The sequence below is a fragment of the Streptomyces sp. NPDC006510 genome, assembly GCF_040611955.1.
In the GTDB taxonomy this organism is placed as follows: domain Bacteria; phylum Actinomycetota; class Actinomycetes; order Streptomycetales; family Streptomycetaceae; genus Streptomyces.
Map to the genome: position 1 here is coordinate 57,672 of NZ_JBEXPH010000006.1, position 51,882 is coordinate 109,553.

Consider the following 51,882-nt stretch of genomic DNA (forward strand, 5'->3'; position numbering starts at 1 on the left):
CTGCGACATCGCGGTGTAGGCGCGCACCCATGCCGCTTCGGTCTCCCCGTCCCACGTGGTGGTCGCATAGCGGCTCAGGGCACCCATGAGCGCCTCCCCCACTGCGGGATAGTGCACGGGCTGTGTGCCGTACTTGCGGTGTCCCCGCCCCAGTTCGCCGAGGTACTCGGCCAGCGCACGCGGATCGTCCAGCCGGTCGGCCGCGGTGAGGATCGCGCGGAGGAGACGGTCGCGCTGGGCATCCATCGCGACCGGGAACAGGTCCCGCAGCTCGGGGTGGCGTACGAAGAGCAGCGCGTAGAAGTACGAGGTCGCCTGATCCGCAACGGGCGAGATCTCGGTCAGGGTGCGGTGGATCAGGGTCGCGTCGGCGGATCTGTCCGTTCCGTCTTCGGTCCACCCGGTGGCCGGAGCATCCATACTGTGCCTCGCCTCGTACGTCTCGTGGTCGCCTTGCGCACCAGCACGGCCCGCAGCCCCCTCGCCCGCGGACGCAGCCGGGCCCGCTGACGATCGCCGTTCGGTCACTGTCCGCGGTCCTCAGGCCCAGCATGCCCTGCGACGGACCCGGGCGGGCCGTGAACCCATGACAGCCGCCCATGAACGCATCAGCACCCGACGAGGCAGCACTCACCTGACAGCGAGGCCCGCAGAGGAGCGCCTGCTGTACGCCGAGGCCAGTACGCGCGATTACTCCCGCTGTCGGACGCCCGGAAGCCCCGTTCCCGGCACCGTGTTTCACGTGAAACCACTCAAACGCTCCGCCCGCCGCAGCCTCCTGGTGGCGCACGTCGCGGTATCCGTGAGCTGGCTGGGACTGACCGTCGGACCGCTGACGCTCGGAATGGCGGCCTTCTCCACCGCGGACCCCGCAACCGCGCAGGCCGCCACCCGCGCCATGAAGATCTTCGGGGACTGGCTGGTCGTACCGGTCGCCCTGTCCTCGTTGTTCAGCGGCCTCCTTCTGGCCCTCGGCACCCCATGGGGGCTGGCCAGACACCGATGGGTCTGGACGAAGTTCTGGCTCACCCTGATCACGGTGGCACTGTCCGTCTTCTCGCTGCGGCCCGGCATCGACGAGGCCGCGGCACGTGGCGCCGTCGATATCGATCTGGTGGTCGCCCCGTCGGTGGCAACGGCGACGTATCTCTTCATCACCGCGATATCAGTGCTGAAGCCCTGGGGACCGACCCGTCGCGGCCACCGGCTGCGCCGCTCGGCCGGAGCCGGGAGAGGGCCGGCCGTAGCCCGTAAAGGAGCGGACGGAGCCGATACAGACGCGGCCGGAGCCGGAAAAGGAGTGGACGGAGCCCGTAAAGGAGTGGACGAGCGAACACCACGTCGGACAGCCTGACCTCCATGCCCAGCTCACTGCCCCGCCCGATCGCCGAATTGCCTGTCCGGCGCCTCACCCCGGGTGACCTGGTCGCCTGCGCCGATCTCTGTGAAGACCGTGGCTGGCCACGCGATGAGCACAGATGGGGTCTGCTTCTCGCCGCCGGAACCGGCTACGGCGTGGACGACCCCGAGGGCAAGGGCCTGATGGCCAGTTGCGTGGTGACCTCCTACGGCCCCCGGCTGGCCGCCATCGGCATGCTGCTCGTCGCAGAGCGATATGCGCGGCGGGGAATCGCACGGCAGCTGATGCACCATGTGATCGCCGATTCCGGAGGCGCACCGCTCAGCCTCTACGCGACAGCCGCGGGGCAACCGCTCTACGAGCAGCTCGGCTTCTCGGTTGTGGGCCGCGCCCAGCGGGTCACCGGCTTCTTCCGGCCGACCGGCGACAGGTCTTCCGCCGTGACCGTCCGCCCGGCCACGGCGGAGGACCTGCAAGCCATGGTCCGGCTGGACTCGGACGTCTTCGGTACCGACCGGACCCATGTCCTCGCCCGGCTGCCCGCGTACGCCGACCACATCCGGGTCGCACAGGACGGGGGACGTCTCATCGGTTACGCGGCGGCCTGGCCGAGCGACCGGACGCATGTGGTCGGCCCGCTGATAGCGCGCGACACCGCCACGGCTCAGGCACTCGTCACCTCTCTCGCCGAGGCGACGGATCTGCCCCTGCGCGCGGACATCGACGCGCGCCATACCGAGCTGCTCGACTGGTTCGAGGAGTGCGGTCTGCGGCCCGGCACCGCAACCACGGTGATGACCCATGGAGCCCCGGACCTGCCGGGCGACTGGACCCGGCGCTACGCCCCGCTGACCGTGGCGACGGGCTGACCGTGGCAGCAGGCTGACCGCCGGCGCCCGCACAGTCCGGAGCCGTCACCGGCCGCGGGCCCGGCAAGTGCTTCAGGCGAGCGCCTTCACGGCGGCCGTCGCATAGCCGTGGTCCTGGTCGGGAGCGCCTCCGCCGACACCGATGGCGCCGATGAGCCGACCGCCGCGGTGCACCGGAACACCACCGGCGATGAAGAGCAACGGCCGGTCGAGGGCGGTGGGCAACGTGTGGAAGATCCCCCCGGGCTGGACCGCGTCGACGAGGTCGGCCGTGGGGGCGTCGAGCTGGAGGGCCGTGTATGCCTTACGGGTGCTGGTCTCGCCGGCGATGAGGACGGCCCGGTCGTCCCGCCGGAAGGCCAGCAGGTGGCCACCCGCGTCGAGGACGGTGACGGCAACCGCGACGCCGGCGGCTTCGGCGGCGGTACGGGCCGCGTCGATGAGTGCTTCGGCGTCCGAGGTCGTCAGCGGGGCGACGGCGGCAGTGGTGGTGCTCATGGGGGACTCCTTGGTGCGATGTGGTGCGGTGAGGTGCTGTGTCAGCTCTGTGGGAGGTGATGAGTGCGTGGGGGCGGCGTGAGCGGGGTCAGCGCCGGGGCGCGGGGGCCAGGGCCGGCTCAGGGCTGTGCCGGGCGACAAACCGGCTGGGCGTGACCGTGCGACGCTCCAGTACGCCGGAGACGACCGCGAGGGCCAGGGCGGAGGCCGCCAGAGCGGCGCCGACCCAGTTGGGGGCGGTGTAGCCGAGGCCGGCCGCGATGACGAGGCCGCCGAGCCACGCCGAGAGCGCGTTGCCGAGGTTGAAGGCACCGATGTTGACCGCGGAGGCGAGGGTCGGAGCACCGGCCGCCTGGTCGAGCACCCGCTTCTGCAGCGGCGGCACGGTCGCGAAGCCCAGGCCACCGATCAGCACGATGGTGACCGCTGCGGCAATCTTGTTGTGAGCGGTCAGGGTGAACAGGGCAAGAACCACGGCAAGGGCGCCCAGCGACACGTACAGCAGGGGCATCAGACGGCGGTCGGCGAACTTGCCGCCGATCAGATTGCCGCCCACCATGCCCAGTCCGAGCAGGACCAGCAGCCAGGTGACGGACGACGTGGAGTATCCGGCGATCTCGGTCATCATCGGGGTGATGTAGGTGATCGCGGCGAAGACTCCGCCGAAGCCCAGCACGGTCATCGCCATGGCGAGCAGGACCTGCACATTGCGGAACGCGGCCAGTTCGTCGCGGAGCCGTACCCCCTCGTGCTGCGGCTGCTCGGGGACGAGCCCGGCAACACCGAGAAGACCGATGACGCCGATCGCGGCGACGACGAGGAACGTGGTGCGCCAGCCGACGCTCTGTCCGATATAGGTGCCCAGCGGTACACCGACGACATTGGCCACTGTGAGGCCGGTGAACATCATGGCGATCGCACCGGCCTTCTTCTGGGGAGCGACCAGGTCGGCCGCGACGACCGTTCCGATGCCGAAGAACGCGCCGTGGGCGAGTGAGGCGATCACCCGGCCGACGACCATCACGCCGAAGACCGGGGCGACCGCGGAGACGACATTGCCCACGACGAACAGCCCCATGAGCAGCACCAGCATGCGCTTGCGGGTGACCCGGGTGCCGAGGGCCGTCATCAGCGGGGCGCCGAGGACGACGCCGAGGGCGTATCCCGTGACGAGGAATCCCGCGGTCGGGATCGAGACCTGGAAGTCCGCGGCAACCTCGGGGAGCAGCCCCATGATCACGAACTCGGTGGTCCCGATACCGAAAGCCCCGATGGCGAGGGCTAGGAGCGCGAGCGGCATGGGTTTCACCTTCCCTGAAGATTGCGTCTGCGCCTTACGAGCGTTCACAATAATTGCAGACGCTGATTAATTGCAAGCGCGGGCTATTGCAGTGGTCGCCTATCCTGATGGCAAGCGGCTCCGACACGGAGGAGAGACCCCATGACAGCGACAGACCCCGCACTGACCGCCCTCTCCCAGGGCTGGTGCGCTCTCTCCTTGCTCCACGGAAAGATCGAGGCCCGTATAGAGCGGGCGCTGCAGTCCGGGCACGGGCTCAGCGTGCGGGAGTACTCCCTGCTCGGCGTTCTGAGCAGGCAGCACAGCGGCCCCGGTGGGCATCTCCAGATGAAGCAGGTCGCGGACGCCGTCGTACTCAGCCAGAGCGCCACCACTCGCCTGGTCACCCGTCTTGAGGACCGCGGACTGCTGACGCGGTATCTCTGCGACACCGATCGCCGCGGCATCTACACCGATGTCACCGAGGCCGGCCTCGCGCTGCTCGCCGCGGCCCGGCCGACCAACGACAGCGCGCTGCGTGCGGCGTTGGACGAAGCCGCGAAGAACCCCGAACTGGCCCCGCTGGTCAGAGCGGTCGAGGAGCTGAAGGCTCCCGTTCAGATCTCGTGAGTCACCAGACGTGGTCGCGAAACGTGGTCGCCGGACGTGGTCGCGACGAGCCCGCGGGGCCCGATGAATCCCCGCGCCATCCGAATGATCTGCGTACCCTGCCGATCATGAGCGATCTGGAAATACGGCCGGCTGCCCTCACAGACATCCCTGCGATCGTGGCCATGCTCGCCGACGATCCGCTGGGTGCACAGCGTGAGTCGCCGGATGATCCGGCCCCGTACCACGCCGCATTCCGGCGGCTGGCGGACGACCCGAACCAGCACCTGGTGGTCGCCGTGCGCGAGGGCCGCGTCGTCGGGACCCTGCAGCTGACCGTGATTCCCGGGCTTTCCCGGCGCGGCTCGACCCGCTCGGTCATCGAGGGCGTACGCATCCATGCCGACGAGCGCGGCAGCGGCCTCGGCACCCTGCTGATCGAATGGGCCGTGGACGAATCCCGGCACCAGGACTGCCGGTTGGTCCAGCTGACGTCCGATGCGACCCGGACCGATGCTCATCGTTTCTACGAGCGGCTCGGTTTCACCGCCAGCCATGTGGGCTTCAAGCTCGCGCTCTGATTCCGGATTCCGGGAGGCCGTTCGTGTACCGCATCAGTGACGCACAGCGCAGAATCAGGCTCGGCCGGCGCCATCTCCTGGCCCCGTCCGTACGGTCCGCTTCCCCGGTGTCCGTGGCCGACGCGGTCGTCGCGCTGCACGCCACCGACGCCGCCACCGTCTTCCTCTCCACGTGTGCCCGCATGTCCGAGGCGGGCGTCGGCCCGGTGGAGCAGGCTCTCTACGAGGACGTCTCGCTGGTCCGGCAGCTCTCCATGCGGAACACCCTCTTCGTCGTGTCGCGGGAGCTCGCCCCCTGTGTCGATGCGTCGAATGCCCGGGCCGTGGCCGCCAAGGAACGCCGGACCTTCCTCAAGCACCTGGCGGACGACGGCAACGGCCTGGACGAGCGCTGGCTCGCCGACACCGAACAGCAGACCCTTGCCGCTCTCGCGGACCTCGGCACTGCCACCGGCGCCGAACTCTCCGGCACCGTGGCTGCTCTGCGTACGAAGATCACCCTCTTCCCCGGCAAGAAGGCCGAGAGCGTGCAGGCCGTCGCCTCCCGTGTCATCCGGATCCTGGCGGCCGAAGGCCGAATCCGCCGGGACCGGCCACGCGGATCCTGGACCTCCAGCCAGTTCCGCTGGACAGCATCCGAGCCCTGGCCGTCCGAGGAACCCGCGCAGGCACAGGCCGAGCTGGCCCGGCGATGGCTCCGCTCCTACGGCCCGGCCACCGAGGCCGACCTCAAGTGGTGAACGGGCTGGGGGCTGGGCCCGGTCCGCAAGGCACTGGCAGCCGTCGGGGCCGAGGCGGTCCGCCTGGACGACGGAGCCGTGGGATGGGTACTGCCGAAGGACCTGGATCCGGAACCGGCCCCGGAACCCTGGGCCGCACTGCTTCCGGCTCTCGACCCCAGTGCCATGGGATGGGCCGATCGCGGATTCCACCTCCTGGCCGGCCATCGGGAGGCTCTCTTCGACCGGTCCGGCAATATCGGCCCGACAGTCTGGTGGAACGGCGGGATCGTGGGCGGCTGGGCCCAGCGAGCCGATGGTGAGCCGGTCTGGCGGCTGCTGTCCGACGTCGGCCGGGATGCTTCCGGAGCGATCGAGGCGGAAGCATCCCGGCTTTCGAAATGGGTGGGTCAGGCCCGGGTCACTCCACGCTTCCGCACCCCGCTGGAACGGGAGTTGACGGCCTGAGCCGGTCCGCCCCGCCGTTTCACGTGAAACGTGACGCTCAGGCTCACAGGCCCCGCCATCCGCCCTCGTCCACACCGCCGGGGACGGCCGCTGTCGGATCGTACGGCTCCCGCGTGAAGACGAACGACCCCAGATCGAGATGGTTCACGCTGCCGTCGTCGTTCCGGACCACACGCAGTGTCTCCCCCGCGTAGTAGCCATCGAGACCGACCCAGGTGCCATCGGGCTGTGCGGTGAACCGGGCACCGCGCCCGTCACCCTGCAGGGGTGCGAGCTCCAGCCCGCAGTCCGAACTCATCCGCAGGACGTTCGAGCGCGTTCCCCAGTACCAGAGACCGGTCAGCGCGAGCAGCTCGGCATCCACCTCCGGCAACGGGCACCAGGGCTCCGGAATGCGGGGCTCGGACTCGGCCACGATGTCCACGAGGTCGGCGGCGACACCACCGATCATCAGCCCCGATGTCGTATTGGTGAGCGCCACGGCCACCACATCGTCCTCGATGCTGATCCACAGGGCGGCCAGGAATCCTGGCAGCGAGCCCGTATGACCGATGAGCGTGCGGCTGCCGCTCCGCACCACTTGAAGGCCCAAACCGTAGTTGAACTGCCAGTCGCCGGACTCGGTCGGTGCGGACGGTTCACGCATCTGTTCCACGGAGGCGGCACAGAGCACCCGGTCGTCCCCCTCGGCCAGGAGGGCCGCGAAGCGCAGGAGGTCGTCGGTAGTTGACCAGAGCTGGCCGGCCGGGGCCATCAGCCCGAGATCCTCGGCCGGTTCGGGCAGCATGACATCGGCCCAGGGATGCACGGCCCAGCCGCCCGCGTGCGGCGACTGCGGGTGGGGGCTGGTGCGGTGCATGCCGAGCGGTTCCAGGATCTCGCGTCGCAGCACCTCTGCCCAGCTCGCCCCGCGCACCTTCTCGACCAGTGCGCCCAGCAGCGTGTAGCCAGGATTGGAGTAGTGGTGACGTTGACCCGGGCTGTACATCCGCGTCTGCTCGCCGAGCACATCGGCCAACTCGGGCCGCAGCGTGCCCGGGGTCCTCTCCCACCAGGGTGCGGGCGACTCGGCACCGAGTCCCGCGCTGTGCCCCAGCAGTTGATGGATCGTCACGCCACCGACTCCGGTGCCGGGCAGATGCTTCTCCAGCGGATCGTCCAGGTCCAGAAGGCCCTCGTCACGCAGGCGCAGGACGAGCACCGCGGTGAAGGTCTTGGTGAGGGAGCCGATCCTGAACTGTGTGTTGGCGTCGGGGGCATGGCCGTCCACGCAACTGCGGGCGCCGCTCCAGACGGTCTGCCCCTGCCTCTGTACCGCGGCGACGATCGAGGGCGCGCGGCCTTCCGACTGTGCGGTGGCGATGCGGTGCAGCAGGGCACGCTGGGTACCCGGGAGCAACTGTTCGGATGAGAAAGTCATGCTCAAACAACTACCCGCAGAACCAAGCAGTGGCGAACCCATTTCACAGCCCCTGGACCGTGCCTGGAGCTGGTCGGGCGGTGACGGTCAGCCGCCGATGTGATGGGGTCCCGCATCGGTCGCCCGAGACACGGAGTTGGATCGGGTCGTGGGTGTAGTGCTCGGCGGCCGACGACTTCTCAGTCCTGGTCCGCGCCGTCTTCCGGAAGCAGGGGGAACAGTCGGGTGATGAGAGCCACCGGCCGAGCGCCGTCGGGCCGGGCCAGGGGGCGTTGTTCGCGGTCCTGGTAGGGCACGAGCGCCCGTCGGACCACGTCTGCGACCCGGCTCATCTCTTCGGGTGTCAAGTAGGCGACGGCGCTGAAGGCTTCGTCGTAGCGCCATTCGGACGGCGCTTCGTCCCGCTGCGTCAACCATCGCCGCCAGCTCTCGTCCTCCAGCCCTCGGGCCAAGTCGCCGAACGGCTCCCCGGTGGACCCGCTGGCAGCGGCGGCGTGCTGCCTCAGACGCCAGGGGCGTGCGCGTCCCCCGCTGTGGGGGGCCTCTTCGATGTAACCATGACGTGCGAGCTGCCGCAGGTGAAATGAGCAGAGCCCAGAGCTGTATCCCAGGCGGGAGGCGGCTTCGGTCGCCGTGACGGTGCCGACTTCGGCAAGCAGCTCCAACAGGGCTGTGCGCACCCCGTGCTCGCGCAATTCATCGCCGGTGCCGGGTGAGTGGTCGGCCTGGGTGTTGAGGTCATCTTCAGTCACTTTGCAAACTCTGCTACTTTGCAAAGGACTTGGCAAGCAACAGTCCTTGCCAGAGGCATCGGTTGCGGCGACCTCCGTGGCATCCGTGGCGTGCACACGTATCTCGACCGGCTCTCCAAGCGGGATCGCAAAGACGCACTGCGGCAGATGGCAGAACGCCGTGAAGAGATCTTCGCCCAACGCGTCGCCAAGGCCGCCGGCCTGGGGCAGTGAGAGCCCGAAGCGGAATTTGAGACTTCATGGGGGTTGTAGGTTCTCAGGTCCTCTGCCATGTGACGGTGCTGTGACCTGCGGTTCTTCTGGTTGTCTCAGGTCGTGTCGCCGAGGTGCTGTCTCAGGGACGTGTCATTTCCTGACCGGAACCAAAGCCTTCCACAGTGCCCAGCCACGGGCCCGCGCTGTTCTGCCGACGGTGAAGACCGGCCCGACCGGACTGGACGATCACTACAGTCCAGTCTCATGACGACGGTTACATCGCGCACGGTCGAGTAACCGGCCGACGGCCTGACGATGATCGGGCACTCGCGCTCCCCGCCGGTGTCGACCGCAGGCCCGCGGTCCTGATCGGGCCCGAGGGGCCGGGCCTGAACGACTTCCAGCGCCGCCGGGCCGACGCCCTCGCCGAACTGGGTTACGTGGCGCTGGCCTTCGACCTCCACGGCGGGCTCTGGTTCACCGACCCACAGGAGATGCTGGCGCGCGTGACCCCGCTGCTCGCCGACCCCGACCGGATGCGGGGTATCGGTCATGCGGCACTCGACGTGCTGCGTGGCGAACCACGTACCGACCCCGACAGGATCGCCGCTATCGGCTACGGCACCGGGGGCGCAATCGCGCTGGAACTCGGGCGCGACGGCGTCGGCCTGCGGGCGATCGGGACGGTCAACGCACTGACCACGGGCCGACCGGGCGAGGCGGCGCGCATCCGTTGCCCCGTGTGGGCCGGGGTCGGATCGGAGGACCCGATCATGCCCGCTGAGCAACGGGACGCCTTCGCCGCCGAGATGCAGGCCGCGGGCGTCGACTGGCGCCTCGTGGTCTACGGCGGAGCCCTGCACGCCTTCCACCACCCGCCGGTCGACCAGACCGTGCTCCCCGGCGTCGGCTACCACCCGCAGCACGCGCAGCGGGCCTGGCGCGACGTCGTCGGCCTGCTCGCCGAGTGCCTGCCCGTAACGGAGTGAGCCAGAACGTCAGGACCGCCGTCGTCATGACACGACGGCGGAGAAAATGACACGAAGCCCGAGAACCTGCAGGGGTTGTAGGGTCTCGCGGCTCGCGTCATGGCGCGGCGTGCTGACCAGCAGGTTCCGGGTGGGTCTCAGCGTTCGCGCCGACACCCTGTCTCAAATCCGTGGCACTTCCTCGGGGCAGCGTTGGAAGATGGCGGCGTGCGACTCCCCTACGTCTGTCGCGTCAGTAAGTACGACCCCGCCGACCGTGACGTACACGGGCACTACACCGGCGTCGAGGACACCATCAGCGATCACGGCGAGGCCGAGGCGGCCTGTCTTCAGGCGGTTCAGGCGTTCGCCGCGGATACCGGTATCGACCGTCTGTCTGTCCGCGAGCCGCAGGTTGCGTCGCTCGTCCATTTCGGCGTCGAGCCGCCACTGGACGACTTCGGCCTCGGCACGCTCCTTCCAGGCGGTCTTGCCGGCTTCCACGACGGAGCAGAAGTGCCGCTGGACGTCGCGCTGGAACTGGTGCGGCTCATGCTGCGGGACAGTGGTGCCTGGTGCCGGCTGGAAGTAGAGGGGGCACTCGCTGTGCACGTCGGATGGGACCAGTACCTCTACGTCGGCAGCAGCCGACCCTGCCACGCAGCACTCGCCCGCACCCGCGAGCTCGGGCTTTTTCCAGAATGCCTGGACGTCTCCCCCTACGACTTCGAGCCCGAGGACGACGGCGTCCTACGGCCAGGCGACGACGACTTCTGGGCCGACCTGCACAGGGCAGTTGCCTGCGGCCGCGCCGGACTCCTGGAAGAGATATACGTCCAAAACGCCTCGCGATGGCATCGCCTCACCCGCGACACCATCGACACGGTCCGCGCCGAGCTCGCTCCCCGCGCCCGCCTGGCCGTGTGGCCGGACCTGTCCTCCGACATCAACGCCATCCTCAACACCCTCCCCGCCGAGGGCCTCGTCGAGGGCGTCTGGCAGGACAAGGAAGGCCAGATCCACAGCGTCGTCGCTGACGAAGACGACTTCCCGGAGCTGTCTGCCCGCATATCCGATGCCGACGCTGCAGCGATACTGCCCGTATACGCCGATGAGCGTATCCCTCTGCTTTCCGCCGTCATGCCCGACAGAGACGGAGTCGTGCGCGCCCGCTGGCAGGCCGAGCAATCCCTCAGCGACTTGGCCAAATGAGCGCTCACGGCCACCGCGAGCGGCCAGGCGCTCAGCGTTCTACGGTGAGGGGTGCAGGGAAGCGCTCAGATCAGGCGACACCCGAACGAGCGACGCCGCTGACGTGCGCGTCTCAGCGACGTGGCCAGCCGGCCAAACAGTGGCCATCTGGTCTGAGATTCGGCCACGAAATCTGAGACCCTGCAGGGGTTGTAGGGTCTCGCCACCGATAGCATGTCGATCTTCTGTGACCTGCTGGTTCTCTGTTGTCTCACCGCGATGTCACCCAAGATCAGTCTCAGATCGATGCCATTTCCTCGGCGGAACGATGAGTCTGCGGCTGAGCCACCGAGCACGAGGACTACATGCGAGCTCAGATCGCGCACCGATGAGTTTCCCGCGCCGCGCCGGTCTGTACGCGTGAGACCGACTCACGGAAGGCTGGCGCCATGCGGAAATTGATCTACGGCATGAACCTGTCCCTGGACGGCTACATCGCCGCGCCCGGCGACGACATCGGCTGGAGCGTGCCGAGCGACGAGCTGTTCCAGTTTTGGTCCGACCAGTTGCAGGCGACCGACCTGACGCTGTACGGGCGCAAGCTGTGGCAGACGATGAGCTCCTACTGGCCGACCGGCGACCAGCAGCCCAACGCCACCCCGGCGCAGATCGAGTTCGCGCGCCGCTGGCGGGACATGTCGAAGGTGGTGTTCTCCTCGACGATCGACAAGGTCGACTGGAACACCAGCCTGGTCACCGGCGACGCGGTCGCCGAGATCACCCGGCTCAAGGCCGAGGACGGCGGCCCGATGGACATCGGCGGCGCGACGCTCGCCGGGGCGGCCATGCGGGCCGGGCTGATTGACGAGTATGTGCTGGCCACCGCGCCGGTCCTGGTGGGCGGCGGCACGCCGTTCTTCACCGCGCTGGACAGCTGGGTGAACCTGAGCCTGGTGGAGACGCGGACGTTTCCCGGCGGCGTGACCCTGACCAGGTACGAGACGAGGCGCTGAGCGCCCGTCACGCGACTCGACCGCCTCTAGGACGGAGGGGGATGTTGTGGGTGTGAGCCCATCGGGTCATGTTCGTGGTGCTCATGCCCTTCTCGCGGGCGAGGTCAGCCAGTGTCCGGCGGTGGTCGATGTACTGCTCCATCAGCCAGTCCTTCTCGACTACTCCGCGGCGTTTGTCGTCCCGGGGGCCGCTGCGCAGAGACATGCCGTACTCCTGCGCGAGCGCTGTCAGCACCTTCCGGGAGAAGCCGGTGAGTTCAGCGATCTTGTCAAGAGAGTGGTGCTCGTCGAAGTAGAGGCGGGAGAAGGTGTCGGGCGGCACTTCCTTGCGTGCCCGCATGCGGATGCGGGGCATGGGTCTCACTGTGCTCTTCGGCGGAGGTTCGGGTGCTGGGCGTTCGTCCAGAATGTGCCGGACCGCCTCGATGCTCGTGCCGAGGACATCGGCTGCGTACTGCAGCGGGTTCTTGTGCTGGCGAACGAGTCGGTGCAGACGGGAGAGGTCGATGTGTGCCGGGCCGGGACCGGGAAGTTTGAGTCCGCTCAGCAAAGTGGCGGGAGGCTGCCAGGTCACGGGCTCGTCATGGATACCGTGCTCGGCGAGAAAGATTCTGGCTTCGTAAGCCAGCGCTTCGGCCAGCTTGGGAGTTTGCAGGGCAACGAAGCGGGCGGCTCGGGCTCGGAACTCTGCTTCGTTGAGTCTTTGATGGTCGGAGGCAGCTTCGATGGGAAGCCCACTGATGCGCTGGAACAGGCGGCTGCGGGCGATGCGTTCACGGCAGCCGCTTCCAGGGCTTGTGTCTGTGCGGCGGTAGATCTCCTGCCAGCGTTCGGTCGGTAGCAGATTCGTGTAGTCCAGACCGCGGCGTCACTGGTAGTCGACGGGAACGTGAACAGCATCGAGGTGGTCGGCCAGCCGGGCCAGTGCTCTAACGGTGTCCGGCCAATGCGGGAGATGTCCAAGTTCCGTCGCCTTCGCTGCCTTCCTCGCCTCCATCGGCGCGGACGTGGCGTAGGCGGCCTTCGGCTCGTCGTCGGCCGCCAACTCCCTGCTGCCGGAGCGAAAGTCGGAGAAAAGCAGTTTCTTGAGAGACAGCCGCAGCAGCCCATGACCATCCTTCAAGACCACACCTGCGTCCAGAGCAAATGGTGGATCGCGGCGCGGACTTGAGGTTCTGGGTGATCCGGCAGGCACCCCATGGCCTGTCCCAGAAGAAGCCCATCGAGATCCGCGTCCCGCAGCGCTTCCAGGATCTCGGTGTTGAACAGCCACTCCCTGCGGTAACCCGCGAGGAACCGGATGTTTTCCAGTTCTGCGGCCGGAGGATCACTCCAGACCTCGTACTCCCATCCCCGCGACTCCACCGCCCTCCGGGTCCAGTCGAAGGTGAACGCCACCTCCGGCTTGGACAACCGCTGGAATGGCTTGACGTCAACAACCACCGGCACCTGCCCTGTGAACAGGAGGTAGTCGGGGACGTGCCGACGTACCTTCCCCTCCATCACCGTCTGCAGCAGAAAGGGCTGGGCCACGATGGCTCGTACGGACGGATCAAAATCGGCGAAGAGCAGGCGCGACAGCTCAAGTCGTGACTCGTAGATCACGTGGTCTCGCATCGTCGCCGACCAATAGGTACCCGAGTAGTGCTTCTGGTCCCTGTACCAGCGGAAAGTCCGCCACGGACAAGCCGTCTGCAGCGACACCGGTGCCGCAGACGCCCAGGAACACTCTTCAACCCCGCCACCGTGCCCACGAAAGCTGACCGTCGCTTCCATCCCCACTCCCGAGTTGGAGTTGCCCCCGGCAGCACGATGCTCCCGCCCAACACGCCGACGGGAGCACACCAGCAGCGCTTTCACTCGAATGAGGTACGGCAGCGACCTGCGAATCTCAGCTCAGTGTCGGATCCGACTTCCATCCGACATCGAGCGTGAGATTCCGACACGAAATTTGAGACCCTACAAGGGTGCCGGTCAGGTCTGTGCCATGTCGACGAAGCGCGAGTAGTGGCCCTGGAAGGCCACCGTGATCGTTGCCGTCGGACCGTTACGGTGCTTGGCCACGATCAGGTCGGCCTCACCGGCTCGGGGGGACTCCTTCTCGTACGCGTCCTCGCGGTGCAGCAGGATCACCATGTCGGCGTCCTGCTCGATGGATCCGGATTCACGCAGGTCGGAGACCATCGGCTTCTTGTCCGTGCGCTGCTCGGGACCACGGTTCAGCTGGGAGAGCGCGATGACCGGAAGTTGAAGCTCCTTGGCCAGCAGCTTGAGGTTTCGGGACATGTCCGAGACTTCCTGCTGACGGCTCTCGGCACGCTTCGAGCCGCCGGACTGCATCAGCTGCAAGTAGTCGATGACCACGAGCTTGAGGTCGTTGCGCTGCTTGAGACGACGGCATTTCGCCCGGATCTCCATCATGGAGAGGTTCGGGGAGTCGTCGATGTAGAGCGGGGCGGCCGAGACGTCCGGCATCCGGCGGGCCAGCCGCGTCCAGTCCTCGTCGGTCATGGTGCCGGAGCGCATGTGGTGCAGCGCGACCCGTGCCTCGGCGGAGAGCAGGCGCATCGCGATCTCGTTGCGCCCCATTTCGAGGGAGAAGATCACGCTGGGCAGGTTGCTCTTGATCGAGCAAGCCCGTGCGAAGTCGAGGGCCAGCGTGGACTTACCCATGGCGGGACGGGCCGCGATGACGACCATCTGGCCAGGGTGCAGGCCGTTCGTCAGCGCATCGAGGTCGGTGAATCCGGTCGGCACCCCGGTCATTTCGCCACTGCGCGAACCGATTGCCTCGATCTCGTCGAGCGCGCCCTCCATGATGTCGCCGAGCGGCAGATAGTCCTCGCTGGTGCGCTGCTCGGTGACGGCGTAGATCTCGGCCTGCGCGGAGTTCACGATGTCGTCGACATCGCCGTCGGCCGCGTATCCCATCTGCGTGATCTTCGTGCCGGCTTCGACGAGCCGCCTCAGGACCGCCCGCTCGTGGACGATCTCCGCGTAGTACGAGGCGTTGGCCGCGGTCGGCACGGACTGTACGAGGGTGTGCAGATACGGCGCTCCGCCCACCTTGGTGATCTCGCCGCGCTTGACCAGCTCGGCCGCCACCGTGATCGGGTCGGCCGGCTCACCCTTGGCATAGAGGTCGAGGATCGCCTGGTAGACGGTTTCGTGCGCGGGACGGTAGAAGTCGTGGCCCTTGATGATCTCCACGACATCGGCGATGGCGTCCTTGGACAGGAGCATGCCACCGAGGACGGACTGCTCGGCATCGAGGTCCTGGGGCGGCACCCGCTCGAAACCGGGCGAGCCGCCCTCCCATCCGCCGCTTTCCCTGCCTCGTTCGTGCTGCTCGCCGCGGTCCCGGCCTTCACCGCGGCGCTGCCGGGAAACGGGCAGACGGTCGCTGGGACCGGTCTCGGCCCAGGGGTCGTCCAAAGGCTCGGGAATGCTCACCGGGCCACCTCCTCCCGTCCGCTCCGCGGACCTCGCCATGCCACTCTTTCTTACGGCACAGCACCGACAAACAAGACGCCCGACTCCGGTTCCGGCGCGTCGAGTTCTGCGTGGTTCCAAGACCAGAACGGGGTGCGGGCGCCGGTCCACGGTAGGCCGCTCGGCACCGTCAGCCAATCTGGTTATCCACAGGGCATGTGGACGACCGACCAGATGCTGTGGAGAACTCTGCGGAACCTGTGCACGGAGCGGGGGACAGCACTGTGGACAAACTCATAACACCCGCACCATCACCGCGTTGACCTGGACTTTCCCCATCCACGGGCTGTGGGGGAGAAAAACTTTCCGAGTCAGCACAAGATCACGTCAAACACCACACGGGAGAACGCCGAACCCCAGCAAATGTAAGGACTACAAAGCAATTGCATCTATTACCTGTGGAAGATTAGATTGACCCCCATGATCCAGGCCCCGGCACCCCCGCCGCCCAGTCGTCGACGACATGACCGCGAGATCATCTCGCTTGCCGTCCCTGCCTTCGGCGCACTCGTCGCCGAGCCGCTCTTCGTGATGGTCGACAGTGCCATCGTCGGCCACCTCGGCACCCCGCAGCTGGCCGGCCTGGCCGTCGCCGCCGCCTTGCTGACCACCGCCGTCAGCATCTTCGTCTTCCTCGCCTACGCCACCACCGCGGCAGTGGCACGGCGGGTCGGGGCGGGCGATCTGGCCTCCGCGATCCGGCAGGGCATGGACGGCATCTGGCTGGCGATCCTGCTGGGCGTCGCCGTCATCGCCATCGCTCTTCCCACGGCCCCCTGGCTGGTGGACGTCTTCGGCGCGTCCGACACGGCAGCCCCCTATGCGACCACGTATCTGAGGATCTCCAGCCTCGGCATCCCGGCCATGCTCGTGGTGATGGCCGCGACCGGTGTTCTCCGCGGCCTGCAGGACACCAGGACCCCGCTGTATGTCGCCATCGGCGGCTTCGCGGCCAATGGAGCCCTCAACGCGGGACTGGTCTACGGTGCCGGTCTCGGTATCGCCGGATCGGCCTGGGGCACCGTGATCGCTCAGGTCTCGATGGCCGCCGCCTATCTGATCGTGGTGGTACGGGGAGCCCGACGGCACGGCGCCTCGCTGCGTCCCGATGCCGCGGGTATCAGGGCCAGCGCCGAGGCGGGCGTTCCGCTGCTGGTCCGTACGCTGTCGCTCCGTGCCGTCCTGCTGATCGCCACGGCCGTCGCCGCCCGCCTCGGCGACACCGAGATCGCCGCGCACCAGATCATCCTCTCGCTCTGGAGCCTGATGGCCTTCGCCCTCGACGCCATCGCCATCGCCGGTCAGGCGATCATCGGCCGCTACCTGGGAGCCGAAGACGCAAAGGGCGCGCGCGAGGCATGCCGTCGCATGGTGCAGTGGGGCATCGTTTCCGGGGTGGTGTTCGGGGCACTGATCGTCCTTGCCCGCCCACTGTTCGTGCCCTTGTTCACCAGCGACCAGTCCGTACAGGACACTCTGCTCCCGGCGCTGCTGGTGGTGGCGCTGTCCCAGCCGATCGCCGGCGTGGTCTTCGTCCTGGACGGAGTGCTGATGGGTGCCGGTGACGGGCGGTACCTGGCCTGGGCCATGCTCGTCACTCTCGCGGTCTTCGCTCCGGTCGCTCTGCTGGTACCGGTGATCGGTGGCGGCCTGACGGCGCTGTGGTGGGCTATGACCTTGATGATGGCCGTCCGCCTGGTGACGCTCTGGCTGCGCACCCGCTCCGGCAAGTGGATCGTCACCGGGGCCACCCGCTGAACCACCGGCCGTAGCCCCGTTTCACGTGAAACCGCGGAACCGCTGAGAGCGGGGGCCCGCTGAACTCCGGGAACGCTGAAGGGCCGCACCCCACGGGGTGCGGCCCTTCATCTGCTCAGGTGAGCTGTGCCCTTAGGCAGCAACGACCTCAATGCCGAGGCTCGCAGCGACCTCGGGGTGCAGACGCACGGACACCTGGTGTCCGCCGAGCGTCTTGATCGGCGAGCCGAGCTCGACGCGACGCTTGTCGACGTCGGGGCCACCGGCAGCCTTGATCGCCGAGGCGATGTCGGCCGGGGTCACGGAGCCGAAGAGACGGCCGGCGTCGCCGGAGCGAACAGCCAGACGGACCTTCACGGCCTCGAGCTTGGTCTTGATCTCGTTGGCCTGCTCGATCGTGGCGATCTCGTGGATCTTGCGGGCGCGGCGGATCTGCGCCACGTCCTTCTCGCCACCCTTGGTCCAGCGGATGGCAAAGCCCCGCGGAACCAGGTAGTTACGGGCGTACCCGTCCTTGACGTCGACGACGTCGCCCGCAGCACCGAGGCCGGAGACCTCGTGGGTGAGGATGATCTTCATGATTCGGTCACCCTTCCCTTATCGCGCGGTGGACGTGTAGGGCAGCAGCGCCATCTCACGGCTGTTCTTGACTGCCGTGGCGACGTCACGCTGGTGCTGCGTGCAGTTGCCGGTCACGCGGCGGGCACGGATCTTGCCACGGTCGGAAATGAACTTCCGCAGCATGTTCGTGTCCTTGTAGTCCACGTACTGGGTCTTGTCCTTGCAGAACGCGCAGACCTTCTTCTTAGGCTTGCGCACAGGCGGCTTCGCCATGGTGTTTCTCCTGTGTGATCAAGAAGTGGGGGTACGAGCTGCCCTAGAAGGGAGGCTCGTCCGAGTAGCCGCCGCCGGAGCCGCCGGAGCTTCCGCCCCAGCCGCCTCCGCCGCCCTGCTGGCCCCCGCCCTGCTGACCGCCGGACGGCGCGCTCGTGGCCCACGGGTCGTCGGCGGGAGCGCCGCCACCACCCTGCTGGCCACCACCACCGGGACCGCCGCCCCAGTTGCCGCCGCCCTGCTGGCCACCGCCGTATCCACCCTGGCCGCCCTGGCCACCGCGACCGGTGGTCTTGGTGACCTTGGCCGTGGCGTTCTTCAGGCTGGGGCCGACTTCCTCGACATCCAGCTCGTAGACCGTGCGCTTGACGCCCTCGCGGTCTTCGTACGACCGCTGCTTCAGCCGGCCCTGCACGACAACGCGCATGCCTCGCTGGAGCGACTCGGCGACGTTCTCCGCCGCCTGCCGCCAGACCGAGCAGGTGAGGAACAGGCCTTCGCCGTCCTTCCACTCATTGGTCTGCCGGTCGAAGATGCGGGGAGTGGACGCGACACGGAACTTCGCGACCGCCGCACCGGACGGGGTGAAGCGCAGCTCGGGGTCGTCGACGAGATTGCCGACGACCGTGATGACGGTCTCGCCTGCCATGGATGAACCTCTCGGCGGGGATTGCTTCTGGCTGCTTGCTGCTACTCGAACCCGATGACCACTGAGCTAGAAGCTCAGTGGGACTCGGGACGGAGGACCTTGGTCCGGAGGACCGACTCGTTCAGGTTCATCTGGCGGTCGAGCTCCTTGACGACCGCAGGCTCGGCCTGCAGGTCGATGACCGAGTAGATGCCCTCGGGCTTCTTCTTGATCTCGTAAGCGAGACGACGACGGCCCCAGGTGTCGACCTTCTCGACCTTTCCGTTGCCCTCACGGACGACGGAGAGGAAGTTCTCGATCAGCGGGGAGACAGCGCGCTCCTCGAGATCGGGGTCGAGGATGACCATCACCTCGTAGTGACGCATGTGGAACCCACCTCCTTTGGACTCAGCGGCCACGGTCGTTCCGTGGCAGGAGGGTCGTGATGCGTAAGCAACAGTGTCTCCGAGTAAAGCAGCCGCCACTGACAGCGCCCTCCATCGAGAGGAGCTTCCGTGCTGGCCTGGGCAGACACCGGTGCAGACCGTACAGAGTACCCGCACACCGGCTTCCGGTTGAAATCCGGTGCTCAGGAGACGCAATCTGGACACATCGGGTGTGAGCGGCGCCACTGCGCGCCCCTTTCGGCCAGGAGGTACTCCATGGCACAGGCAATACGACCCCGTCCCCCCGTCTCCCTTCTCGCCACGGACGGCAAGCCCCATCCCCTCCAGGAGACCCTGGTCGCGGTGACGCTGGTTCTCGGTGCGCTCGCCTTCGTGACGGCGATGTTCCACAGCCTGCATCTGATCAGTTCGTGGGCCGGGCTCATCGGGATCCTCACGGCTGCGTACGGGCAGTACATCTCGGTGACCACGCGCGAGCGGTTCCCGCTGATCATCGGCATGGGCGCATCCGCCATCGGCTTCTTCCTGGGCATGGCCCACGGCGGCCTCTTCGGCGGCGTGGTGGGCTGACCCGACACATGACAGACAGCAGGTGATCCACGACCGGCACAGGTGGGTTGATTCACGACAGACACAGCAGCCACAACCGGACAGGCGGAACGGCGCGGGAACCCCGCAGGGGCCCCGCGCCGTTCCCCGTACAAGGACCCGGCGACCCGGGTCGCATCGGCGGCGGAGCGGCAAGGTCCCATAGGGCCAGACGGCGTACTCGTCGGCCACAGTAGGCTTCGGCGCGAGAGCCGGAGCCCCTGACCGATGGGGACACACCTGCCGAGGAGCGCCCCGCATGAGCCTGACCCTGAGGACCATCAGCCGAGAGCAGCATCTGGCATACATCCAGAGTCTGCCCGCGGCGAGTCACATGCAGGTCCCGGCATGGGCGGACGTGAAGGCCGAGTGGCGCTCGGAGAGTCTCGGCTGGTTCGACAAGGGCGGACAGCTCGTCGGCGCCGGCCTGGTGCTCTACCGGCAGTTGCCCAAGATCAAGCGGTACCTCGCCTATCTGCCCGAGGGCCCGGTCATCAACTGGTACGCGCCGAATCTGGACGACTGGCTGCAGCCGATGCTGGCGCATCTCAAGCGGCAGGGCGCCTTCTCCGTGAAGATGGGCCCGCCCGTCATCATCCGTCGCTGGGACGCGGCCGCCATCAAGTCGGGCATCCAGGACCCGGAAGTGAAGCGTCTGCGTGACGTCGAGGCCACCCACATCGAACCGCGCGCCTTCGAAGTGGCGGACCGGCTGCGGAAGATGGGCTGGCAGCAGGGCGAGGACGGCGGCGCCGGATTCGGTGACGTACAGCCCCGCTACGTCTTCCAGGTGCCGCTGGCGAACCGGTCGCTCGAAGACGTCCACAAGGGCTTCAACCAGCTGTGGCGACGCAACATCAAGAAGGCCGAGAAGGCCGGTGTCGAGGTCGTCCAGGGCAGCTACGCCGAGCTCGCCGAGTGGCAGCGGCTGTACGAGATCACGGCGGAGCGCGACCACTTCCGGCCGCGTCCGCTGGGCTACTTCCAGCGCATGTGGACGGCCCTCAACAATGAGGACCCCAACCGGATGCGGCTGTACTTCGCCCGGCACGAGGGCGAGAACGTCGCGGCCGCGACCATGCTGATCGTCGGCGGCCACGTCTGGTACTCCTACGGCGCGTCCGCCAACCACAAGCGCGAGGTCCGGCCGTCGAACGCGATGCAGTGGCGGATGCTGCGCGACGCGTACGCCATGGGGGCCACCGTCTACGACCTGCGCGGCATCTCCGACTCGCTGGACGAGACCGACCACCTCTTCGGCCTGATCCAGTTCAAGGTCGGCACCGGCGGGCAGGCGGCCGAGTACCTCGGCGAGTGGGACTTCCCGCTCAACAAGCTGCTGCACAAGGCGCTCGACATCTACATGTCGCGCCGCTGATACGCGTAGCCCAGCAGGCGTCGCCCTGCACGCGTCGCCCCGCTGATACGCGTCGCCCCGCTGACGAAACCGGCTTCATTGGTTTCAATGGGGACTTCGGCTCCACACACACCTCCCACACAGCAGCCACCAGAAGGGTTCCGGACCGGCCATGGCGCTCTCCCTCTACGTCGACACCGCGCGCTGGCGGGCGCACCAGAAATCCGTCCTCGACCAGTTCCCCGGCCTCGTACCGGTCTGCAAGGGCAATGGATACGGCTTCGGCCACGAGCGGCTGGCCGACGAGGCCATCCGCTTCGGCTCCGACATGCTCGCCGTCGGAACCACCTACGAGGCGGCCCGCATCAAGGACTGGTTCAGCGGCGACCTTCTGGTCCTCACCCCGTTCCGCCGGGGCGAGGAGCCGGTGCCGCTGCCCGACCGCGTCATCCGGTCCGTGTCCTCCGTGGACGGTGTGCACGCCCTGGTGGGCGCCCGGGTCGTCATCGAGTGCATGAGCTCGATGAAGCGCCACGGCGTCAAGGAGGAGGAACTCGGGCAGCTGCACGCCGCCATCGAGGACGTACGTCTCGAAGGCTTCGCCCTGCACCTGCCGCTGGACCGCACGGACGGCTCGGACGCGGTCGAGGAGGTCATCGGCTGGATGGACCGGCTGCGCGCGGCCCGGCTGCCGCTGCACACCATGTTCGTCAGCCATCTGCGCGCCGAGGAGCTGGGCCGGCTCCAGCAGCAGTTCCCGCAGACCCGTTTCCGCGCCCGCATCGGTACCCGCCTGTGGCTGGGCGACCACGAGGCGACGGAGTACCGGGGCGCCGTCCTGGACGTCACGCGTGTGGTCAAGGGCGACCGCTTCGGCTACCGCCAGCAGAAGGCCGCCTCGGACGGCTGGCTGGTGGTCGTCGCCGGCGGTACGTCGCACGGCGTGGGCCTGGAGGCCCCGAAGGCCCTGCACGGTGTGATGCCGCGTGCCAAGGGGGTCGCCCGCGCGGGCCTGGCCACCGTCAACCGCAACCTGTCGCCGTTCGTCTGGGCGGGCAAGCAGCGCTGGTTCGCCGAGCCGCCGCACATGCAGGTGTCGATCCTGTTCGTCCCGGCGGACGCCCAGGAGCCGAAGGTCGGCGACGAGCTGGTGGCCCATCTGCGCCACACCACCACCCAGTTCGACCGCCTCGTGGACCGTTAGGACGGCGCCGGGTCCCTCCGGACGGGAGGGACCCGGCTCTCAGTCGGCGACCGGGCCGCGTGCCGCGCCCCATTCCACTCGCGGCCCTTCCACCGCTGGGTGGGCATGCCGCGGCGGATGCGCCGCCCGCCCCAGCACGAACACGTCCGGGGCCCCGTCGAGCACCCCGCCGGACGGATCGTCCGACCCGTCGCGCCGGACGACGTCCCGCTCCGGCATGAGGATGTCCCGTACGACAACGGCACAGAGGTACAGCGTGCCCAGCAGATGCAGGGCGATCGCCAGCTGGTACCCCTCCGTGGGCAGCCCTTGGTGCTTGTCCCCGCTCGTCGTGTACGCGAGGTACATCCAGATCCCCAGGAAGTACATGACCTCGCACGCCTGCCAGATCAGGAAGTCGCGCCAGCGCGGCCTGGCCAGGGCGGCCAGGGGGATCAGCCACAGCACGTACTGCGGCGAGTAGACCTTGTTGACGAGGATGAACGCCGCGACGACGAGAAAGGCCAGCTGCCCCAGGCGCGGCCTGCGCGGCGCCATCAGGGTGAGAGCGCCGATGGCCGCGCACAGCAGGACCGTCGTCAGGGTCGACACGGTGTTGACGGTCGAGACCTCGATGCTCTCGCCGGTGCGCTGGGTGATGATCAGCCAGAAGGAGCCGAAGTCGATGCCCCGTTCCTCGCTGAATGTGTAGAACTTCTTCCAGCCCTCGGGTGCGAAGGCCATCACCGGCAGATTCACCACCAGCCAGGACACCACCGCCCCGAACGTCGCCATGCCGAACTCCCGCCATTTGCCCGCTCGCCAGCACAGGACGAACACCGGCCCCAGCAGGAACACGGGGTAGAGCTTGGCGGCCGTGGCGAGCCCGATGAGGATGCCGAACGCCAGCGCCCGTCCCCGGGACCACATGAGCATCGCCGCGGCCGTCAGCGCGACGGCCAGCAGGTCCCAGTTGATCGTCGCGGTGAGCGCGAAGGCCGGCGCGAGGGCGACCAGCAGTCCGTCCCAGGGGCGGCGCCGGTGCGTACGGGCGACACAGACGGCGATGATCACGGCGCAGATCATCAGCATGCCCGCGTTGACCATCCAGTACATCTGCTCGCGGTGCTGAATGGATCCGCCCGGCGTCAGCCAGGAGGCGATCTGCATGAACAAGCCCGTCAGGACGGGGTACTCCAGGTACTCCATGTCCCCGATCAGCCGGTCGAAGTACGGCACGAGGCCGTCGGAGAACCCGCGTGCGGCGTAGAGATGCGGAATGTCCGAGTAACAGGCGTGCGTGTACTGCGAACCCGCGCCCCTGAACCAGGCCCAGTTGTAGCAGGGCAACTTCTGCACCATGCCGAGCGCGAACATCCCGAGGGCCACGAGTGCGATGGCGCCCACGGGCGTGAGCGCCGTGCTGCCGAGCCGTGACCAGCGCCCCGACCGGCCGCCGATCAGCTCGCTGCCGGCCGCGGCGACCTCGTCCTGGTGCGTGGGCCGTACGACCGACGGCTCCTGGTGCTGGTGCACACTCGTGTCTTCTGCGCTTGGCATGCCGCTCATCCTGCCGTACGGGTCTGTGGAAACGACGAGGGCCGCCGCACCGTGTGGTGCGGCGGCCCTCATGACCGGGTCGGCCCGGCGGCCGCGCGGGCGCTATCCAGTCCCTCCGAAGATTCCGCCGCCGTCCCCGCCGTTCCCGTTGCCGTTCCCGTTGCCTCCGGTCGGTGGCGAGGGGGACATCGGCGGACTGCTGCTGGGACCACCGTTGTCTCCGCCGTTCGCGCCGCTGTTGGTCCCGCCGTTGTTGTGCTGGCAGTCCCAGTCCCACGTACCGCAGGTCTCGGTGGGGTCGGGCGGCGACGGGGTCATGCTCGCCGAGGGCGACTCGGTCACCGTCGTGGACGGCGACGGCGTCGTCGGCTCGGTGGGCGTCGGCCTGGGGCTCTGCGCACCGCCGCCGTAGACCGTGTCACCGATCGACTCCGGCTTCGGGAAACTCACGATCGGCTGCCCCTTCAGGGCACCCACCATGTAGTCGTGCCAGATCTGAGCCGGGAACGACGCACCGTGGATCGTCTGCTCACCACCCGTGCCATACATCTTTTCGAACTTGCGATTCTTGTTCGTCGCATCGTCGTCGAGCCGGTACATGCTGATGGCCGTGGACAGCTGCGGCGTGTAGCCGACGAACCAGGCCGACTTGTTGTCGTCCGTCGTACCCGTCTTGCCCGCCACGTCCCGGCCGGGGATCTGAGCGGGGGTACCGGTCCCCTTCTCGACGACGTTCTTCAGGACGTCGGTGACGTTGTCGGCGATCACGGCATCGAAGGCACGCTTGGGGGCGTCCTTGTGCCGGTAGATGGTCTTGCCGTCGTACTTCGCCTCGGAGACCGAGAAGGGCTCACGCTGCTGGCCGCTGGCGGCGAAGGTCGCGTACGAGCCGGCCATACGAATCGCACTGGGCGAGGACGTACCGATGGAGAACGACGGCACGTGCGAATCCGCCATCTGTTCGTCGTCCTTGAGCCCCGCAGCCATGGCGATCTCCTTCACCTTGTCGGTGCCGACATCCATGCCGAGCTGCACGTAAGGGGAGTTGGCGGACCACTGCATCGCCTCGCGGAGGGTGATGTTGCCCCTCGACTCATTGCCGTCGTTGGCCTGCAGCCACTCCTTGCCGTTCTCGTCGGTCCAGATCTCGCCGTTGTACTTCTTGATCTTCAGCTTGTCGTCGGCGTTGTAGATGCTGAGCGGCGAGACCTTGGTGCGATCCGACGGGTCCTGGTCCTCCCCGAGCGCGGGGTTCCGCTTGCCGTACTCCATCGCCGCCGCCAGCACGAACGGCTTGAAGGTCGAACCGACCTGCGCACCGGTGGGATTGGCGTTGTTGGTGAAGTGCTTGGTCGCGTCCTGGCCGCCGTAGATCGCCACGATGGCCCCGGTCTTGGGATCCACCGAACCGCCGCCGAACTGGACGTGGGTGTCCGTCTTCGGCCGCTGCTTCGGCTTGATCTTGCTGTCGTAGACCTTCTGGACCGCGGTGTTGAGTTCCTCGACCTTCTTCTTGTTGAAGGTGGTGTGGATCTGGTAGCCGCCCCGGGCCAGCATTTCCGCCGTGACGCCCTTGGTGTTGTTGCTGAGGAAGTACTGCCTGGCGAGTTCGACCAGGTAACCGGTCTGACCGCTCAGCTGGGCGTTCTTCTTCGGCTGGAGGGGCATCGGGAACTCGGTGTACTTGGCGCGCTCCGCCTGCGAGAGGCGCCCGTCCTTCACCTCTTCGTCGAGGATCCACTTCCAGCGCTTGATGGCCCGGTCGGTGTTCAGCTTCGCCGTCGCCTGCACGGGGTCGACGTCGGTGGCACCCGCCGGGTCGTAGTAGGACGCGCCCTTGAGCAGCGTGGCCAGGAACGCGCACTCGCTCGGATCCAGGTCGACGGCGTCCTTGCCGTAGTACGTACGGGCAGCCGCCTGGAGTCCCGAAGCACCTCGCCCGTAGTACGAGACGTTGAGGTAGCCCGCCATGATCTCGTTCTTCTTCATGTCGTTGCTGACCTTGAGCGTGATGAAAAGTTCCTGGAACTTCCGGCTCAGGGTCTGCTCCTGGGACAGACGTGAGTTCTTCACGTACTGCTGGGTGATCGTCGAACCACCCTGCGTCTCGCCTCCGGTCGCCATGTTGAACAGGGCCCGGGCGATGCCCATGGGGTCGATGCCCCGGTCGTGCTCGAAGGACTTGTTCTCGGCCGAGATGACGGCGTTCCGCATTGCTTCGGGAATCTGCTCGAAGCCGATGATCTGGCGGTTGACCGCACCGCCCGTGGCGACCATCTGCTTGCCGTCGTCCCAGAGGTAGACGTTGTTCTGCGCCTCCGCGGCCTCGTTCACCTTGGGCTTCTCGACCATCGCGTACGCGATACCGGCGACGCCCATGAGCAGGCCAAGGAAGCCGATACAGAGGCTGGAGACCAGCTTCCACGACGGAACCCAGCGCCGGAAGCCGTACTTGCCGGCACGCGGGTAGTCGATGAAGCGCTTCTTGGCCGGGCGCTGGGGACCACGGCCCCGTCCTCGGCCCGGCCCTTCGTTCCCGCCGCCACCGCGGCGACGTCCACCGCCACCGCCTCCGCGGCCTGCGCCGCCCCGCTGAGCGGCGCGTCTGGCCTCGGCGCGGCCGACGTACGGGCTGTCCCCGCCGTGCGAACCGGAAGGTGACTCAGAAGTTACTCCGCGTGACGGAGCCGCGCGGCGTCCTGAGGACTGCTGGGCGGCTCGTCTGGCCGCTGCGCGCCCACCACCTTGCGGTTGCGGCGTTTTGCGACGGTGCTCGCTCATCGAACGACTACTCCTCGGGCAGGCGAGAGCGCCTGGAAGCGGCAGTTGAGATCCGGTCCCCCCGAATTACGGACAAGCCTCGCGACGGGCTCGTCCGCCATGCGTCCGGCTGGTCCGCGAAGACTGACGCGCGCGGGCGTCACACGGTTCCCGGTGGTCTGCATGCCGCACAGACTACGCACGGTCAAAACCCTCCTAGGACCGAACTTCACCCCAAACAACGCAAGTCGGTGCCTACGAATTCGCGATGTGACGCCGTTCACGATGGCCCCTCTTGTCGCATCGCGACGACCGATCTATCGTCATGATGTATCGAGTCGATACATCAGCTCGGTACATCAGCCCGGCACAGGGCTCCGCAGGAGCACTCGGAGAAGGAGGGGGCGAAGTTGAGCAGACGCTCCGGCATCCTCGAATTCGCCGTTCTGGGCCTGCTCCGCGAATCCCCGATGCACGGGTACGAGCTGCGCAAACGTCTCAACACCTCGTTGGGGATCTTCCGCGCCTTCAGTTACGGCACCCTCTATCCCTGCCTCAAGACGCTGGTCGCCAACGGCTGGTTGATCGAGGAGCCAGGTGCCGCCCCTGCCGACCATCCGCCCGCCACCGGCCGTGCGGTCGCCCCCGCCTCCTCACTGGCCGGGCGTCGCGCCAAGATCGTCTACCGGCTGACGGCGGAAGGTAAGGAGCACTTCGAGGAGCTGCTCTCGCACACCGGCCCCGACTCCTGGGAGGACGAGCACTTCGCAGCCCGCTTCGCCTTCTTCGGGCAGACGGAGCACGAGGTGCGGATGCGAGTGCTGGAAGGCCGGCGCAGCCGGCTGGAGGAGCGGCTGGAGAAGATGCGGGCCTCTCTGGCCCGCACCCGTGAGCGCCTCGACGACTACACACTTGAGCTGCAGCGACACGGCATGGAGTCCGTGGAGCGCGAAGTGCGCTGGCTGAACGAGCTCATCGAGAGCGAGCGGTCGGGACGGGATCAGCGACGGTCCTCGCCCGGGAGCGAAGCTCAGCAGAACACCGCAGGAGAGACGGACGGCCTGCCCCGGCGCCGGGGTGACACCCCGCCGGATCCGTCCGACGACACCTCAAAGTGAGGTCCCCGCAGATCCGCGGGGCCTCCATCGGGAACATCCAAAACACACAGGGAGCAACCGGAATGGGTTCGGTTCGCGTAGCCATCGTCGGCGTGGGCAACTGCGCCGCCTCGCTGGTCCAGGGCGTCGAGTACTACAAGGACGCCGATCCGGCCGGCAAGGTGCCCGGTCTGATGCACGTCCAGTTCGGCGACTACCACGTACGGGACGTCGAGTTCGTCGCCGCCTTCGACGTCGACGCGAAGAAGGTCGGTCTCGACCTCGCGGACGCCATCGGTGCCAGCGAGAACAACACCATCAAGCTCTGCGACGTGCCGAACACCGGCGTCACCGTCCAGCGCGGCCACACCCACGACGGTCTCGGCAAGTACTACCGCCAGACCATCGAGGAGTCGGCCGAGGCCCCGGTCGACGTCGTCCAGGTCCTCAAGGACCGCAAGGTCGACGTCCTCGTCTGCTACCTCCCCGTCGGTTCCGAGGTCGCTGCGAAGTTCTACGCGCAGTGCGCCATCGACGCCAAGGTCGCGTTCGTCAACGCTCTCCCGGTCTTCATCGCCGGCACCAAGGAGTGGGCGGACAAGTTCACCGAGGCCGGTGTCCCGATCGTCGGCGACGACATCAAGTCCCAGGTCGGCGCCACCATCACGCACCGCGTGATGGCGAAGCTCTTCGAGGACCGGGGCGTCATCCTGGACCGCACGATGCAGCTGAACGTCGGCGGCAACATGGACTTCAAGAACATGCTCGAGCGTGAGCGCCTGGAGTCCAAGAAGATCTCCAAGACGCAGGCCGTCACCTCCCAGATCCGTGACCGCGAGCTCGGTGCGGACAACGTCCACATCGGCCCGTCGGACTACGTGGCCTGGCTGGACGACCGCAAGTGGGCGTACGTTCGCCTTGAGGGCCGCGCCTTCGGTGACGTTCCGCTGAACCTGGAGTACAAGCTCGAGGTCTGGGACTCCCCGAACTCCGCCGGCGTCATCATCGACGCCGTCCGCGCCGCGAAGATCGCCAAGGACCGCGGCATCGGTGGCCCGATCCTCTCCGCGTCCTCGTACTTCATGAAGTCCCCGCCGGTCCAGTACTTCGACGACGAGGCCCGCGAGAACGTCGAGAAGTTCATCAGGGGCGAGGTCGCCAACTGACGCAGCCGGACACGGTGCGTTTACGTGGTCGGGTACTGAACGGCAACGCTCATTCCTTTCCGCGCTGTTGAGGGTCCCCGGGCAATCAGCCCGGGGACCCTCAACGTATGTGACTCTTGATCACATGGCCGTCGTGGGTGATCTGCGTGTTCTTCTGCGCCTTCGGAACTTCCGTCGCCTGCTGGCCGTACGGCTCCTCTCCCAGTCGGCCGACGGTGTCTTCCAGGTGGCGCTGGCGGCTCACGTCGTCTTCTCGCCGGAGAAACAAGCTTCGGCAGGTGCCATCGCCTCCGCGATGGCGGTGCTGCTGCTGCCGTACTCGCTCATCGGCCCCTTCGCCGGCGTCCTGCTGGACCGATGGCCGCGCCGCCAGGTCTTTCTGTACGGGAATCTGCTGCGTGCCGCGCTCGCCTGCTGCACGGCGTTCCTCATCCTCGGCTCCGCACCCGACTGGCTCTTCTACGCCTCGGCGCTGTGTGTCACCGCGGTCAACCGCTTCGTCCTGGCCGGACTCTCGGCCGCGCTGCCGCGTGTTGTCGACAGCGACCGGCTGGTGCTGGCCAACTCGCTCTCACCGACCGCCGGGACGCTCGCAGCCACGGCGGGCGGTGGCCTCGCCTTCGCCGTACGGCTGCTGCTCGCGGACTCCGATGCCGTGGTGGTACTGCTGGGCGCGGCGCTCTACCTCACGTCGGCGCTGGCCTCCCTGACCCTTGCCACCGGACTCCTCGGGCCGGATCAGGACGGACACCGGACCGGGCTGAGGGAGGCCCTGGCCGCCACCGCGCGGGGGCTGGTCGACGGGTTGCGCCATCTGGCGCAGCGGAAGCAGGCCTCCCGGGCGCTGGCCGCCATGACCGTGATGCGCTTCTGCTACGGAGCACTGACCGTCACGGTGCTGATGCTGTGCCGGTACGCCTGGACCGACAGCGAATCCGAAGGTCTGGCTCTGCTCGGACTGGCCGTGGGGGTCTCCGGCGCGGGATTCTTCGCGGCGGCCGTTCTGACGCCCTGGGCAGTGGAACAGCTCGGCCGGTTCCGCTGGATGATGGTCTGCGCGGCGGCGGCCGCCGTCCTCGAACCCGCACTGGGGCTGTGGTTCGTCCCCGTGCCCATGCTGGTCGCGGCGTTCATCCTCGGACTGGTCACCCAGGGGGCGAAGATCGCGACCGACACGGTGGTGCAGACCGCGGTGAAGGACTCCTTCCGTGGCCGGGTCTTCGCCCTCTACGACGTGCTGTTCAACGTCGCTTTCGTGGGAGCCGCCGCGGTCTCCGCCCTGATACTGCCTCCTGACGGGCGATCGACCGTGGTGGTGATCGGGGTGGCTGCTCTCTACACGGTCGTCGCAGTGCTGATGTTCCGGTGGAGCCGCACCGGAGATGCTCTCTAGCATCCGGGACAGAGCAGAGCGAGGGGCGCTGTTTCACGTGAAACAGCGCCCCTCGCCAGATCGGAGTGCGGCCTGCGGGAGCGGGGTCATGTTTCACGTGAAACATGACCCCGCTCCCGCAGGCCGGCGGACCGGGCCCCGGCAGCCTCAGCCCTGCGCGGCCCACCACTCCTTGAGCTTCTTGACCGCGACGCCATGCTCCATCGGACCGTGCTCCAGCCGCAGTTCCAGCAGGAATGCGTACGCCTTGCCGATCACCGGCCCGGGACCGACGCCCAGGGTCTTCATGATCTCGTTGCCGTCCAGGTCGGGGCGGATGGCATCCAGCTCCTCCTGTTCCTGCAACTGCGCGATGCGCTCTTCGAGCCCGTCATAGGTCCGCGAGAGTGCGGCGGCCTTGCGCTTGTTCCGCGTGGTGCAGTCCGAGCGGGTCAGCTTGTGCAACCGTTCCAGCAGGGGACCGGCGTCGCGCACATAGCGACGGACCGCGGAGTCCGTCCACTCACCGTCGCCGTAGCCATGGAAGCGCAGATGAAGCTCCACCAGCTTCGAGACGTCCTTGACCATGTCGTTGGAGTACTTGAGCTCGGCCATCCGCTTCTTGACCATCTTGGCGCCCACCACCTCGTGGTGATGGAACGAGACGCGCCCGTCCTTCTCGAAGCGTCGCGTCCGCGGCTTCCCGATGTCATGGAGGAGAGCGGCGAGGCGCAGAACCAGATCGGGGCCGTCCTTCTCCAGATCGATCGCCTGCTCCAGAACGGTCAGCGAATGCTCGTAGACGTCCTTGTGACGGTGATGCTCGTCACTTTCCAGGCGCAGCGCGGGGAGCTCCGGCAGCACCTGCTGCGCCAGCCCGGTGTCGACGAGCAGTGCCAGACCCTTGCGGGGGTGGGTGGAGAGCAGCAGCTTGTTGAGCTCCTCCCTGACCCGCTCGGCGGAGACGATCTCGATGCGCCCGGCCATCTCCGTCATCGCGGTGACCACATCGGGAGCGACATCGAAGTCCAGCTGAGCCGCGAAGCGGGCAGCACGCAGCATGCGCAGTGGATCGTCGGAGAACGACTCCTCAGGTGTTCCGGGGGTGCACAGGACGCGCTCCGCCAGGTCCTCGAGACCACCGTGCGGATCAATGAATTCCTTCTCCGGAAGTGCGACGGCCATCGCGTTGACCGTGAAGTCACGGCGGACGAGGTCTTCCTCGATGGAGTCGCCGTAGGACACCTCGGGCTTGCGCGAGGTCCTGTCGTACGCCTCCGACCTGTATGTGGTGACCTCGATCTGGTAGCCGTCCTTCTGCGCACCCACGGTGCCGAAGGCGATCCCGACCTCCCACACGGAGTCGGCCCACGGCCGGACGATCTTCAGTACGGCCTCGGGACGGGCGTCGGTCGTGAAGTCCAGGTCGTTTCCGAGCCTGCCGAGAAGCGCGTCCCGGACCGAGCCCCCGACCAGGGCGAGACTGAACCCGGCGTCCCGGAAACGGCGAGCGAGGTCGTCGGCGACCGGGGACACCCGCAGCAGTTCGCTGACTGCACGGTGCTGCACCTGGGTCAGGGCACGGGAGCTGTCTTCTTTGGCGTTCGACACAACAGAAAAGGGTACGTGCCCGGACCGGCCCGGTCGCCCTGGTTTCGTCCCGCCCTGCAAGACTCTTCCGATCATGTAGCGAACTCCCCAGCACTTGGCACCCGCGCACATCGTTACCATGCGTGGACGCAAGAACCGATAACCATCGACACCAGCTGACGACGACGAGGGACGGGTAAGCGCGTGGCCGAGGCGGCAGACATTCAGGGGATCGGACCCTCTCCTGCCCGCCGGTGGCTGCGGCGCACAGCCGCCCTGATCATCGGGGCGCCGCTCGTCGCAGCCCTGCTGGCCGGCCCGACCGCACCCCCGGCGCAGGCGGGCGGAACCAGCAAGGCCCCCACCGGGTCCGAAACGGTCGACGTGTCCCTGAACACCCTGGCTCCGAGCGCGCCGGCCAAGGGGGACACCCTGACCGTCTCCGGCACCGTGACCAACAGGGGCAAGGACACAATCACGGACGCCACGGTCGACCTGCGGGTGGGCCCGAAGCTCCTCAGCAGGACCGACATCGACAACGCCGCCAAGCGCACCGGGTACGTGTTCGGCAGCGACCCCGCCCCGCTCGGCGGCAAGTACACGGTGAAGGTCGCGAAACTCCCTTCCGGGATCAGCCAGGACTTCACGCTGTCCGTCCCGGTCGGCAAACTGGGGCTCGGCGACGACGGCGTCTACCAGCTCGGTGTCTCGCTGTCGGGGCAGACCTCCCGGGTCCGGTACGACCAGGTGCTGGGCATCGAGCGCACCTTCCTGCCCTGGCAGGAAGAGGAGCGCGACTCCAGGACGAAGGTCACCTATCTCTGGCCGCTCATCGCATCGGCCCATGTCACCGCCGAGACGGGCACCGACGATCAGCAGACGCCCGTGTTCACGGACGACGACCTGGCCGCCGAGCTGGCTCCGGGCGGACGGCTCGAACAGCTGGTCTCGCTGGGCAGCCGGCTGCCCGTGACCTGGGTGATCGACCCGGATCTACTGGCCAGTGTCGATGTGATGGCGGGGGAATACCGCGTCAAGTCCGGCGACACCACCGTCGCCGGGAAGAACCAGGCCGTCGCCAAGCAATGGCTCACCTCGCTCGAAGCCGCAGTGTCGGACGGGGAGGTCGTCGCGCTGCCGTTCGCCGACCCCGATCTGGCGTCCATCGCGCACCGCGGCAAGAATGTCTCCGGCACGCTCAGCCACCTGCAGACCGCCACCGAGGTGGCCGGGACGACGGTACAGACCATCCTCCATGTGAAGCCGTCGACCGACTTCGCGTGGCCCGTCGACGGGGCGATCGACCCGTCGGTCGTCGATGTCGCCACCTCCGCCGGGGCCCACAAGGTGATCGCCCGCAGCGACAGCCTCCAGGAGACCGGCGGTCTGTCGTACACGCCGACCGCTGCCCGGCCGATCGGCGGCGGCACCACCGCGGTCGTCGCCGATGCCCGGCTCTCCACGGCCTTCCAGGGCGATATGTCGAAGGCGGGGAACTCCACCCTCGCCGTGCAGAAGTTCCTCGCTCTGACTCTCGCTCTGACCGAACAGGACACGGACGCGGAGCGGAGCATCGTCGTCGCACCGCAGCGGCTGCCCACCGTGGCCCAGGCCCAGTCGATGGCCCGCGCCCTGCACGGACTCGACGACGGACGCTGGACACAGCCCCTCGGGCTGGTGGACGCGGCCGGGGCGAAGCCCGACGCGGACGCGACGACCAGCATCCCCCGGGCCTCCCAGTACCCGAGGAAGCTCCGCAGCCAGGAGCTGCCCACACAGGCCTTCCAGGACATCAAGTCCACCCAGGTCTCGCTGAACAACTTCCAGGTCATCCTCACCCAGCCCGAGCGGGTGGTGACCCCCTTCGGTAATGCGCTCAACCGGTCCATGTCGACGTCGTGGCGCGGCAGGCTGCTGGAGGCCCAGCAGTACCGGGACTCGGTCCGCAGCTATCTGCAGGACCTCACCAACGAGGTCCAGCTCATCTCGAAGTCGGACGTCACCCTGTCCGGCCGCAGCGCCACGATCCCGGTGACCGTGCAGAACAGGCTGTTGCAGGGCGTGGACCATCTCGTGCTCCGACTGAAGTCGGAGAACGCCACCCGCCTCAAGCTGAACGACGGCGGGGCCGTGGCGGAGCAGCCGATCCGGATCGGCGCCGGCCACAGCCAGTCCGTGAAGTTCGACGCGGCGGCCAACGTCAACGGCCAGGTGCAGATGACGGCGCAGCTCTACACGGAGGACGGCACGCCGTACGGCGGAGAGATGACCTTCACCGTGAAGGTCTCCGAGCTCACCCCGACCGTGCTGCTGGTCATCGCGGGCGGGTTGCTGCTCCTGGTCCTCGCGGGCATCAGGATGTACACCCATCGCAAGCGCACCAACGCGGGCGGCGCGACCGGGGACGACGGCGGTGAACCCGAGCAGCCGAGTGACCCGACCCCGGACACCGGGCCGGAAAGCGGGGAGCCGTCGGACTCGGGTGAGAAAGTGGAACGTTGAGCGATGTCTGTCGTGGCCGGTCGGCCGGGGACGATGAGGTGGGGTTTCGATGAACGCGCCGTACGACGGTGACCGCGGTCAGGGTGCGGGCGGAGCCGGGTCTTCCGGCGGACCTCCGGTGCCCCCAGGACCCGGCCCGGTTCCGCCGACGCCCGATCCGTACCTCCAGGACGCCTACGACCGCGATCCGTACCGCGCCCAGGATCTGTCCGTCCAGGACCCGGTGACCGAGGCGCTGTACGACCGTGCCGCGCACCCGCCGCCGCCCCCGGGCACCTACCAGCAGCCCCAGCCGCTCTACCAGCAGCCGCCCGCGGCCCAGTACCCGCCCGATCCGCGCATCTGGGCGCAGACCCCGCCTCCCGAGCCCGACGGCCCGTCGCGGCACCTGCCGTACGGCGACGATCCGGCGACCACCCAGTTCGTCGGGGTGGACGACCTCGTCAGCCAGGCTTCCCGGGACAACGAGCAGCCGGACGCCTTCGCACACCTCTTCCGGGACCAGGAGGGACCGTCCGGGTCCGCGCCCGTTCCGGCGGAGCCCGAGCCGGCACCGGCGCCCGCCCCGCCGAAGTCCGGCGGCCGGGCCTCCGGACTGCTGAAGTCCAGCGCGCTGATGGCGGCCGGCACGCTCGTGTCCCGCCTGACGGGATTCGTCCGCAGCCTCGTGATCACCGCCGCGCTCGGTGCGGCACTGCTCGGCGACAGCTTCACCATCGCGTACACCCTGCCCACGATGATCTACATCCTCACCGTGGGCGGCGGCCTGAACTCGGTCTTCGTTCCTCAGCTCGTCCGTTCCATGAAGGACGACGAGGACGGCGGTGAGGCCTACGCCAACCGGCTGCTGACCCTCGTGATGGTCGCACTCGGGGTGATCGTCGCGCTCGCGGTCTTCGCCGCTCCCTGGCTGATCCACATGATGTCACCGACGATCGCCAACGACGTGGCGGCCAACAGCGTCGCGGTGACCTTCGCCCGGTACTGCCTGCCGACCATCTTCTTCATGGGCGTGCACGTCGTGATGGGCCAGATCCTCAACGCCCGCGGCAAGTTCGGTGCGATGATGTGGACCCCGGTCCTCAACAACATCGTCATGATCTTCACGTTCGGCATGTTCATCTGGGTCTACGGAACGTCCGCCGAGTCCCAGATGGGTGTCCAGACCATCCCACCGGAGGGCGTCCGGCTCCTGGGCATCGGCACGCTGCTCGGTCTGGTCGTACAGGCCCTGGCCATGGTCCCGTATCTGCGCGAGGCCGGTTTCCGGTTCCGCCCGCGCTTCGACTGGAAGGGACACGGACTCGGCAAGACGGTCAAGCTGGCCAAGTGGACCGTCCTGTTCGTGCTGGCCAACCAGGCAGGTGTGATCGTCGTCACCCAGCTCGCCACGTCGGCGGGCAAACTGTCCGGCAAGGACGGCACCGGCTTTCTCGCCTACTCCAATGCCCAGCTCATCTGGGGCATGCCGCAGGCGATCATCACCGTCTCCGTCATGGCGGCCCTGCTGCCCCGCATCTCCCGCGCCGCCCACGACGACGACCCGGGTGCCGTCCGCGACGACATCTCCCAGGGGCTGCGGAACTCGGCCGTCGCGATCGTGCCGGTGGCCTTCGCCTTCCTCGCACTCGGCCTGCCGATGTGCACCCTCCTGTACGCCTCCGCAGGCACCGAGGCCGCCCGCTCCATGGGCTTCATCCTCATGGCATTCGGTCTCGGCCTGATCCCGTACTCCGTGCAGTACGTCGTGCTGCGCGGCTTCTACGCGTACGAGGACACCCGCACGCCCTTCTACAACACGGTCATCGTCGCTGCGGTCAACGCGGCCGCCTCGGCCCTCTGCTATCTGGTTCTGCCCGCCCGCTGGGCCGTGGTCGGCATGGCCGCCTCGTACGGGCTCGCCTACGCCGTCGGCGTGGGCATCGCCTGGCGGCGGCTGCGCAACCGCCTGGGCGGGGATCTGGACGGTGCCCATGTCGTGCGCACCTACGCCCGGCTGTGCCTGGCCGCGACCCCGGCAGCGGTACTCGGCGGCGGTGTGGGCTTTGCCGTTCTCATGGGCCTCGGCGAAGGCGCCTTCGGTTCACTCGCCGCTCTGATCTGCGGCGGAGCCGTACTGCTGGGTGTCTTCTTCGTCGCCGCCAAGCGGATGCGGATCGAGGAGATCAACGGCATGGTCGGCATGGTCCGAGGGCGGCTCGGTCGCTGAGGTTCATCCGCCGCACAACCATCACTGCCCCCCGCGTGTCGTGCATAGCGCCGGAGTGTGGGCACAATTGGCGTGACTGTGCAGAGCTGGCTGGCATCGCGCAACGGATGGGGAGGCAGGAACGACGGTGGCGGAACGTAGCACGGCTGCCGTCGACGTGGCCGACAACAGCGGTGATGAACCGCTGGCCGCCAAGGCGGACGAGGCCACGACCGACGGGACAGCAGAAGCTCAGGACACCACGGGCACGAAGCCGCAGGACACGGATGGTGAACACATCGGTTCCGAGGCCACCCTGCCGACCCCGGATCTGCACAGCGGGCACAAACTCGCCAGACGCTACCGGCTCGAAGAGTGCGTCACCCGTCTGGACGGATTCAGCAGCTGGCGCGCCGTCGACGAGAAGCTGCGCCGCGCGGTGGGCGTGCATCTGCTCCCCGCCGACCACCCCCGAGCCCGCTCCGTGCTGGCCGCAGCCCGCTCCTCCGCTCTGCTCGGCGACCCGCGCTTCGTGCAGGTACTCGACGCGGTGGAGGAGGACGACCTCGTCTATGTCGTCCATGAATGGCTCCCCGACGCCACCGAGCTCACTTCTCTACTGGCCGCGGGGCCGATGGACGCGCACGACGCGTACCAGCTCGTCAGCCAGGTCTCCCAGGCCATGGCAGCCGCACATCGAGAAGGTCTCGCACATCTGAGGCTGACCCCGGGTGCCGTGCTGCGAAGCTCGACCGGGCAGTACCGGATCCGCGGCCTCGCGGTGAACGCTGCCCTGCGGGGCATCACCAGCGACGGCCCGCAACGCGCGGACACCGAGGCTATCGGCGCCCTGCTCTACGCCGCCCTGACCCAGCGCTGGCCGTACGAGACCGATGCCTACGGCCTGTCCGGGCTACCCAAGGGAGTGGGGCTGATCGCCCCCGACCAGGTGCGGGCCGGTGTTCACCGCGGTCTTTCCGAGCTCGCCATGCGCGCACTCGCCAATGACGGCGCAACTGCCTCCCGGCAGGAGCAGCCGTGCACCACCCCGGACGAGCTGGCCAAGGCCGTTGCCGCGATGCCCCGCATCCGCCCTCCGGAGCCCACTTTCACGGCGCCCCCGGAGTACCAGCGCACGACCTACCAGCGAGGCACCTACGGACGCCCGCCCGCAGGCCCCGGCGCCACTCCACAGCCCGTGATCGCCGTGCCTCCGGCCCCGCTCCAGAGCCGCACCGGCAAGGTCCTCAAGTGGGCGGTGTCCGCACTGCTCATTGCCGCCCTGGGCCTCGGCAGCTGGCAGCTCGCGGAGACACTCCTCCACGGAAAAGACTCCGGGACTGAGGACACCACACAGACCACCCCGGAGAACGGCGACAACAGATCGCGCCCCGCGGCCAAACCTCTGCGGATCGCCGATGCGACAGAGTTCATGCCCAGCGGCACCGGAATAAGCGAGAAGGACGTACCCAAGGCGATCGACGGAAACCCCGACTCGGCCTGGGTCACCAAGCGGTACCTGGGCTACGCGAACTTCGGCAACCTCGCGCCCCGCAGGGACGGCAGCGGCATAGTCGTCGACCTGGGCAGCGTTCAGGACGTCGCGGGCATCAAGGCCAAGATGTACCGCAGCGGGCAGAAGGCCGAGGTGCTGGCGGCCGATCCGAGCGCTTCCGCCCCGTCGTCCCTCTCGGACTTCCCCCAGCGCCTCACGGAGCTGGGAACGGTAGGAAGCGATCTGAAGAAGACCCTCTCCAAGCCGGTGCGGACCCGCTACGTTCTGATCCATATCACCGAACTGCCGTCGGACGGAACCGGTGGCTACCGGGGCGGGATCTCGGAGATCACCGTACTCAGCTGACGGAGAGGCCGGTGGGGCGACCCCACCGGCCTCCCGCACATCCGGCGCCCCGCGACGGACGGAAGGCCGCGTTCCCGCCTCGGACGGTGCCTCTTGCGCCCTCTGCCCCCGCCCGCTCGAATCGTGATAGACAGACGCACCTTGACGCAGCGAAAGGGAGGGAGGGGAGGTGGCCGCCGAGCCGTCAGAACCACTCAGCGACTCAGACCTCCTCGCTCGCCATGTGGCCGGCGAACCGGACGCCTTCGGCGAGCTCGTACAGCGCCACCGCGACCGGCTGTGGGCCGTGGCGATACGGACCCTGGGTGACCGCGAGGAAGCCGCGGACGCCGTCCAGGACGCCCTTGTCTCCGCCTTCCGGGCCGCGCACACCTTCCGCGGCCAGTCCGCGGTCACCACCTGGCTGCACCGCATCACCGTCAACGCCTGCCTCGACCGGGTCCGCAAGGCAGCCACCCGCAGGACCTCGCCGGTCAATGACACCGAACGGTTCGAGCAACTCCTCGAACCGCACGAATCCGCGGAGGCACCGGCGGAGCGCCAGGACCTCCACCGCGAACTCCTGGCCGCACTCGCCACTCTCCCCGCCGAGCAGCGGGCCGCACTTGTCCTCGTGGACATGCAGGGCTACCCCGTGGCCGAGGCAGCACGGATCCTCGACGTACCGACAGGCACCGTCAAAAGCCGCTGTGCGCGAGGGCGGGCCCGACTGGCCCCTCTGCTCACTCACCTTCGCGGTGAGGCCGCAGGAGCCGACGAGACGGCCACGGAAAGGAACCGGACGCCGCGGGCATCCGTCCCACCGGCATCGGGGCCGAGAGATGCGGGCACAAGCGATCCCGCTGCAGTGAAGGGCGGAGGTGGGCGCACATGACATCAACGACCGACACGACCCAGCACCCGGATGTCACAGAGATCTCCGACCTGACGGAGGGGCTGCTCCCACCATCGCGTGCGGAAGAGGTACGCGACCATGTGGATGGCTGCGAACTCTGCGGTGAGGTCCATGCCTCACTCACGGAGATCCGCGAGTTGCTCGGCACCGTACCCATGCCACAGCGCATGCCGGACGATGTCGCAGACCGCATCGATGTCGCGCTCGCCGCCGAAGCGGCTCTCGGCACCACGACACCGCACGGCTCGGCACATGTTTCACGTGAAACAGAACCACCTGCAGCACAGAAGCCGAACGCAGAGCCCAGCTCCTCGGACCGTCCCGCAGGGCGACCCCGGGCGACCACCGGCCCCGGCCGCCGACCGGTCCGGCGCCGCCGCCGCACAGCCGTGCTCGGAGCCGCTCTCGGTGCAGCCGTGGTCGGCGTGAGTGTCTTCATGCTGCAGACCATCCAGTCGTCCCAGAATTCCGGGAGCCTCAAGGCGGCAGACCACAGCTCCAGCTCCGCGGCGAACGGCAGAGGAATCTTCTCGGAGTCCACGCTCGAAGGCCGGGTGCAATCGCTTCTTCTGACCGGCACCAAACCATCGAGGTCAGCAGATGGTGTGGAGGCTGAGAAGCAGGCACCATCCGTCGGGGCGCAATCGACACCCACGGACGCCCCGGGCGAGCCCGAGTCGCCACGGACGCCGTTGCGCGCACCCACCGTGGCCGTCCCGCCCTGTGTGGAACAGGGCACCGGCCGCGACGCCGCCGCCCTCGCGGTGGAAGAAGGCACCTACGAAGGCGCGGACGCCTTCCTCGTCGTCCTCCCGCACCCATCCGATGCGACCCGTGTACAGGCGTACGTCGTCGACGCGGCCTGCGTCCGGACAGAGCCCACGGGCAAGGGACAGCTTCTGCTGACCCGCACCTACGCACGCCCCTGAGAATCGCTCGGACACCGCCTCGGCACGTCGGGGAATGCATCCCCCGTAGGATCCGTTGGGTGGGGTGAGAGTCGTTGAACCGGCCCCAGTAGGCGTGGACAGTAGGCAGTCTGCAGAGACGAGGAAGAAACCCGTGAGCGACGTCCGTAATGTGATCATCATCGGCTCCGGCCCCGCGGGCTACACGGCCGCCCTTTACACCGCACGCGCCTCGCTGAAGCCGCTGGTGTTCGAGGGCGCCGTCACCGCCGGTGGCGCGCTGATGAACACCACCGACGTGGAGAACTTCCCGGGCTTCCAGGACGGGATCATGGGCCCCGAGCTCATGGACAACATGCGCGCGCAGGCCGAACGCTTCGGCGCCGAGCTCGTCCCCGACGACGTCATCTCCGTGGACCTCAGCGGAGACATCAAGACGGTCACCGACACGGCCGGCACGGTGCACCGCGCCAAGGCCGTCATCGTGACGACCGGCTCCCAGCACCGCAAGCTGGGCCTGCCCAACGAGGACGCTCTCTCCGGACGCGGTGTCTCCTGGTGCGCCACCTGCGACGGCTTCTTCTTCAAGGACCAGGACATCGCGGTGGTCGGCGGCGGCGACACCGCGATGGAGGAGGCGACCTTCCTCTCCCGGTTCGCCAAGTCGGTCACCATCGTCCACCGCCGGGACACACTGCGAGCCTCCAAGGCGATGCAGGACCGCGCCTTCGCCGACCCGAAGATCAAGTTCGCCTGGGACAGCGAGGTTGCCGGAGTGCACGGCGACCAGAAGCTGTCCGGTCTGACCCTTCGGAACACCAAGACCGGCGAGACCTCCGAGCTCGCGGTGACCGGCCTGTTCATCGCGGTGGGCCACGACCCGCGCACCGAGCTCTTCAAGGGCCAGCTCGACCTCGACGACGAGGGCTACCTCAAGGTCGACGCTCCCTCGACGCGCACCAGCCTGACCGGTGTCTTCGGCGCCGGTGACGTCGTCGACCACACCTACCGGCAGGCCATCACGGCTGCCGGCACGGGCTGCTCGGCCGCACTCGACGCCGAGCGCTTCCTCGCAGCGCTCGCCGACGAGAAGGCCGCTGCGGCCACCGTCTGAACCACGCCTCTCACCCCACACACCCCAAGCAGTTAAGGAGGTCGCCGTGGCCGGCGCCCTGAAGAACGTGACCGACGACTCCTTCGACGAGGACGTCCTGAAGAGCACGAAGCCTGTGCTGGTGGACTTCTGGGCCGCCTGGTGCGGCCCGTGCCGGCAGATCGCCCCGTCCCTGGAGGCCATCGCCGCCGAGCACGGCGACCAGATCGAGGTCGTCAAGCTCAACATCGACGAGAACCCGGCCACGGCCGCCAAGTACGGCGTCATGTCCATCCCGACCCTGAACGTCTACCAGGGCGGCGAGGTCGCGAAGACCATCGTCGGCGCCAAGCCGAAGGCCGCGATCGTCCGCGACCTCGAACCCTTCCTCGGCGAGTAGTACCGCAGCAAACCGCTGTTTCACGTGAAACGGGTCCATCCCTCGGGGGATGGACCCGTTTCACATTGTCCTGGGCTCTCGCTCACAGCGGCCTCAGCGCCGGCTCCTTCTGCACTGCGCCCAGCAGCCGGTCCAGTGCGAGCTCGACGTCTTCCTTCCAGGACAGCGTCGTACGAAGTTCCAGTCTCAATCGCGGATGAGCGGGATGTGGCCGTACGGTCTTGAAGCCGACTGCCAGTAGATGGTCCGCGGGAAGCACACAGGCCGGCTCCTTCCACCGAGCGTCGCCGAAAGCCTCGATCGCCTTGAACCCCCGACGCAGCAGGTCCTTGGCGACGGTCTGCACCATGACCCGGCCCAACCCCTGCCCCTGGTAGCCCGGCATGATCCAGGCAGTTATCAACTGCACAGCATCGGAGGAGACCGGGCTGGTGGGAAACGCGGTCGAACGCGGTACATAGGCCGGTGGCGCATAGAGCACGTAGCCCACCGGCACATCGTCGACATAGACAACGCGGCCGCACGACCCCCACTCCAGGAGAACGGCCGAGATCCAGGCCTCTTTCTCCAGCTCGGGCGTTCCCGCCTTTACCGCAGCTTCCCCGCTGACCGGATCAAGCTCCCAGAAGACACATGAGCGGCAGCGTCTGGGGAGATCGGAAAGGTTGTCCAGTGTGAGCGGTACGAGCCGACGCCCCATGAAGGCTGTTCCTCGCTTCCTTCGCCCGCCGCATCGCGTGCGACAGTCAGTGCGCTCCGTTCGAGGAGCAGGCTGCCGACGAACCCTCCGACAGCCCCCAGGCCCAGCCCCACTGTCATCAGTCGGCTGTGGCTCACTGATCGCATGGCCCTCCTTACAGAGGTGGCTCAAGCCGGATGTGCCATACCAGAACGCATCGTATCCACCCAGGGATGAAGCCGACACCGAGAGAAAGCAAAGGGCGGGCTGTGTTCCGGTAACCACCGGAACACAGCCCGCCCGACAGCCCCATCGGCAGGGTCAGCCCTCGTCGTCCTCAGCGGATTCCTCGGAGGGTCCCCGATCCAGCACGCGCCCTTCTCCCGGCGCCAAGCTGCCGAGAATGCGGTCCAGATCCTCCATCGATGCGAACTCGACGACGATCTTCCCCTTCTTCTGACCGAGGTCGACCTTCACCCTGGTCTCGAAGCGGTCCGAGAGCCGGGTAGCGAGATCGGACAGTGCAGGCGACACCCGGCCGCCGGCCCGCGGCCCCTTGGCCTTGGCGGGGCTCGTGGGACTGGAGCCCATGAGGGTCACGATCTCCTCCACCGCACGCACCGAGAGCCCCTCGGCCACAATGCGATGGGCCAGCCTGTCCTGCTCCTCCGAGTCATCCACGGACAGCAGCGCCCGCGCATGACCGGCCGACAGCACCCCGGCCGCCACCCTCCGCTGCACCGGAGCCGACAGCCTCAGCAGACGCAGTGTGTTGGACACCTGCGGGCGGGAACGCCCGATCCGGTCGGCCAGCTGGTCATGCGTGCACTTGAAGTCCTTGAGCAGCTGGTCGTACGCGGCTGCCTCCTCCAACGGGTTCAGCTGAGCCCGGTGGAGGTTCTCCAGGAGCGCGTCCAGGAGAAGCTTCTCGTCATCCGTTGCCCGGACGATAGCCGGAATCCGCTCAAGACCCGCCTCACGGCAAGCCCTCCAGCGCCGCTCGCCCATGATGAGCTCATAGCGCTCCGGCCCCACCTTCCGCACGACAACCGGCTGAAGGAGGCCCACCTCCTTGATGGAGGTCACCAACTCCGCGAGCGCGTCCTCGTCGAACACCTCACGGGGCTGGCGAGGATTCGGGGTGATGGTGCCGAGAGGAAGCTCGGCAAAATACGCCCCGGCAGGTCCCGCCGATTCGGCGACCGCTCCGGACTCCGAAATCGGCGCACTCGGCTCCGGTACAACCGGAGCACCCGCGCGAGTGGCCACCTTTGCCGCAGCCACCCCCCGCTCCGCCGTCATCACAGGACCCGCCCCAGCAGAGGTCGATCCCATCCCCGTGGACGGCACCTGCTTCTCCTGCGGAGCGGCGGGGATCAGGGCACCCAGCCCACGCCCCAACCCTCTTCGACGCTCGCTCACTGAATCCCCTCCGAAATGCTCTGCTGGCTGTTCCCGCTGCCCGGCTGGGCATGCTGGGACTCGTAGTGGACCCCGACACCCCGAAGGGCGATCTCACGCGCCGCTTCGAGGTACGACAGTGACCCGCTGGAACCCGGGTCGTAGGTCAGCACAGTCTGCCCGTAACTGGGCGCCTCCGAAATGCGCACCGATCGCGGAATGCTGGTCCGCAACACCTCCTTACCGAAGTGGCTGCGCACCTCCTCCGCGACCTGCGAAGCGAGCCTGGTCCTGCCGTCGTACATGGTGAGCAGAATCGTCGACACATGAAGATCGGGGTTGAGATGCCCCCGCACCAGGTCCACATTGCGCAGCAACTGACCCAGCCCTTCCAGCGCGTAGTACTCGCACTGGATAGGGATCAGCACCTCGGCTCCGGCCACCAGGGCATTGACCGTCAGCAGACCGAGCGAAGGCGGGCAGTCGATGAGGATGTAGTCCAACGGCTGCTCATACGCCTGGATCGCTCGCTGCAGTCGACTCTCCCGCGCCACCAGCGACACCAGCTCGATCTCCGCACCGGCGAGATCGATGGTGGCAGGGGCGCAGAAGAGGCCTTCGACGTCCGGTACGGGCTGAACCACCTCGGAGAGCGGCCTGCTCTCCACCAGGACGTCATAGATAGAGGGGACTTCGGCATGGTGATCGATACCCAGAGCCGTAGAGGCGTTCCCCTGCGGGTCAAGGTCGACCACCAGAACCCGTGCGCCATGAAGCGCGAGCGAGGCAGCAAGATTGACCGTCGTGGTCGTCTTGCCTACCCCACCTTTCTGATTGGCCACCACCATGACGCGCGTCCGGTCAGGACGGGGCAGGCCCTCGCCGGCGCGGCCAAGGGCCTCAACCGCCAGCTGGGCCGCGCGACCAATGGGTGTGTCGTCCATCGGCGGCGGTGTTTCACGTGAAACACCCTCCCCCGCCGATTCGGTTCGGGGACCGGGGACCGGATCGGTCATCGGTCCCGCGATGTTGGCGTCGGACCGCAAGGATTCACTCTCCTCGACTTCAGGCTCGCAATGAGCAGAGCCTGCCATGCTTTCGGGGTCGTGAACCAGCGAGGCCCGCTCTTCTGTGGATGAATCCGCTTCTGTGGACAACTCCGTAGCCCTAACGGGCCTGCGATGCCGCGGCGCGGCAGCCGCACGACCGCGGCTGATGATTCCCTGCAGCAGAGAGCGACGTTTCACGTGAAACACGATGCCCCTGCAGCCTGGCTACAGGGGCACGACACTCCGCATGGGCACATACAGCCACGTATCGGAAGTGCAGTCGGGAGAGCGCATACAGCCCGTAGCGCTCCGTCCCGCGGTGGGACCGGAGACGTCAGCGACGGCGCCTCGTACGGCTCGTCCTGGCAGCCTTGGCCCTCTTTGCGGCGAACCTCACACCGCCCGGACTCTCACCGACCACCACACGCACCACCGTGGACATCGGGTCGACAACGCCCTCCCCGACATGCAGCACCTCGGTCTCCACCACACCGAGCTTGCCCAGAGCCGCACGCGCCCCGACGATCTCCTCCTCGGCGGTGTCCCCCTTGAGCGCCAACATCTCGCCGTAAGGACGCAGCAGCGGAACGCCCCAGCCGGCCAGCCGGTCCAGCGGCGCCACAGCACGAGCCGTCACCACATGCACCGGCTGCAGCGAGCCCAGGACCTCCTCAGCCCGACCACGCACAACCGTCACATGGTTCAGACCCAGCAGCTCCACTACTTCCTGAAGGAAATTCGTCCGCCGGAGCAAGGGCTCCAGCAAAGTGATCTTCAGATCCGGACGCACCAGCGCCAGCGGGATACCGGGAAGGCCGGCACCCGAACCCACATCGCAGACCGTGACCCCCTCGGGCACGACCTCGGAGAGCACCGCACAGTTCAGCAGATGCCGCTCCCACAGCCGCGGCACCTCACGCGGGCCGATCAGGCCCCGCTTCACCCCGGCATCCGCCAGCAGTTCCGCGTACCGGACAGCCTCCGGGAAGAACTCGCCGAAAACCGCCCGCGCCCCTTCGGGCGCCTGGGGAAGCTCTACTTCCGCCGTCACGGGAACCGTCCTTCCATACCGCACTACCGCACTGTGGGTGGCTGATCTATCAGGCTGACAAAGATCGGCCCCGCCTGCGGACAGACGGGGCCGACAGAACCAGGGTCCGGTCAGGCCGGGAGGACGACGACGAAGCGCTCCGGCTCCTCGCCCTCGGACTCGCTGCGCAGGCCCGCGGCCGCGACCGCATCGTGGACGACCTTGCGCTCGAACGGCGTCATCGGGTCCAGCTTCACCGGTTCGCCGGTGCTCTTGACCTCGTCCGCGGCCTTGGCGCCCAGCTCGGCGAGCTCCGCCCGCTTCTTGGCCCGGAAGCCCGCGATGTCCAGCATCAGCCGGCTGCGGTCCCCGGTCTCCCGGTGAACAGCGAGCCGCGTCAGCTCCTGGAGCGCCTCCAGCACCTCACCGTCGCGGCCCACGAGCTTCTGCAGATCACGTGCCGACTCGCTGATGATCGAGACCGCGGCCCGATCCGCCTCGACATCCATGTCGATGTCGCCGTCGAGGTCGGCGATGTCGAGCAGACCCTCAAGGTAGTCCGCTGCGATCTCGCCCTCCTGCTCAAGGCGGGTCAAGGTGTCGCTGCCCTCAGCGGCCGTGGAGGTGGTGCCTTCCGTCACGGATGGACTCCTTCTTACTTCTTGGACGGGTGCTTGGGCCGCTGCGGACCCTTGCGCTGTCCGGACTTGGCTTGGCGTGAGGAGCCGGACGCGGGCTTGCCCGCCGGCTTGGGCTTTTCGTCCTGCGCTGCGTCCCGCTTCTGCAGGGAGGTCTTGGCACCCGACTCGGTGGAATCGGTGTCCTTGGCCTGCGCGGCACCGGTCTGGCGCTGGGCCTTGGTCTGGCGCTTGGGCTGCTGGCGCCGCTGCGCGGCTCCACCCTCCGCCTCGGCGACAGCGGTCTCGCTCTTGATCACGGTGCCGTCCTCCTGGGCGGCGAGGCCCAGCTTGGCCAGCCCCGTGATGAACTTCCGCTCGATGTCATTACGGTCCGGGCCCTTGGCCACGATCCGCTTGACGGTGTTGCGCCGGGTCCTGCCGCGGACTTCACCGTGAGCGGTGACGCTCTTCAGCAGACGTCCCAGGTACTGGTCCTGCGCCTTGCTGCCCGGGGTCGGGTTCTGGTTGATCACGTACATCTGCTGACCCATGGTCCAGACGTTGGTGGTCAGCCAGTAGACGAGGACACCGACGGGGAAGTTGATACCCATGACGGCGAAGATCACCGGGAAGATGTACATCAGCATCTTCTGCTGCTGCATGTACGGCGTCTTGACCGTCAGGTCGACGTTCTTGGTCATCAGCTGGCGCTGGGTGAAGAACTGCGACGCCGACATCATCACGATCATGACCGCGGTGACGACCCGGACGTCGGTCAGCGAGGCACCGAGGGCCTGGACCTTCTCCTCGCTGTCCATGAACTTGGCAGCGAGCGGAGCACCGAAGATGTGTGCCTGACGGGCGCTGTCGAGCAGCGACTGGTCGATGACACCGATCTTCTTGTTCGAGGCGATGGCCGAGAGCACGTGATACAGAGCGAAGAAGAACGGCGACTGCGCCAGGATGGGAAGGCACGAGGAGAGCGGGTTGGTACCCGTCTCCTTGTACAGCTTCATCATCTCTTCGGACTGACGCTGCTTGTCGCTCTTGTAGCGCTCCTGGATCGCCTTCATCTTCGGCTGGAGCACCTGCATGTTGCGGGTCGACTTGATCTGCTTCACGAAAAGCGGGATCAGGCAGATCCGGATCAGCACCACCAGGGACACGATGGACAGGCCCCAGGCCCAGCCCGTGTCGTCTCCGAAGATCGCCCCGTACATCTTGTGGAACTGGACGATGACCCATGAGACGGGCCAGGTGATAAAGCTGAACAGACTGGCAATCGTGTCCACTAATCAGGCTCCTTGAGCATTGGGCGAAGTCTCTGCGGCCTGACCAGGGGGTTCGGAAACCGATCCCCGGACAGGCGCATCAGCGGCGGAGTCCCCGCCCTTGCCACCGCGCATGGCATTACGCAGGAGTTCATGCCAACGCGGACGTTTGCGTGGTGGAACATGGTCCACGCCACCGGGTGACCACGGATTGCACCGCAGGATGCGCCAAGCCGTCAGCGCGGTTCCCTTGATCGCTCCGTGCCGGTCGATCGCCGTATATCCATAGTGGGAACACGACGGGTAGTAACGGCAGACAGGCCCGAGGAGTGGGCTGATCGTCCACTGGTACAGCTTGATAAGAGCCAGCAGCGGGTACTTCATCGCGCGCCCCCTCCCAGCAGCCGCTGCAGAGCGGCGTCCAGGTCTCGGGCCAGCTGTTCATGGTCGGCGTCGCCCGCACCGGGCAGCGCTCGTACGACAACCAGGCTACCGGGGGGCAGCAGGGCAAGCCGTTCGCGGACCAGGTGGCGAAGCCTCCGCTTCACCGCTGTGCGCACAACCGCTCCACCCACGGCTTTGCTGACAACGAAACCCGCACGCGGCGGGGGAGCGTTCTCCCCAGTCACGTGCGGGTCCGTTGCACCGCTGCGTAGATGAACGACGAGTAGCGGGCGGCCGGCCCGGCGTCCTCGACGTACTGCGGTCGCGAAGTCCTCGCGCCGCCTCAGCCGATTCTCGGTAGGCAGCACGTCATGACCTGTTGGCGATCAGGCGGACAGGTTGGCGCGACCCTTGCCACGGCGGGACGCGAGGATCGCGCGGCCGGCACGGGTGCGCATACGCAGCCGGAAGCCGTGGGTCTTCGCGCGACGACGGTTGTTCGGCTGGAAGGTGCGCTTGCTCACTAGGGGGCTCCAGAAATGAATCGTGTGTTGGCGGGACATCGCCTGGCTGTCACCGTGCGCCCACGAGAGACTCGCGTAAACGCTCTAGTGCACCGCTTCACAATCACAGATCGTGATCTTTGCCCATCGGAGGCAGGCGGCAGCAGCCATCGACAACTCGACCTGGTCACGGTACGCGCGGCTACGCCATCCGGTCAAACCGGCTCCACAGCACCCCACCACTGTGCACAGGCTGTGGACAACAACTTGAACCACGCGGGTCGCCCTGACTACCGTGGCTGAGTTCCGGTCTTTTCTTCCTGCCTGCCGGTCCCCACCCATCCCGTCCCGAGAACCACACATTCGTGGGACCAGCGAGAGAGCGTGCCTTGTGGCTGACGTACCTGCCGATCTTGCCGCAGTGTGGCCACGAGTGCTGGAGCAACTCCTCGGGGAGGGACAGCAGGGCATCGAGCCGAAGGACAAACAGTGGATCGAGCGCTGCCAGCCGCTCGCCCTGGTCGCCGACACGGCGCTGCTCGCCGTTCCCAATGAATGGGGCAAGCGCGTCCTGGAGGGCCGGCTCGCGCCGCTCATCAGCGAGACGCTGAGCCGCGAATGCGGCCGCCCGATCCGCATCGCGATCACCGTCGACGACTCCGCGGGCGAGCCGCCGAGCCCGCCCGCGCCTCCGATGCACCAGTCCCAGCAGCACCGCTACCAGGGGCCGCAGCACGACGAGCGGCAGCACAACGACGCCTACGACGGATACGGGCACCGGCCCTCCGACGACGGCATGCCGACCGCCCGGCCGGCCTACCCCGACTACCAGCAGCAGCGCCCCGACCCCGGCGCGTGGCCGCGTACCCAGGAGGACCTCTCCTGGCAGCAGCCCCGGCTCGGCGGATTCCAGGACCGCGAGGCTCCCGCGGAACAGTGGCGCGAGCCGTACGCCGGCGGTCGCCCCCAGCAGCCGCAGCACGACTACCGTCCGCAGCCGCCCGAGCGCCAGGGTTACGAACAGCAGCGCCCCGAGCACCACGACATGCAGGAGCCCCAGCCGCAGCACCGGCAGGGCGGCGCCGGCACCGGACGGCCCGGCGGCGCCACCGGGCCGATGGGCTCGCAGCCCGCTCCCACGCCCGGCCCCGGCGAGCCGGCGGCCCGGCTGAATCCGAAGTACCTCTTCGACACCTTCGTCATCGGCGCGTCCAACCGATTCGCGCATGCCGCGGCGGTCGCGGTCGCCGAGGCCCCCGCCAAGGCGTACAACCCGCTCTTCATCTACGGGGAGTCCGGGCTCGGCAAGACCCACCTGCTGCACGCCATCGGTCACTACGCCCGCAGCCTCTATCCGGGCACCCGGGTGCGGTACGTGAGCTCCGAGGAGTTCACCAACGAATTCATCAACTCGATCCGCGACGGGAAGGGCGACACCTTCCGCAAGCGGTACCGGGATGTGGACATCCTGCTCGTCGACGACATCCAGTTCCTGGCGAGCAAGGAGTCGACGCAGGAGGAGTTCTTCCACACCTTCAACACGCTCCACAACGCCAACAAGCAGATCGTGCTGTCCTCCGACCGGCCGCCCAAGCAGCTGGTGACCCTGGAGGACCGGTTGCGGAACCGTTTCGAGTGGGGTCTGACCACCGATGTGCAGCCGCCGGAGCTGGAGACGCGGATCGCGATCCTCCGTAAGAAGGCGGTGCAGGAGCAGCTCAACGCCCCGCCGGAGGTGCTGGAGTTCATCGCCTCCCGTATTTCCCGGAACATCAGGGAGTTGGAGGGGGCGCTGATCCGGGTCACGGCCTTCGCCAGTCTCAACCGTCAGCCGGTGGACCTCGGACTGACCGAGCACGTATTGAAGGACCTGATCCCGGGCGGCGAGGACTCGGCTCCGGAGATCACGGCGACGGCCATCATGGCCTCGACCGCGGACTACTTCGGCCTCACGGTGGACGATCTCTGCGGAACCTCGCGCAGCCGCGTGCTGGTGACGGCCCGCCAGATCGCCATGTACCTCTGCCGGGAGCTCACCGATCTCTCACTGCCCAAGATCGGCGCGCAGTTCGGCGGCCGCGACCATACGACGGTGATGCACGCGGACCGGAAGATCCGCGCGCTGATGGCGGAGCGCCGCTCCATCTACAACCAGGTCACCGAGCTCACCAACCGCATCAAGAACGGCTGACGGGTCACCGCCGCACGCGCCGCAAGGGCGCTCGAAGAGCTCTCACAGGGCTCCTCGGGCGCCCTTTTCATTGCCCGGAGACCGCCCGGAAGACCGCCCGGAGACCGTCTGTGGACCGTCTGTGGACCGTCCAGAAGCACCTCGGAGACCCGCTCGCAGACGCCTCGGAAGCCGTCCGACGACCGTCCAGGACCGCCCGACTCGCGCCCCGAGCCCCGCTGCCGACGCTCCGACGCCACCGCAGTGTTCGAATACCTGCCGCTGACCTGCCGTTCTCCACAGATCTGGGGAGTTTTTCCCCTCCACAGCCTGGGGATCCGGAAGTTGTCCATATTGCTTCCACAAGGGCGACTGCCGATACTCCATCAGGCCAGGTCAAGGGCCTGGGGATTTGTGGTCAACAGTGATCCACAGCCTGTGGACAAAATATTCGTCCACAGGGCGTGGATGATGTTGTCCACCGGCAACCCACAGACCGAGCCGTGTTGTCCCCAGCTTCCTGCTGCTTCTCCACACCTCTGTCCACTGTTCGGCAACGCGGCACCGCCTTTCACCGCGCCGAGTGAAAGGCGTCACACCAAGAGGGTCGGTTGGGCTGTGGGGAACCTGGGTAAAGCTGGGGACAGCCCTGGGGAGAAAGTGCCCTCTCCTGTGCATCGGGTGTGCAGAACTTTCCTGTGTCCACAGAAGCGCCGGGTTGTCCACCGGTGCCACCCACAGGGGCAGTGGACAAAAAACAGGACCTGACCTGCGGAAACAACGTTATCCACGGTTTCCACAGGCCCTACTACTACTGCCACACAGAGTTAGCCCGGAATCCGCTTCGAAGTGGGGCCTGTGCACAACTCGGGGCCGGAGCCCTCCGAACCTCTTGTCGCGACTTGACCCCGAGCAGCACCGAGTGTCGGTGCCGTACGTCAGACTGGTCCCCGGCGTCCTCGCTGCCTCATCGGCGGGGGACGCGATCAGACGACGAAGGCCAGCAGGGCGAGCGAGCAACAGCAGGAGGCGGTTCCGGTGAAGATCCGGGTGGAGCGCGATGTACTCGCGGAGGCTGTGGCCTGGGTGGCCCGTAGCCTCCCGGCCCGTCCGCCGGCGCCCGTTCTTGCGGGCCTTCTGTTGAAGGCTGAGGACGGGGTCCTCAGCTTCTCCAGCTTCGACTACGAGGTCTCGGCCCGGGTCTCGGTGGACGC

47 protein-coding genes and 4 pseudogenes (1 of these 51 cut by a window edge) are annotated in these 51,882 nt (G+C 67.6%); 26 read left to right on the top strand and 25 right to left on the bottom strand.

All coding sequences use genetic code 11. From position 1 onward, the window contains the following. Positions 1 to 528: the 5' portion of a globin domain-containing protein gene (locus ABZY11_RS03745; protein ID WP_356477561.1), read on the bottom strand. It extends 762 nt beyond the left edge of the window; the window shows 528 of its 1,290 coding nt (coding positions 1–528); its start codon is at positions 526 to 528; the stop codon falls past the left edge of the window. Positions 529 to 742: 214 nt separating this feature from the next. Between ABZY11_RS03745 and ABZY11_RS03750 the strand changes: the two genes are divergently transcribed. Both ABZY11_RS03750 and ABZY11_RS03755 read left to right on the top strand, forming a co-directional pair. Then, positions 743 to 1,354: a DUF2269 domain-containing protein gene (locus ABZY11_RS03750; protein WP_356477562.1), complete on the top strand. Its 612-nt coding sequence runs from the start codon at positions 743 to 745 to the stop codon at positions 1,352 to 1,354. A gap of 5 nt (positions 1,355 to 1,359) precedes the next feature. Next, positions 1,360 to 2,229 carry a GNAT family N-acetyltransferase gene (locus ABZY11_RS03755; protein ID WP_356477563.1) on the top strand — a complete coding sequence of 290 codons (870 nt, stop codon included), beginning with the start codon at positions 1,360 to 1,362 and terminating at the stop codon, positions 2,227 to 2,229. A 72-nt stretch (positions 2,230 to 2,301) separates the two neighbouring features. On the opposite strand, the gene ABZY11_RS03760 is transcribed toward ABZY11_RS03755, so the two are convergent. Together ABZY11_RS03760 and ABZY11_RS03765 are read right to left on the bottom strand one after the other, a co-directional pair. After that, entirely contained in the window at positions 2,302 to 2,727 is a 426-nt protein-coding gene (locus ABZY11_RS03760; RefSeq protein ID WP_356477564.1) for a heme-binding protein, read from the bottom strand. 88 nt (positions 2,728 to 2,815) lie between these two features. Then, positions 2,816 to 4,027 (bottom strand): MFS transporter, encoded by a 1,212-nt coding sequence (locus tag ABZY11_RS03765; RefSeq protein ID WP_356477565.1) that lies wholly within the window; start codon positions 4,025 to 4,027, stop codon positions 2,816 to 2,818. A 141-nt stretch (positions 4,028 to 4,168) separates the two neighbouring features. On the opposite strand from ABZY11_RS03765, the gene ABZY11_RS03770 reads away from it, so the two are divergent. The 3 genes and pseudogenes from ABZY11_RS03770 to ABZY11_RS03780 all read left to right on the top strand — a co-directional run bounded on the left by ABZY11_RS03770 (position 4,169) and on the right by ABZY11_RS03780 (position 6,383). Next, the gene (locus ABZY11_RS03770) at positions 4,169 to 4,636 is read left to right on the top strand and encodes a MarR family transcriptional regulator (protein ID WP_356477566.1); all 468 of its coding nucleotides are present in this window, start codon (positions 4,169 to 4,171) and stop codon (positions 4,634 to 4,636) included. Positions 4,637 to 4,743: 107 nt separating this feature from the next. After that, positions 4,744 to 5,196 carry a GNAT family N-acetyltransferase gene (locus ABZY11_RS03775; protein WP_356477599.1) on the top strand — a complete coding sequence of 151 codons (453 nt, stop codon included), beginning with the start codon at positions 4,744 to 4,746 and terminating at the stop codon, positions 5,194 to 5,196. 23 nt (positions 5,197 to 5,219) lie between these two features. After that, positions 5,220 to 6,383 (top strand): annotated as a pseudogene (locus ABZY11_RS03780) (winged helix DNA-binding domain-containing protein). A gap of 43 nt (positions 6,384 to 6,426) precedes the next feature. Here ABZY11_RS03780 and ABZY11_RS03785 read toward each other — a convergent pair. Next, on the bottom strand, positions 6,427 to 7,803 hold the full coding sequence (locus ABZY11_RS03785) for a serine hydrolase domain-containing protein (protein WP_356477567.1): 1,377 nt from the start codon (positions 7,801 to 7,803) through the stop codon (positions 6,427 to 6,429). A 179-nt stretch (positions 7,804 to 7,982) separates the two neighbouring features. Continuing rightward, entirely contained in the window at positions 7,983 to 8,555 is a 573-nt protein-coding gene (locus ABZY11_RS03790) for a winged helix-turn-helix transcriptional regulator (RefSeq protein WP_356477568.1), read from the bottom strand. 93 nt (positions 8,556 to 8,648) lie between these two features. On the opposite strand from ABZY11_RS03790, the pseudogene ABZY11_RS03795 reads away from it, so the two are divergent. The 4 genes and pseudogenes from ABZY11_RS03795 to ABZY11_RS03810 all read left to right on the top strand — a co-directional run. Further along, positions 8,649 to 8,768: pseudogene (locus ABZY11_RS03795) on the top strand (peptide deformylase); the annotation flags it as partial. Positions 8,769 to 9,065: 297 nt separating this feature from the next. Beyond that, positions 9,066 to 9,739 (top strand): annotated as a pseudogene (locus ABZY11_RS03800) (dienelactone hydrolase family protein). 207 nt (positions 9,740 to 9,946) lie between these two features. Then, on the top strand, positions 9,947 to 10,930 hold the full coding sequence (locus ABZY11_RS03805) for an RNA-binding protein (RefSeq protein ID WP_356477569.1): 984 nt from the start codon (positions 9,947 to 9,949) through the stop codon (positions 10,928 to 10,930). Between the two features lie 428 nt (positions 10,931 to 11,358). Next, positions 11,359 to 11,922: a dihydrofolate reductase family protein gene (locus ABZY11_RS03810; protein WP_356477570.1), complete on the top strand. Its 564-nt coding sequence runs from the start codon at positions 11,359 to 11,361 to the stop codon at positions 11,920 to 11,922. A 7-nt stretch (positions 11,923 to 11,929) separates the two neighbouring features. On the opposite strand, the gene ABZY11_RS03815 is transcribed toward ABZY11_RS03810, so the two are convergent. Then, positions 11,930 to 12,277, bottom strand: a complete 348-nt coding sequence (locus ABZY11_RS03815) for a hypothetical protein (protein WP_356477571.1) — start codon at positions 12,275 to 12,277, stop codon at positions 11,930 to 11,932. Between the two features lie 54 nt (positions 12,278 to 12,331). On the opposite strand from ABZY11_RS03815, the gene ABZY11_RS03820 reads away from it, so the two are divergent. Further along, positions 12,332 to 12,763, top strand: a complete 432-nt coding sequence (locus tag ABZY11_RS03820) for a hypothetical protein (protein WP_356477572.1) — start codon at positions 12,332 to 12,334, stop codon at positions 12,761 to 12,763. Positions 12,764 to 12,790: 27 nt separating this feature from the next. On the opposite strand, the gene ABZY11_RS03825 is transcribed toward ABZY11_RS03820, so the two are convergent. The 3 genes from ABZY11_RS03825 to dnaB form a co-directional block, all read right to left on the bottom strand. Then, a complete protein-coding gene (locus tag ABZY11_RS03825; RefSeq protein ID WP_356477573.1) occupies positions 12,791 to 13,045 on the bottom strand; it encodes a hypothetical protein in 255 nt (84 codons plus the stop codon). Beyond that, positions 13,042 to 13,698, bottom strand: a complete 657-nt coding sequence (locus ABZY11_RS03830; protein WP_356477574.1) for a TnsA-like heteromeric transposase endonuclease subunit — start codon at positions 13,696 to 13,698, stop codon at positions 13,042 to 13,044. The genes ABZY11_RS03825 and ABZY11_RS03830 overlap by 4 nt, the downstream gene beginning before the upstream one ends. Positions 13,699 to 13,896: 198 nt before the next feature. Beyond that, positions 13,897 to 15,357, bottom strand: coding sequence for a replicative DNA helicase (dnaB, locus tag ABZY11_RS03835; protein WP_206433546.1), 1,461 nt, complete (start codon positions 15,355 to 15,357; stop codon positions 13,897 to 13,899). A 477-nt stretch (positions 15,358 to 15,834) separates the two neighbouring features. Between dnaB and ABZY11_RS03840 the strand changes: the two genes are divergently transcribed. Continuing rightward, positions 15,835 to 17,172, top strand: coding sequence for an MATE family efflux transporter (locus ABZY11_RS03840; protein ID WP_356477575.1), 1,338 nt, complete (start codon positions 15,835 to 15,837; stop codon positions 17,170 to 17,172). Positions 17,173 to 17,304: 132 nt separating this feature from the next. Here the strand turns inward: ABZY11_RS03840 and rplI are convergent, their stop codons facing one another. From rplI to rpsF, 4 genes are all read right to left on the bottom strand, one after another. Continuing rightward, positions 17,305 to 17,751: a 50S ribosomal protein L9 gene (rplI, locus tag ABZY11_RS03845; RefSeq protein ID WP_124719895.1), complete on the bottom strand. Its 447-nt coding sequence runs from the start codon at positions 17,749 to 17,751 to the stop codon at positions 17,305 to 17,307. A gap of 18 nt (positions 17,752 to 17,769) precedes the next feature. Beyond that, positions 17,770 to 18,006: a 30S ribosomal protein S18 gene (rpsR, locus tag ABZY11_RS03850; RefSeq protein ID WP_003967857.1), complete on the bottom strand. Its 237-nt coding sequence runs from the start codon at positions 18,004 to 18,006 to the stop codon at positions 17,770 to 17,772. A 43-nt stretch (positions 18,007 to 18,049) separates the two neighbouring features. Then, entirely contained in the window at positions 18,050 to 18,655 is a 606-nt protein-coding gene (locus ABZY11_RS03855; protein ID WP_344512583.1) for a single-stranded DNA-binding protein, read from the bottom strand. Positions 18,656 to 18,729: 74 nt separating this feature from the next. Then, the gene (gene rpsF / locus ABZY11_RS03860; protein WP_072487610.1) at positions 18,730 to 19,020 is read right to left on the bottom strand and encodes a 30S ribosomal protein S6; all 291 of its coding nucleotides are present in this window, start codon (positions 19,018 to 19,020) and stop codon (positions 18,730 to 18,732) included. Positions 19,021 to 19,296: 276 nt separating this feature from the next. Between rpsF and ABZY11_RS03865 the strand changes: the two genes are divergently transcribed. The 3 genes from ABZY11_RS03865 to ABZY11_RS03875 all read left to right on the top strand — a co-directional run bounded on the left by ABZY11_RS03865 (position 19,297) and on the right by ABZY11_RS03875 (position 22,190). After that, positions 19,297 to 19,611: a hypothetical protein gene (locus tag ABZY11_RS03865; protein WP_356477576.1), complete on the top strand. Its 315-nt coding sequence runs from the start codon at positions 19,297 to 19,299 to the stop codon at positions 19,609 to 19,611. Between the two features lie 277 nt (positions 19,612 to 19,888). After that, a complete protein-coding gene (locus tag ABZY11_RS03870; protein WP_356477577.1) occupies positions 19,889 to 21,007 on the top strand; it encodes a peptidoglycan bridge formation glycyltransferase FemA/FemB family protein in 1,119 nt (372 codons plus the stop codon). A gap of 151 nt (positions 21,008 to 21,158) precedes the next feature. Then, positions 21,159 to 22,190, top strand: coding sequence for an alanine racemase (locus ABZY11_RS03875; RefSeq protein WP_356477578.1), 1,032 nt, complete (start codon positions 21,159 to 21,161; stop codon positions 22,188 to 22,190). Between the two features lie 39 nt (positions 22,191 to 22,229). Here ABZY11_RS03875 and ABZY11_RS03880 read toward each other — a convergent pair whose 3' ends face one another. Next, positions 22,230 to 23,729: a glycosyltransferase 87 family protein gene (locus ABZY11_RS03880; RefSeq protein ID WP_356477579.1), complete on the bottom strand. Its 1,500-nt coding sequence runs from the start codon at positions 23,727 to 23,729 to the stop codon at positions 22,230 to 22,232. A 102-nt stretch (positions 23,730 to 23,831) separates the two neighbouring features. Beyond that, positions 23,832 to 26,510 carry a transglycosylase domain-containing protein gene (locus ABZY11_RS03885; RefSeq protein WP_356477580.1) on the bottom strand — a complete coding sequence of 893 codons (2,679 nt, stop codon included), beginning with the start codon at positions 26,508 to 26,510 and terminating at the stop codon, positions 23,832 to 23,834. 389 nt (positions 26,511 to 26,899) lie between these two features. Between ABZY11_RS03885 and ABZY11_RS03890 the strand changes: the two genes are divergently transcribed. From ABZY11_RS03890 to ABZY11_RS03900, 3 genes are all read left to right on the top strand, one after another. Continuing rightward, positions 26,900 to 27,607: a helix-turn-helix transcriptional regulator gene (locus tag ABZY11_RS03890; RefSeq protein WP_356477581.1), complete on the top strand. Its 708-nt coding sequence runs from the start codon at positions 26,900 to 26,902 to the stop codon at positions 27,605 to 27,607. A gap of 62 nt (positions 27,608 to 27,669) precedes the next feature. After that, complete coding sequence (locus ABZY11_RS03895) at positions 27,670 to 28,752, top strand: inositol-3-phosphate synthase (protein ID WP_356477582.1); 1,083 nt, start codon at positions 27,670 to 27,672, stop codon at positions 28,750 to 28,752. 124 nt (positions 28,753 to 28,876) lie between these two features. After that, positions 28,877 to 30,145, top strand: a complete 1,269-nt coding sequence (locus ABZY11_RS03900; protein ID WP_356477583.1) for an MFS transporter — start codon at positions 28,877 to 28,879, stop codon at positions 30,143 to 30,145. A 147-nt stretch (positions 30,146 to 30,292) separates the two neighbouring features. Here ABZY11_RS03900 and ABZY11_RS03905 read toward each other — a convergent pair whose 3' ends face one another. Then, on the bottom strand, positions 30,293 to 31,735 hold the full coding sequence (locus ABZY11_RS03905; RefSeq protein ID WP_356477584.1) for a CCA tRNA nucleotidyltransferase: 1,443 nt from the start codon (positions 31,733 to 31,735) through the stop codon (positions 30,293 to 30,295). A 183-nt stretch (positions 31,736 to 31,918) separates the two neighbouring features. Between ABZY11_RS03905 and ABZY11_RS03910 the strand changes: the two genes are divergently transcribed. The 7 genes from ABZY11_RS03910 (at position 31,919) to trxA (ending at position 41,561) form a co-directional block, all read left to right on the top strand. Further along, positions 31,919 to 34,216, top strand: a complete 2,298-nt coding sequence (locus ABZY11_RS03910; RefSeq protein ID WP_356477585.1) for a DUF6049 family protein — start codon at positions 31,919 to 31,921, stop codon at positions 34,214 to 34,216. A 49-nt stretch (positions 34,217 to 34,265) separates the two neighbouring features. Further along, positions 34,266 to 36,425 carry a murein biosynthesis integral membrane protein MurJ gene (gene murJ, locus ABZY11_RS03915; protein ID WP_356477586.1) on the top strand — a complete coding sequence of 720 codons (2,160 nt, stop codon included), beginning with the start codon at positions 34,266 to 34,268 and terminating at the stop codon, positions 36,423 to 36,425. 127 nt (positions 36,426 to 36,552) lie between these two features. Next, the gene (locus ABZY11_RS03920) at positions 36,553 to 38,265 is read left to right on the top strand and encodes a serine/threonine protein kinase (protein WP_356477587.1); all 1,713 of its coding nucleotides are present in this window, start codon (positions 36,553 to 36,555) and stop codon (positions 38,263 to 38,265) included. A gap of 169 nt (positions 38,266 to 38,434) precedes the next feature. Beyond that, the gene (sigM, locus tag ABZY11_RS03925; protein ID WP_356477588.1) at positions 38,435 to 39,139 is read left to right on the top strand and encodes an RNA polymerase sigma factor SigM; all 705 of its coding nucleotides are present in this window, start codon (positions 38,435 to 38,437) and stop codon (positions 39,137 to 39,139) included. Beyond that, on the top strand, positions 39,136 to 40,089 hold the full coding sequence (locus ABZY11_RS03930; RefSeq protein WP_356477589.1) for a hypothetical protein: 954 nt from the start codon (positions 39,136 to 39,138) through the stop codon (positions 40,087 to 40,089). The genes sigM and ABZY11_RS03930 overlap by 4 nt, the downstream gene beginning before the upstream one ends. 133 nt (positions 40,090 to 40,222) lie before the next feature. Continuing rightward, the gene (gene trxB / locus ABZY11_RS03935) at positions 40,223 to 41,182 is read left to right on the top strand and encodes a thioredoxin-disulfide reductase (RefSeq protein WP_356477590.1); all 960 of its coding nucleotides are present in this window, start codon (positions 40,223 to 40,225) and stop codon (positions 41,180 to 41,182) included. Positions 41,183 to 41,228: 46 nt separating this feature from the next. Then, the gene (gene trxA, locus ABZY11_RS03940) at positions 41,229 to 41,561 is read left to right on the top strand and encodes a thioredoxin (protein ID WP_356477591.1); all 333 of its coding nucleotides are present in this window, start codon (positions 41,229 to 41,231) and stop codon (positions 41,559 to 41,561) included. A gap of 82 nt (positions 41,562 to 41,643) precedes the next feature. On the opposite strand, the gene ABZY11_RS03945 is transcribed toward trxA, so the two are convergent. The 9 genes from ABZY11_RS03945 to rpmH form a co-directional block, all read right to left on the bottom strand. Next, entirely contained in the window at positions 41,644 to 42,261 is a 618-nt protein-coding gene (locus ABZY11_RS03945; protein ID WP_356477592.1) for a GNAT family N-acetyltransferase, read from the bottom strand. 300 nt (positions 42,262 to 42,561) lie between these two features. After that, positions 42,562 to 43,662: a ParB/RepB/Spo0J family partition protein gene (locus ABZY11_RS03950; RefSeq protein WP_356477593.1), complete on the bottom strand. Its 1,101-nt coding sequence runs from the start codon at positions 43,660 to 43,662 to the stop codon at positions 42,562 to 42,564. Beyond that, a complete protein-coding gene (locus ABZY11_RS03955) occupies positions 43,659 to 44,735 on the bottom strand; it encodes a ParA family protein (RefSeq protein WP_356477600.1) in 1,077 nt (358 codons plus the stop codon). The genes ABZY11_RS03950 and ABZY11_RS03955 overlap by 4 nt, the downstream gene beginning before the upstream one ends. A 289-nt stretch (positions 44,736 to 45,024) precedes the next feature. After that, entirely contained in the window at positions 45,025 to 45,741 is a 717-nt protein-coding gene (rsmG, locus tag ABZY11_RS03960) for a 16S rRNA (guanine(527)-N(7))-methyltransferase RsmG (protein WP_356477594.1), read from the bottom strand. Positions 45,742 to 45,851: 110 nt separating this feature from the next. Continuing rightward, positions 45,852 to 46,361, bottom strand: a complete 510-nt coding sequence (locus ABZY11_RS03965; protein WP_353788634.1) for a R3H domain-containing nucleic acid-binding protein — start codon at positions 46,359 to 46,361, stop codon at positions 45,852 to 45,854. A 14-nt stretch (positions 46,362 to 46,375) separates the two neighbouring features. Continuing rightward, positions 46,376 to 47,632, bottom strand: a complete 1,257-nt coding sequence (gene yidC, locus ABZY11_RS03970) for a membrane protein insertase YidC (RefSeq protein ID WP_356477595.1) — start codon at positions 47,630 to 47,632, stop codon at positions 46,376 to 46,378. A 3-nt stretch (positions 47,633 to 47,635) separates the two neighbouring features. Then, a complete protein-coding gene (gene yidD / locus ABZY11_RS03975; RefSeq protein ID WP_326766627.1) occupies positions 47,636 to 47,995 on the bottom strand; it encodes a membrane protein insertion efficiency factor YidD in 360 nt (119 codons plus the stop codon). Next, positions 47,992 to 48,363, bottom strand: a complete 372-nt coding sequence (gene rnpA, locus ABZY11_RS03980) for a ribonuclease P protein component (RefSeq protein WP_093895046.1) — start codon at positions 48,361 to 48,363, stop codon at positions 47,992 to 47,994. Before rnpA ends, yidD begins: the two co-directional genes overlap by 4 nt. An 18-nt stretch (positions 48,364 to 48,381) precedes the next feature. After that, positions 48,382 to 48,519: a 50S ribosomal protein L34 gene (gene rpmH / locus ABZY11_RS03985; protein ID WP_030930485.1), complete on the bottom strand. Its 138-nt coding sequence runs from the start codon at positions 48,517 to 48,519 to the stop codon at positions 48,382 to 48,384. A 370-nt stretch (positions 48,520 to 48,889) separates the two neighbouring features. On the opposite strand from rpmH, the gene dnaA reads away from it, so the two are divergent. Next, complete coding sequence (dnaA, locus tag ABZY11_RS03990) at positions 48,890 to 50,689, top strand: chromosomal replication initiator protein DnaA (RefSeq protein ID WP_356477596.1); 1,800 nt, start codon at positions 48,890 to 48,892, stop codon at positions 50,687 to 50,689. A 1,017-nt stretch (positions 50,690 to 51,706) separates the two neighbouring features. After that, positions 51,707 to 51,882, top strand: a pseudogene (locus ABZY11_RS03995) (DNA polymerase III subunit beta); the annotation flags it as partial.

Excerpts from the sequence above, each read along its gene's own strand:
- ABZY11_RS03755 (WP_356477563.1), top strand. The coding sequence starts at position 1,360 with ATGCCCAGCTCACTGCCCCGCCCGATCGCCGAATTGCCTGTCCGGCGC.
- ABZY11_RS03760 (WP_356477564.1), bottom strand. The coding sequence starts at position 2,727 with ATGAGCACCACCACTGCCGCCGTCGCCCCGCTGACGACCTCGGACGCC.
- ABZY11_RS03765 (WP_356477565.1), bottom strand. The coding sequence starts at position 4,027 with ATGCCGCTCGCGCTCCTAGCCCTCGCCATCGGGGCTTTCGGTATCGGG.
- ABZY11_RS03770 (WP_356477566.1), top strand. The coding sequence starts at position 4,169 with ATGACAGCGACAGACCCCGCACTGACCGCCCTCTCCCAGGGCTGGTGC.
- ABZY11_RS03775 (WP_356477599.1), top strand. The coding sequence starts at position 4,744 with ATGAGCGATCTGGAAATACGGCCGGCTGCCCTCACAGACATCCCTGCG.
- ABZY11_RS03785 (WP_356477567.1), bottom strand. The coding sequence starts at position 7,803 with ATGACTTTCTCATCCGAACAGTTGCTCCCGGGTACCCAGCGTGCCCTG.
- ABZY11_RS03810 (WP_356477570.1), top strand. The coding sequence starts at position 11,359 with ATGCGGAAATTGATCTACGGCATGAACCTGTCCCTGGACGGCTACATC.
- ABZY11_RS03815 (WP_356477571.1), bottom strand. The coding sequence starts at position 12,277 with ATGCCCCGCATCCGCATGCGGGCACGCAAGGAAGTGCCGCCCGACACC.
- ABZY11_RS03830 (WP_356477574.1), bottom strand. The coding sequence starts at position 13,698 with ATGGAAGCGACGGTCAGCTTTCGTGGGCACGGTGGCGGGGTTGAAGAG.
- ABZY11_RS03840 (WP_356477575.1), top strand. The coding sequence starts at position 15,835 with ATGATCCAGGCCCCGGCACCCCCGCCGCCCAGTCGTCGACGACATGAC.
- rplI (WP_124719895.1), bottom strand. The coding sequence starts at position 17,751 with ATGAAGATCATCCTCACCCACGAGGTCTCCGGCCTCGGTGCTGCGGGC.
- rpsR (WP_003967857.1), bottom strand. The coding sequence starts at position 18,006 with ATGGCGAAGCCGCCTGTGCGCAAGCCTAAGAAGAAGGTCTGCGCGTTC.
- ABZY11_RS03855 (WP_344512583.1), bottom strand. The coding sequence starts at position 18,655 with ATGGCAGGCGAGACCGTCATCACGGTCGTCGGCAATCTCGTCGACGAC.
- rpsF (WP_072487610.1), bottom strand. The coding sequence starts at position 19,020 with ATGCGTCACTACGAGGTGATGGTCATCCTCGACCCCGATCTCGAGGAG.
- ABZY11_RS03865 (WP_356477576.1), top strand. The coding sequence starts at position 19,297 with ATGGCACAGGCAATACGACCCCGTCCCCCCGTCTCCCTTCTCGCCACG.
- ABZY11_RS03870 (WP_356477577.1), top strand. The coding sequence starts at position 19,889 with ATGAGCCTGACCCTGAGGACCATCAGCCGAGAGCAGCATCTGGCATAC.
- ABZY11_RS03875 (WP_356477578.1), top strand. The coding sequence starts at position 21,159 with ATGGCGCTCTCCCTCTACGTCGACACCGCGCGCTGGCGGGCGCACCAG.
- ABZY11_RS03880 (WP_356477579.1), bottom strand. The coding sequence starts at position 23,729 with ATGCCAAGCGCAGAAGACACGAGTGTGCACCAGCACCAGGAGCCGTCG.
- ABZY11_RS03885 (WP_356477580.1), bottom strand. The coding sequence starts at position 26,510 with ATGAGCGAGCACCGTCGCAAAACGCCGCAACCGCAAGGTGGTGGGCGC.
- ABZY11_RS03895 (WP_356477582.1), top strand. The coding sequence starts at position 27,670 with ATGGGTTCGGTTCGCGTAGCCATCGTCGGCGTGGGCAACTGCGCCGCC.
- ABZY11_RS03900 (WP_356477583.1), top strand. The coding sequence starts at position 28,877 with ATGGCCGTCGTGGGTGATCTGCGTGTTCTTCTGCGCCTTCGGAACTTC.
- murJ (WP_356477586.1), top strand. The coding sequence starts at position 34,266 with ATGAACGCGCCGTACGACGGTGACCGCGGTCAGGGTGCGGGCGGAGCC.
- ABZY11_RS03930 (WP_356477589.1), top strand. The coding sequence starts at position 39,136 with ATGACATCAACGACCGACACGACCCAGCACCCGGATGTCACAGAGATC.
- ABZY11_RS03945 (WP_356477592.1), bottom strand. The coding sequence starts at position 42,261 with ATGGGGCGTCGGCTCGTACCGCTCACACTGGACAACCTTTCCGATCTC.
- ABZY11_RS03955 (WP_356477600.1), bottom strand. The coding sequence starts at position 44,735 with ATGGCAGGCTCTGCTCATTGCGAGCCTGAAGTCGAGGAGAGTGAATCC.
- yidD (WP_326766627.1), bottom strand. The coding sequence starts at position 47,995 with ATGAAGTACCCGCTGCTGGCTCTTATCAAGCTGTACCAGTGGACGATC.